This is a genomic window from Bacillus sp. T33-2 (assembly GCF_002860205.1).
Taxonomy (GTDB): domain Bacteria; phylum Bacillota; class Bacilli; order Bacillales; family Cytobacillaceae; genus T33-2.
This window is the reverse complement of sequence record NZ_PGVB01000015.1, coordinates 1-57,671: the sequence shown is the minus strand read 5'-3', so window position 1 is coordinate 57,671 and position 57,671 is coordinate 1. Positions and strand designations below refer to the sequence as shown.

Annotated in this window: 54 protein-coding genes (1 of these 54 running past the window's edge); 14 read left to right on the top strand and 40 right to left on the bottom strand. The window is 45.0% G+C overall.

Annotation, left to right across the window (positions count from 1 at the left end):
- On the top strand, positions 1 to 508 hold the end of the coding sequence (locus CVD19_RS12320; RefSeq protein ID WP_101582168.1) for a nuclease-related domain-containing protein. Its footprint begins 533 nt before the window's first position; 508 of the gene's 1,041 nt are visible here — the last part of the coding sequence; its start codon lies beyond the left edge, outside the window; its stop codon occupies positions 506 to 508.
- Positions 509 to 624: 116 nt separating this feature from the next.
- Entirely contained in the window at positions 625 to 942 is a 318-nt protein-coding gene (locus CVD19_RS12315; protein WP_101582167.1) for a YbjQ family protein, read from the top strand.
- A 60-nt stretch (positions 943 to 1,002) separates the two neighbouring features.
- Here the strand turns inward: CVD19_RS12315 and CVD19_RS24725 are convergent, their stop codons facing one another.
- Positions 1,003 to 1,914 (bottom strand): GNAT family N-acetyltransferase, encoded by a 912-nt coding sequence (locus CVD19_RS24725; RefSeq protein ID WP_180953606.1) that lies wholly within the window; start codon positions 1,912 to 1,914, stop codon positions 1,003 to 1,005.
- 153 nt (positions 1,915 to 2,067) lie between these two features.
- Between CVD19_RS24725 and CVD19_RS12305 the strand changes: the two genes are divergently transcribed.
- The 4 genes from CVD19_RS12305 to CVD19_RS12290 all read left to right on the top strand — a co-directional run bounded on the left by CVD19_RS12305 (position 2,068) and on the right by CVD19_RS12290 (position 7,250).
- Complete coding sequence (locus CVD19_RS12305) at positions 2,068 to 4,164, top strand: DNA topoisomerase III (protein WP_101582166.1); 2,097 nt, start codon at positions 2,068 to 2,070, stop codon at positions 4,162 to 4,164.
- 48 nt (positions 4,165 to 4,212) lie between these two features.
- Positions 4,213 to 5,478 (top strand): MDR family MFS transporter, encoded by a 1,266-nt coding sequence (locus tag CVD19_RS12300; RefSeq protein ID WP_101582165.1) that lies wholly within the window; start codon positions 4,213 to 4,215, stop codon positions 5,476 to 5,478.
- A gap of 111 nt (positions 5,479 to 5,589) precedes the next feature.
- A complete protein-coding gene (locus CVD19_RS12295; RefSeq protein ID WP_101582164.1) occupies positions 5,590 to 6,822 on the top strand; it encodes an aminopeptidase in 1,233 nt (410 codons plus the stop codon).
- A gap of 155 nt (positions 6,823 to 6,977) precedes the next feature.
- Complete coding sequence (locus CVD19_RS12290; RefSeq protein ID WP_101582163.1) at positions 6,978 to 7,250, top strand: acylphosphatase; 273 nt, start codon at positions 6,978 to 6,980, stop codon at positions 7,248 to 7,250.
- A gap of 90 nt (positions 7,251 to 7,340) precedes the next feature.
- Here the strand turns inward: CVD19_RS12290 and CVD19_RS12285 are convergent, their stop codons facing one another.
- The 3 genes from CVD19_RS12285 to CVD19_RS12275 are packed head-to-tail and all read right to left on the bottom strand — an operon-like array spanning position 7,341 to position 9,645.
- A complete protein-coding gene (locus CVD19_RS12285; RefSeq protein ID WP_101582162.1) occupies positions 7,341 to 8,660 on the bottom strand; it encodes a hypothetical protein in 1,320 nt (439 codons plus the stop codon).
- 11 nt (positions 8,661 to 8,671) lie between these two features.
- Entirely contained in the window at positions 8,672 to 9,061 is a 390-nt protein-coding gene (locus CVD19_RS12280) for a DUF6114 domain-containing protein (protein WP_101582161.1), read from the bottom strand.
- 17 nt (positions 9,062 to 9,078) lie between these two features.
- A complete protein-coding gene (locus CVD19_RS12275; RefSeq protein WP_142383525.1) occupies positions 9,079 to 9,645 on the bottom strand; it encodes a DUF6230 family protein in 567 nt (188 codons plus the stop codon).
- Between the two features lie 416 nt (positions 9,646 to 10,061).
- Here CVD19_RS12275 and mscL point away from each other — a divergent pair, with 416 nt between their 5' ends.
- The 3 genes from mscL to CVD19_RS12255 all read left to right on the top strand — a co-directional run bounded on the left by mscL (position 10,062) and on the right by CVD19_RS12255 (position 11,962).
- On the top strand, positions 10,062 to 10,433 hold the full coding sequence (gene mscL, locus CVD19_RS12265; RefSeq protein ID WP_101582158.1) for a large conductance mechanosensitive channel protein MscL: 372 nt from the start codon (positions 10,062 to 10,064) through the stop codon (positions 10,431 to 10,433).
- Between the two features lie 70 nt (positions 10,434 to 10,503).
- On the top strand, positions 10,504 to 11,139 hold the full coding sequence (locus CVD19_RS12260) for a Bax inhibitor-1/YccA family protein (RefSeq protein WP_101582157.1): 636 nt from the start codon (positions 10,504 to 10,506) through the stop codon (positions 11,137 to 11,139).
- A 490-nt stretch (positions 11,140 to 11,629) separates the two neighbouring features.
- Positions 11,630 to 11,962, top strand: a complete 333-nt coding sequence (locus CVD19_RS12255; RefSeq protein WP_101582156.1) for a DUF3243 domain-containing protein — start codon at positions 11,630 to 11,632, stop codon at positions 11,960 to 11,962.
- A gap of 43 nt (positions 11,963 to 12,005) precedes the next feature.
- Here CVD19_RS12255 and CVD19_RS12250 read toward each other — a convergent pair whose 3' ends face one another.
- Entirely contained in the window at positions 12,006 to 12,947 is a 942-nt protein-coding gene (locus tag CVD19_RS12250) for a magnesium transporter CorA family protein (protein WP_101582155.1), read from the bottom strand.
- Between the two features lie 282 nt (positions 12,948 to 13,229).
- Between CVD19_RS12250 and CVD19_RS12245 the strand changes: the two genes are divergently transcribed.
- Positions 13,230 to 13,517, top strand: coding sequence for a hypothetical protein (locus tag CVD19_RS12245; RefSeq protein ID WP_101582154.1), 288 nt, complete (start codon positions 13,230 to 13,232; stop codon positions 13,515 to 13,517).
- A gap of 67 nt (positions 13,518 to 13,584) precedes the next feature.
- Positions 13,585 to 14,289, top strand: a complete 705-nt coding sequence (locus CVD19_RS12240; RefSeq protein ID WP_101582153.1) for a TrkA C-terminal domain-containing protein — start codon at positions 13,585 to 13,587, stop codon at positions 14,287 to 14,289.
- Positions 14,290 to 14,353: 64 nt separating this feature from the next.
- Here CVD19_RS12240 and CVD19_RS12235 read toward each other — a convergent pair whose 3' ends face one another.
- From CVD19_RS12235 to CVD19_RS25720, 3 genes are all read right to left on the bottom strand, one after another.
- Positions 14,354 to 15,685, bottom strand: coding sequence for a polysaccharide biosynthesis protein (locus tag CVD19_RS12235; RefSeq protein WP_101582152.1), 1,332 nt, complete (start codon positions 15,683 to 15,685; stop codon positions 14,354 to 14,356).
- 96 nt (positions 15,686 to 15,781) lie between these two features.
- Complete coding sequence (abc-f, locus tag CVD19_RS12230) at positions 15,782 to 17,659, bottom strand: ribosomal protection-like ABC-F family protein (RefSeq protein WP_101582151.1); 1,878 nt, start codon at positions 17,657 to 17,659, stop codon at positions 15,782 to 15,784.
- 158 nt (positions 17,660 to 17,817) lie between these two features.
- On the bottom strand, positions 17,818 to 17,952 hold the full coding sequence (locus tag CVD19_RS25720) for an RAxF-45 family protein (RefSeq protein ID WP_308314869.1): 135 nt from the start codon (positions 17,950 to 17,952) through the stop codon (positions 17,818 to 17,820).
- Positions 17,953 to 18,207: 255 nt separating this feature from the next.
- Between CVD19_RS25720 and CVD19_RS12225 the strand changes: the two genes are divergently transcribed.
- A complete protein-coding gene (locus tag CVD19_RS12225; RefSeq protein ID WP_101582150.1) occupies positions 18,208 to 18,411 on the top strand; it encodes a hypothetical protein in 204 nt (67 codons plus the stop codon).
- Between the two features lie 53 nt (positions 18,412 to 18,464).
- Here CVD19_RS12225 and CVD19_RS12220 read toward each other — a convergent pair whose 3' ends face one another.
- The 6 genes from CVD19_RS12220 to rraA all read right to left on the bottom strand — a co-directional run bounded on the left by CVD19_RS12220 (position 18,465) and on the right by rraA (position 22,758).
- Entirely contained in the window at positions 18,465 to 19,097 is a 633-nt protein-coding gene (locus CVD19_RS12220) for a response regulator transcription factor (protein WP_101582149.1), read from the bottom strand.
- On the bottom strand, positions 19,090 to 20,136 hold the full coding sequence (locus CVD19_RS12215; RefSeq protein ID WP_101582148.1) for a sensor histidine kinase: 1,047 nt from the start codon (positions 20,134 to 20,136) through the stop codon (positions 19,090 to 19,092). Before CVD19_RS12215 ends, CVD19_RS12220 begins: the two co-directional genes overlap by 8 nt.
- Positions 20,133 to 20,867, bottom strand: a complete 735-nt coding sequence (gene liaF, locus CVD19_RS12210; protein ID WP_101582147.1) for a cell wall-active antibiotics response protein LiaF — start codon at positions 20,865 to 20,867, stop codon at positions 20,133 to 20,135. The genes CVD19_RS12215 and liaF overlap by 4 nt, the downstream gene beginning before the upstream one ends.
- A 196-nt stretch (positions 20,868 to 21,063) precedes the next feature.
- Entirely contained in the window at positions 21,064 to 21,711 is a 648-nt protein-coding gene (locus CVD19_RS12205; RefSeq protein WP_101582146.1) for a PspA/IM30 family protein, read from the bottom strand.
- Positions 21,712 to 21,731: 20 nt separating this feature from the next.
- Positions 21,732 to 22,076 (bottom strand): lmo0954 family membrane protein, encoded by a 345-nt coding sequence (locus tag CVD19_RS12200; protein WP_101582145.1) that lies wholly within the window; start codon positions 22,074 to 22,076, stop codon positions 21,732 to 21,734.
- Positions 22,077 to 22,278: 202 nt separating this feature from the next.
- Positions 22,279 to 22,758, bottom strand: coding sequence for a ribonuclease E activity regulator RraA (gene rraA / locus CVD19_RS12195; RefSeq protein WP_101582144.1), 480 nt, complete (start codon positions 22,756 to 22,758; stop codon positions 22,279 to 22,281).
- A gap of 118 nt (positions 22,759 to 22,876) precedes the next feature.
- Here rraA and CVD19_RS24720 point away from each other — a divergent pair, with 118 nt between their 5' ends.
- Positions 22,877 to 23,014 carry a hypothetical protein gene (locus CVD19_RS24720; protein WP_180953605.1) on the top strand — a complete coding sequence of 46 codons (138 nt, stop codon included), beginning with the start codon at positions 22,877 to 22,879 and terminating at the stop codon, positions 23,012 to 23,014.
- 174 nt (positions 23,015 to 23,188) lie between these two features.
- Here the strand turns inward: CVD19_RS24720 and CVD19_RS12190 are convergent, their stop codons facing one another.
- The 11 genes from CVD19_RS12190 to CVD19_RS12145 all read right to left on the bottom strand — a co-directional run bounded on the left by CVD19_RS12190 (position 23,189) and on the right by CVD19_RS12145 (position 38,282).
- Positions 23,189 to 23,845 (bottom strand): DUF421 domain-containing protein, encoded by a 657-nt coding sequence (locus tag CVD19_RS12190; RefSeq protein WP_257985109.1) that lies wholly within the window; start codon positions 23,843 to 23,845, stop codon positions 23,189 to 23,191.
- A 113-nt stretch (positions 23,846 to 23,958) separates the two neighbouring features.
- Positions 23,959 to 24,771 carry a bifunctional DNA-formamidopyrimidine glycosylase/DNA-(apurinic or apyrimidinic site) lyase gene (gene mutM, locus CVD19_RS12185; RefSeq protein ID WP_101582143.1) on the bottom strand — a complete coding sequence of 271 codons (813 nt, stop codon included), beginning with the start codon at positions 24,769 to 24,771 and terminating at the stop codon, positions 23,959 to 23,961.
- 183 nt (positions 24,772 to 24,954) lie between these two features.
- Positions 24,955 to 25,554: a general stress protein gene (locus tag CVD19_RS12180; RefSeq protein ID WP_101582142.1), complete on the bottom strand. Its 600-nt coding sequence runs from the start codon at positions 25,552 to 25,554 to the stop codon at positions 24,955 to 24,957.
- Between the two features lie 168 nt (positions 25,555 to 25,722).
- Positions 25,723 to 26,451, bottom strand: coding sequence for a CBS domain-containing protein (locus CVD19_RS12175; RefSeq protein WP_257985108.1), 729 nt, complete (start codon positions 26,449 to 26,451; stop codon positions 25,723 to 25,725).
- A gap of 118 nt (positions 26,452 to 26,569) precedes the next feature.
- A complete protein-coding gene (locus tag CVD19_RS25435; RefSeq protein WP_257985107.1) occupies positions 26,570 to 26,704 on the bottom strand; it encodes a hypothetical protein in 135 nt (44 codons plus the stop codon).
- 46 nt (positions 26,705 to 26,750) lie between these two features.
- Positions 26,751 to 28,238 (bottom strand): amidase family protein, encoded by a 1,488-nt coding sequence (locus CVD19_RS12170; protein ID WP_101582141.1) that lies wholly within the window; start codon positions 28,236 to 28,238, stop codon positions 26,751 to 26,753.
- Positions 28,239 to 28,357: 119 nt separating this feature from the next.
- A complete protein-coding gene (locus CVD19_RS12165) occupies positions 28,358 to 29,548 on the bottom strand; it encodes a DEAD/DEAH box helicase (protein ID WP_101582140.1) in 1,191 nt (396 codons plus the stop codon).
- A gap of 144 nt (positions 29,549 to 29,692) precedes the next feature.
- Entirely contained in the window at positions 29,693 to 32,125 is a 2,433-nt protein-coding gene (locus CVD19_RS12160; RefSeq protein ID WP_101582139.1) for an immune inhibitor A domain-containing protein, read from the bottom strand.
- 339 nt (positions 32,126 to 32,464) lie between these two features.
- Entirely contained in the window at positions 32,465 to 33,970 is a 1,506-nt protein-coding gene (locus tag CVD19_RS12155) for an amidase (RefSeq protein ID WP_101582138.1), read from the bottom strand.
- 136 nt (positions 33,971 to 34,106) lie between these two features.
- Positions 34,107 to 37,604: a bifunctional 2',3'-cyclic-nucleotide 2'-phosphodiesterase/3'-nucleotidase gene (locus CVD19_RS12150; RefSeq protein ID WP_101582137.1), complete on the bottom strand. Its 3,498-nt coding sequence runs from the start codon at positions 37,602 to 37,604 to the stop codon at positions 34,107 to 34,109.
- A gap of 261 nt (positions 37,605 to 37,865) precedes the next feature.
- A complete protein-coding gene (locus CVD19_RS12145) occupies positions 37,866 to 38,282 on the bottom strand; it encodes a YugN-like family protein (RefSeq protein ID WP_101582136.1) in 417 nt (138 codons plus the stop codon).
- A 198-nt stretch (positions 38,283 to 38,480) separates the two neighbouring features.
- Here CVD19_RS12145 and CVD19_RS12140 point away from each other — a divergent pair, with 198 nt between their 5' ends.
- A complete protein-coding gene (locus CVD19_RS12140) occupies positions 38,481 to 39,545 on the top strand; it encodes a M20 family metallopeptidase (protein WP_101582135.1) in 1,065 nt (354 codons plus the stop codon).
- A 25-nt stretch (positions 39,546 to 39,570) separates the two neighbouring features.
- Here the strand turns inward: CVD19_RS12140 and CVD19_RS12135 are convergent, their stop codons facing one another.
- The 15 genes from CVD19_RS12135 to CVD19_RS12060 all read right to left on the bottom strand — a co-directional run bounded on the left by CVD19_RS12135 (position 39,571) and on the right by CVD19_RS12060 (position 57,351).
- Complete coding sequence (locus CVD19_RS12135) at positions 39,571 to 40,749, bottom strand: hypothetical protein (protein WP_101582134.1); 1,179 nt, start codon at positions 40,747 to 40,749, stop codon at positions 39,571 to 39,573.
- Between the two features lie 130 nt (positions 40,750 to 40,879).
- Positions 40,880 to 42,136, bottom strand: coding sequence for an HD-GYP domain-containing protein (locus tag CVD19_RS12130; RefSeq protein WP_257985106.1), 1,257 nt, complete (start codon positions 42,134 to 42,136; stop codon positions 40,880 to 40,882).
- A 30-nt stretch (positions 42,137 to 42,166) separates the two neighbouring features.
- Positions 42,167 to 43,417, bottom strand: a complete 1,251-nt coding sequence (locus CVD19_RS12125; protein ID WP_101582132.1) for an ATP-binding protein — start codon at positions 43,415 to 43,417, stop codon at positions 42,167 to 42,169.
- Positions 43,418 to 44,006: 589 nt separating this feature from the next.
- Positions 44,007 to 44,819: an enoyl-CoA hydratase/isomerase family protein gene (locus tag CVD19_RS12120; RefSeq protein WP_101582131.1), complete on the bottom strand. Its 813-nt coding sequence runs from the start codon at positions 44,817 to 44,819 to the stop codon at positions 44,007 to 44,009.
- Positions 44,820 to 44,847: 28 nt separating this feature from the next.
- Positions 44,848 to 45,681, bottom strand: a complete 834-nt coding sequence (locus CVD19_RS12115) for an SDR family NAD(P)-dependent oxidoreductase (RefSeq protein WP_101582130.1) — start codon at positions 45,679 to 45,681, stop codon at positions 44,848 to 44,850.
- Positions 45,665 to 47,563, bottom strand: a complete 1,899-nt coding sequence (locus tag CVD19_RS12110; RefSeq protein WP_257985105.1) for an AMP-dependent synthetase/ligase — start codon at positions 47,561 to 47,563, stop codon at positions 45,665 to 45,667. Before CVD19_RS12110 ends, CVD19_RS12115 begins: the two co-directional genes overlap by 17 nt.
- 90 nt (positions 47,564 to 47,653) lie before the next feature.
- Positions 47,654 to 48,019, bottom strand: a complete 366-nt coding sequence (locus CVD19_RS12105; protein ID WP_101582129.1) for an SCP2 sterol-binding domain-containing protein — start codon at positions 48,017 to 48,019, stop codon at positions 47,654 to 47,656.
- A gap of 101 nt (positions 48,020 to 48,120) precedes the next feature.
- Complete coding sequence (locus CVD19_RS12100) at positions 48,121 to 49,260, bottom strand: acyl-CoA dehydrogenase family protein (protein ID WP_101582198.1); 1,140 nt, start codon at positions 49,258 to 49,260, stop codon at positions 48,121 to 48,123.
- Positions 49,261 to 49,394: 134 nt separating this feature from the next.
- The gene (locus CVD19_RS12095; protein ID WP_180953604.1) at positions 49,395 to 49,988 is read right to left on the bottom strand and encodes a TetR/AcrR family transcriptional regulator; all 594 of its coding nucleotides are present in this window, start codon (positions 49,986 to 49,988) and stop codon (positions 49,395 to 49,397) included.
- Positions 49,989 to 50,145: 157 nt separating this feature from the next.
- Positions 50,146 to 50,937: an ABC transporter permease gene (locus CVD19_RS12090; protein WP_101582127.1), complete on the bottom strand. Its 792-nt coding sequence runs from the start codon at positions 50,935 to 50,937 to the stop codon at positions 50,146 to 50,148.
- A gap of 60 nt (positions 50,938 to 50,997) precedes the next feature.
- A complete protein-coding gene (locus CVD19_RS12085) occupies positions 50,998 to 51,786 on the bottom strand; it encodes an ABC transporter permease (RefSeq protein WP_101582126.1) in 789 nt (262 codons plus the stop codon).
- Positions 51,761 to 52,789, bottom strand: a complete 1,029-nt coding sequence (locus tag CVD19_RS12080; RefSeq protein WP_101582125.1) for an ABC transporter ATP-binding protein — start codon at positions 52,787 to 52,789, stop codon at positions 51,761 to 51,763. Before CVD19_RS12080 ends, CVD19_RS12085 begins: the two co-directional genes overlap by 26 nt.
- 409 nt (positions 52,790 to 53,198) lie before the next feature.
- Entirely contained in the window at positions 53,199 to 54,230 is a 1,032-nt protein-coding gene (locus CVD19_RS12070; protein WP_101582123.1) for a glycosyl hydrolase family 8, read from the bottom strand.
- Between the two features lie 99 nt (positions 54,231 to 54,329).
- Positions 54,330 to 55,604, bottom strand: coding sequence for a glycosyltransferase family 2 protein (locus CVD19_RS12065; RefSeq protein ID WP_101582122.1), 1,275 nt, complete (start codon positions 55,602 to 55,604; stop codon positions 54,330 to 54,332).
- Positions 55,597 to 57,351, bottom strand: a complete 1,755-nt coding sequence (locus tag CVD19_RS12060) for a polysaccharide deacetylase family protein (protein WP_101582121.1) — start codon at positions 57,349 to 57,351, stop codon at positions 55,597 to 55,599. The genes CVD19_RS12065 and CVD19_RS12060 overlap by 8 nt, the downstream gene beginning before the upstream one ends.
- Positions 57,352 to 57,671 lie beyond the last annotated feature (320 nt).

Genomic DNA, 57,671 nt, shown 5'->3' with positions numbered 1-57,671 from the left:
ATCATCACCAGATTACTCCCAACTCAACCACAAGGCTTGTGACATTGAATTACTTTCTAAGAATATCGACAGGCTTTCCCAATGGTACAAAACCGAAAAAATGTCAGTAAAAGAGATTAAAAGGTTGACTACGCTGCTTCTAAAAAAGCATTCTCCGCACCGGCCCAATATTTTAAAAACCTACAATCTATCCAGCACAGACATTATCCCCGGAGTTCAATGCTCCAAATGTTTAGCCCTTCCTATGATTCGTACACGCGGTAAATGGCATTGTCCACACTGCTTGGCTAGTTCCAAGGAAGCTCATGTGGATGCCTTACGGGATTTTGCTCTTATATTCCACCCCACAATTACAAATTATCAATTAAGAAATTTCCTCCGGTTAGAATCCTCTTATATTGCAAAATATCTCCTTGACGTTATGCAGTTGCCCTTTACTGGAAAAAACAAGGGCAGAATATATAACCTGGAGGATTTGATTAATGAGATAGACACCCAAAGATCTTGAAGTTTACCCCCTAACAATTTCACTATTCCCGCCAATAATTGCTAAAATAAAATCAGAATTGAAACTTTCCGTCCATCACATCGTAAAAGTAGTCAAAACATGAGGAGGAATTTGAGATGATTATTACGACCACAGCAACATTACAAGGTAAAGAGGTTGAACGATACTTAGGGGTCGTTTCCGGGGAGGCAATCATGGGTGCCAACGTTGTGCGCGACTTTTTGGCAAGTGTGACGGATATCATCGGCGGCAGAAGTACGGCGTATGAAAACAAGCTTGCTGAGGGCAGGGAAATCGCAATCCGGGAAATGGAAGATAAAGCTCGCCGGATGGGCGCCAACGCGGTAATTGGCGTTGACCTTGATTTTGAAACACTCCGTGAAGGCATGATGATGTGCATCGCCACCGGGACTGCGGTTTTTGTGAAAGAGTAAAAAAATACACAACCTGCTTGTACAGAATGGGAGAATGCCACAATAATAGCAACAGACAGGTTACCCCTGTCTGTTTTGCTTTTTAAAATGGGCTATCCGCAAGCCGCCGCCGACAATCGTTTCTCCAGCAGGCTCAAAACCAAGCTTCTTGTACAATGCCACAGCCGGGGTGTTATCCGCTCCTGTTGAAACGACCATTTCGCGGGCGCCCGCCTCTGCCTCCTCGACCCAGCGTATTAAATGGGCGGCGATCCCTTTACGGAAATGGTCGGGGTGGACCATGACTCTGTGGATATCAACCTGGCCGGCGGCAGCCTTATACGAAACCGCACCAGCAAGCTTTCCGAAGATATAGTAGCCTATAAATGTCTCCCCTGAGCCCGCCAGCTCACCCACCGTTTCTTTTAAAGGCGGTATGTTGTCAGTCCCGATCAAATCTGCTTCCACCTGGTATGCTGCCCGCTGCAATGCCAGCATTTCAACGGCATTAACCCTGATATCGAACCGTTTGATTTCAGGCAGGATTTCATACTGATCGAGTTTTTCCAAAATAATTGTTGTCTTGCTTGCGAGTTCTGGAAGTCTGTTTAACGCGAAAAACCGCAAATCCCTGCTTTCATCATCCATGACCCGCGGAAATCCTTCCCATTTTTCCACCAAAAACAGCGCTATCGCATTATATATTTCATCCCCGTTCGGATATTTAAAATAAAACTCGCTCCCTGACAGCATATCGAGGATTCGCAGCCGGACAGCCTTCAAGCCTGTTTCTTCATAAAGCTCGCGTACTGCTGTTTCTTCAAAGCTTTCACCAGGCTCCATTCCCCCGCCAGGCAAGCCCCAGTTGCCTGTATCCGCCCTCAATTGAAGCAGAATTTCATTTTTCTCATTAAAAACAAGCACCGCAGATCCCGCCATGATAAATGGCCTTGTGCCAATAAGCTTCCTGATTTCTTTTATATAATCACCCATCAGCATCCCCCTTTAGGTCCCTCGATTACAAAAATTGTTTATTTTCCATTATACTAAAGAAAGTGCCAGCTGCGAAAACGAACTATTTTGCAGGCATACGAAACACAGGACATTTCTCACCGAGCAAATCGGTACTTGAAAGGAGCAGCACCAATGAAATCATTAGTTCTTGCAGAAAAACCGAGTGTCGCCCGCGATCTTGCAAGGGTTCTCGGCTGCAATCAAAAGCATAAAAGCTATATCGAGGGCAACCAATATGTTGTAACATGGGCTCTCGGCCATCTGATCGAATTGAAAATGCCTGAGCATTACGATAAACGATACCAGACATGGAACCTCGAGGACCTCCCGATCATCCCGGACCACATGGGGCTCAAGGTCATCAAACAGACGAGCCACCAATATAAAGCAGTTGAACAGCTGTTAAACAGGAACGATATCAATGAGGTCATTATCGCCACCGATGCAGGACGGGAAGGCGAACTCGTCGCACGTTGGATTCTCGAAAAAAGCAAATCAAGAAAACCGATTAAGCGTCTATGGATCTCGTCCCAGACTGACAAGGCCATCAGGGACGGTTTTAAGCAGCTAAAGCCAGGAAAACAGTATGAGGCACTTTATCATTCTGCCGTTTGCCGCGCTGAAGCCGATTGGCTCATCGGGTTGAATGTTTCCAGGGCACTGACGACCAAATATAAGGATCCCCTTTCCGCCGGCCGGGTCCAAACGCCGACGCTGGCCATGATGATTGAGCGGGAAAACGAAATCAATAAATTCGTCCCAAAGGAGTACTGGACATTGCAGGCATCGGTGGGGCCATTAACAGCGGAATGGGAGCATAATGGAGAGAAACGGATATTTTCAAAAGAAAAGGCGGAAGAAATCCAGGCAAAAATCCCCGCCCAAAAAGCAATCTTAAAATCGGTCGACCGCAAAAAGAAAACAGACCAGCAGCCAATGCCTTACGATTTGACCGAGCTGCAAAGGGATGCCAATAAGAGGTTCGGATTTTCCGCGAAAAAAACACTAAACGTCCTTCAGGGATTATATGAGCAGCATAAGCTTGTCACTTATCCGCGGACTGATTCCCGATACCTCACCACCGATATGGAAGCAACGATGGCGGACCGCCTGCAGGGGATTGCATCCGGTTATAAAGATGAAGTACGGCCCGCGCTTAACCAGAAAGGCAAAGTCCTTGCCCGCCGGGTGTTCAACAATGAAAAGGTCACGGACCACCACGCAATCATCCCGACAGAAGAGCGCCTCCATTTAGGTGACTTATCCCCGGATGAGCGCAGGCTGTATGACTTGGTTGTGCGCCGTTTCCTTGCCTTATTTTATCCGGCGTATGAATACGAAACGATCCATGCAATCTTCGAAGTAAACGGAGAAACATTGTCTGCGAGGGAAACAAACATCCTTGACCTGGGCTATAAGAAGGTGCTTGGAAAGGACGATGACGACAGCAAAGCAAAACAGAACTTGGGCCAATTATCAAAAGGCCAGGCTTACAATGTAAGTTCAGCATCCACAACGAAAAAACTGACTGAGCCGCCGCTCCGTTTTTCCGAAGCCGACATTCTCGCCAAGATGGAAAAATACGGCCTTGGCACACCGGCAACACGGGCCGAAATTATCGAGCGGCTGATTACTTCAGAGGCAGTTGAACGGCAAAATGGCCGCCTTTTCCCGACCAAAAAAGGCAAACAACTGATTGACCTTGTCAATGATGAACTGACCTCGCCTGAGCTGACTGCCAAATGGGAAAAAGAACTCGAGCAAATTGCCCGCGGGAACGGAAATCCGAAAGTATTTAAGGAAAAAATCAGGAAGCAGACCGCACAGCTTGTTTCAGAAATCAAGGCGAGCGACAAATCATACCGGGCCCACAATCTTACTGGCTCTAAATGCCCGGAATGCGGTTCCTTCCTTAAAGAGCGCAAAACAAAGGAAGGAAGAATCCTTGTCTGTTCCAGCATGGATTGCGGTTTCCGCAAGCATAAAGATCCGAAATTATCGCAGCGCCGCTGTCCACAATGCCATAAGCGGATGGAAATTCATAACGGCAAAGCCGGGGTCTACTTCCAGTGCCGGCCATGTAATATCGTGGAAAAAGCTGATGAAAAGAAAAAAGCTGTATCAAAACGCGAGGAACGCAAGCTGGCCCAAAAATACAGTCCCGAAGAATCAGCCTTTGGAACAAGCCTTGGAGATTTGCTGAAGGCAGCTCTTGAAGACAAAAAATAAGGAGTTTTTCCTGACTAACCGGACAGAGAGAGAATTGGGGGAAGCATCATGAGATTGAGGGACTGGGATCCGAATTTAAAGGTGCGCCTTTTTGGCGAAGCGTTGATGAATATTACCTTTTGGATGTTTTTTCCGTTTTTAACAATTTATTTTGCTGAAAGCTTCGGGAAGGGCAAGGCGGGGTTTTTGCTTATTTTTTCACAGTTGTTTTCGGTATTTGCCAATTTAATGGGCGGTTACTGTGCGGACAGGTACGGCCGGAAACGGATGATGGTAATCTCCTCGCTTGGACAGGGCATCGCCTTTATCGTTTTTGCACTCGCCGTATCGCCATGGTACAGTTCACCACTGCTAGCATTTTTCTGCTTTACAGTGGTGGGCGTGTTCGGATCGGTGTACTGGCCCGCAAGCCAGGCAATGGTCGCAGATGTCGTCGAAGAAAAAGACCGGAGCAGCGTGTTTGCAATCTTTTACACTTCGATCAACATTGCTGTAGTGATCGGGCCAATCCTTGGGGCCATATTTTATGTGAATTACCGTTTTGAGCTTTTGCTTGCCGCAGGCTTGATTTGTATCCTGCTTGCCTTCATTCTCGCCAGATGGACGAGGGAAACAGCCCCACCCCGCAAAGAATCGGAACTTGGGGACGAAAAATGGCATTATTTTTTAAGGAATCAAATTTCGGACTATACCATCATTGTCCGGGATAAAATCTTTTTTATATACATTGTGGCCGGTGTTTTGGCGGCCCAGACCTTTATGCAGCTCGACGTGCTCTTCCCTGTTTACACTAAGGAAAAGGTCCATAACCAGACGATGCTGGAGCTGGGAAACTGGTCGTTCACGGTCGGCGGTGAGCAGGCTTTCGGGATCCTGTTGTCTGAGAACGGGCTCCTAGTAGCCCTGTTCACGGTAGCCGTCACCAAATGGATGACGATGTACCGGGAGCGGAATGTGTTTGTAGTCTCCTCACTCTTATATGCAGCCGCGATCCTTTTGTTTGGCCAAACGGAGTGGATTTGGGGCCTCGCAATTGCGATGGCAGTGTTCACCCTTGGCGAACTGATGGTGGCCGGGCTTGCCCAAAGCTTCATTTCCAATCTTGCCCCCGAACATATGCGGGGCCAGTACTTTGCCGCAGCGAGCCTCCGGTATACGATTGGCCGTACGATCGCTCCGGTTACGATACCCATGACGGTCTGGATTGGCTACGAGTGGACCTTTTTCATCCTCAGCCTGCTCGCAGTACTGAGCGCGTTATTGTACTGGTACATGTTTTCATTGTATGAAAATCGCAGCCAACCCGGGGGGTAAACAAGAAACCGTATAGGTTTCTTTTTCCAAGATGAATAGTTAAAATATATAAATAAAGATTCTGAAAAGGAAAGTGTAAGCGCCGCTGACACTAGATAAGGAGATTGAAAAATGAGTGATTTTCAAGCGAAACTGGAAAAGTACGCGGAGCTGGCAGTCCGGGTTGGCGTCAACATCCAGACAGGCCAGACATTAGTGGTGAATACTACACTTGATGCAGCAACTCTTACCCGCTTGGTTGTGAAAAAAGCGTATGAAGCCGGGGCCAAGAATGTCATTGTCAACTGGAGCGATGACACTGTCACGAGAACAAAATATGAGCTTGCTCCCGATGAAGCGTTCCTGGAATATCCGCATTTTCGGGCAAGGGAAACAGAAGAACTCGCCGAAAATGGGGCAGCGTTCATGTCGATCATTTCCTCCAGCCCCGACCTGTTAAAAGGCATTGATCCTGAACGGATCGCCAATTTCCAAAAAACCGCCGGACAGGCTTTGTCCAAGTACCGCCAGTACATACAATCTGATAAAGTCAGCTGGACGATAATCGCCGCTCCTTCTGACCGCTGGGCTGAAAAAGTATTTCCGGACGAGCCGGCGGAAAGCAGGGTGCAAAAGCTATGGGAGGCTATCTTTAAAACGGTGCGCGTCGATGCTGCCGATCCTGTTGAAGACTGGAAAAATCATGATGCTATACTAAGAGAAAAAGCCGATTATTTAAACAATAAACGATATAAAAAATTGCATTACAAAGCACCTGGAACGGACCTGACAATCGAGCTCCCGGAAAAGCATATCTGGGTTGCAGCCGGCAGTGTAAATGAACAGGGCCATGAATTTATGGCGAACATGCCAACTGAAGAAGTGTTCACAGTGCCGGTAAAAACTGGCGTTAACGGCTATGTATCAAGCACTAAGCCACTGAGCTACGGCGGCAACATCATTGACCGCTTTAAATTAACGTTTGAGAATGGAAAAATTGTTGGTGTGGAGGCCGAGGAAGGTGAAGAAACCCTGAAGCGCCTCGTTGACAGTGATGAAGGTTCCCATTATCTTGGAGAAGTCGCGCTGGTGCCGCATAATTCACCGATTTCCCAGTCTAATATCCTGTACTTCAACACACTGTTCGACGAAAATGCTTCAAACCACCTCGCAATCGGCAGCGCCTATGCTTTCTGCCTTGATGGAGGCAAACAAATGACTGCTGAAGAACTGCAGGCAAACGGTTTGAACCAGAGCATCACCCATGTTGATTTCATGATTGGCTCAAACGAAATGGACATCGACGGCATTACAGAAGATGGACAAAAAGAACCCGTTTTCCGTAATGGGGATTGGGCATTTTAATTGAAGCTAAAGAGAATAAACGGCCGTGCAATGATCATTGCGCGGCTTTTTTCCGTTTATGCACCATCGTGTCTATACTCAAACTTCGTTTACTGATATAATAAAGTTGCAATTCATACATATACTGTTAAGTTTTAAAGCTTGGGGGCGAAGTCTTGATACAATTAAAGATTGTTGTTTCAGGAAGAGTTCAGGGCGTGGGGTACCGGTACTTTACTCAAATGAAAGCAATCCAGCACGGAATCACCGGCTGGGTGAAAAACCTGCCGGACGGAGCCGTTGAAATGCTGGCTGCCGGTGACAAAGCGGAGATGAATCTGTTTTTGGAAGACATTCGAAGGGGCAATCCGTTTTCTACCGTTGATAAAGTCGACATCCATGACGCTGGCCATATTGATAACTTAAAATCATTCACGATAAAATACTGACAGGCAGAGGATAGGCCCTCTGCCTGTTTTATTTATGACCACGGTTGGAAAAGCAGAGGGAACCCCTCAAGCTTTTTTGAGCTGATGCCACTATTTAAAGGTGATGATAGCTCCATCCTGTTCTCTTAATATAGCCTCGCGAAGCTTGACAAGCTTATCTCTTTCACTAAGCTGCGGGCCAAGGAGGGGCAGTAAGCCCAGTTTGCCCAGAAAACCTTCTTTCCATTTTTTCAGCTGATCTTTAAGAGTTGTATTGGATGCACACACATCCTCAAGGGCCTTGTTTTCATTCAGGGCTTTATCAACCAGTTCCAGGCCAAGCTCTTTTGTAATTTGCCCGTTGGCGTCCGTCAGTTTTTCGCATGTTGTTTTTGCGGTTTGTTTCACAGGTTCGACTACTGGCTCGACAACAGGTTTGACTGCATCCCTGATCGGTTGGGTTTTGTCCTGGACCTCTTCCAGCACAGGGACAACCACATTATCTTTCACCTCGTCAACTATTCCCTTCCCTGCTTCGATGACCGGTTCCAGAGGGGTCTTGCCGATTATATCATTTGGGTCAGGGACGTTTGGAATAGGCAGGCCCGGGACGTTTGGAACAGGGACGTTCGGGATTGTCAGGCCAGGAGGAACGGCAGGCAACGGCAAGTTGCCAACGACATCAGGTACCGGGACAGGCACACCATCGACCGGATTTGTCACAACCGCAACTGGATTTTTGATTTCCTCCAAGCCATCTTTCATTTCATCAGCCACAGGCACCGCAGCACCGTCACCGCTCTCTCCAGGTTCCGCATCACAAGTCAGCGGCAGCTGCCCTTCGGAAATCCTTTTGATTTCTTGCTGCATTTGCTCAAGCGGCATTGCGCTTAAATCCTGGAGAATTTTAAGTGTACCGGGCTTCTGGACACCCGCATCGCCATTGACGGTCTGCATTTGCAGCTTATCGAGGCTGCTGTCTGCTGCATTCATATAATGGGCCACCATTGTTACATCTTCCATAGCCGCGTCCGGCACGACCTGTATGGCATGGACGCATGCCCCTTTAAAAGATACAGCGCTGGTGTCAACAGTCATCCCCTTAATGCGGACCGGTCCATTCGCCTTCATGGTGATGCTGACTCTCCCGCCAGGAGTTTGAAGATGCTTTGTCAGCCGCAGCCCGTAAATCCGGGCGGAATCATAAGTGAACCGTACCATCGGCCTTGCTGTTGAACCGGATGTTTCTGTGCTGACAATCGACGCCTTCATGTTCTCCCCGACGACCTTGTCAGCCTCAATGATGAAACCGCCGGCGTCATAGGAAGCTGCCCCCGACACGTTTATGAACGGAAGAAACGAAAGTCCGGCAAGCTGGATGCATAAATAAATGAATGTAACTCTGTTCTGTAAGATCCGCTTCACTTTCACTGTGCACCCCCTCAGCCTGTTTTCGCAGGTTGGCCAGTCATTGTGGTGCCGGCTTCATCGGCCTCTTCGACAGGGACCAGTCTCCATGCCACCATAAGGGAACCGCCGATTATTCCGAATATCGTGCCAAACAGGAATCCGCCAAGTGCACCGATTACCGACAAAATCGAGAGGAATATCGTGATGACGCCGAGCACTTTTGAAGAACTGGGGACAAACAGACCAAGCAGCCCAAGAAGCGTGATCAGCCCCCCGAATAATAATCCGATCATCGCAATCGACCCCGGAAGAAATGTGCTCAAGTATAAATTGAACGGAACCCACAGAATCATGAGACCGCTTACAACCGTGATGATTGCGCCCCACAGAGGCCTTGTGTGCCGCCATTTTCTAAATACCATCCTGCTCCCTCCATCTATTATTTGTCGATTTTTTCAACTGTGAGCCTCATGCCGTTCATGTTGATCGTTTCCTGGAACAGATAGTGTGTTTTCAGCTTCGCATTTTCCAGGGTGATCGAGCTCGAAGACAGGGAGAATTGCTCCTGCCAGTTGTCGCTGAAGTTTTCTTCAAGCTTTTGGTTGGTGAACTTCGCATTTGCCTCAATTAATCCGGCATCATGATGCAGTCCTGAGATCGCAACGGGCTTTGAAGCAGTAATTTTCACCCTGATCCATTCGTTGCCTACCTTAAAATCCTTGTATAACTGCAAATTATCAATTGTCAGGTTCTCTATTAAGTTAGTTCCCTGTGGGGCCGAGGCTGCACCGCTCGTTTCGCCCATTTTCGGATAGAACTTATAACCCTCGCCCTGCAGCTTATCAAACTCAACATAGAAGTCCCCTACTCCGGCAATTGGAACAGCATAAGCGACTCCTGACAGCCCAAACGACACCAGCAAAAGCCCCAGAGCCAGCAGACCTGATGCGAGTGATGCCCAAAACACCTTCTTATTTGTCTTGCTTTCCATTACTACAGCCTCCAAAGAAGCCACCTCCAATGAATATTTTTAAAATTAAAAAAATTAATTCAGCTTTCTTATACCATATTCCCAAATAAATAAACCTACAACCTCGGAAAATATCGTAATAATAGTGTTAACCCCGTTAAACGTCGGGTAAATTAAACCGACCGACATAACAGAAACTAGTAATTCGAAGTATGTATAAATGTGCGCCCAACAGCAGTTAAAAAGGGCTGTGGGAAATGCTATGAAAATATGGGTTATATCCAAAGGTGGCATTTTTGATCCGCAATCTTCCATAAAACAAATGACATGGCATACGCCAAGCCGCATCCATCCGGATACGGCTAATAGGTTGATTTCTTGCCAGAACCCTGTAAAAATAGATATGGCTGTTGTTGTTTATTAAAGAGTTGCTATTTGTTGGGAGGATTTTTATGTGGAATCAATTTAAAAAGTTTGCGCTCAAAGGCAATGTCCTCGATCTTGCTGTCGGGGTCATCATCGGGAGTGCGTTCGGGAAAATCGTGACTTCCCTTGTAAATGACATGATAATGCCGGTCGTCGGCCTGTTTTTGGGAGGAGTCGATTTTTCCAGCCTTTCATTTAAATATTATGATGCCGTGATCAAATACGGTGCGTTCATACAGACTGTTGTCGACTTTTTTATCATTGCTTTTTCTGTATTCATGTTTGTCAGGTTTGTGAATCATTTCAAACGGCAGGAAGAGGAAAAGGCAGCCCTGCCTGTAATCGATAAAAAAGAAGAGCTGCTGATTGAAATCAGGGACCTTCTCAGAGAAAAATGAATATTGTTTGAAACCCGGGCCCGTTTGTTTCGTATATAAATAAAGTTCAATATTAAGAGGTGGAATCATAATGTACGCTTATACTGAAAACCGGCAGATGCCTTCTGTCATTAAGACGTTCGCTCTTTCCCTTGCAGTGGCTTTCATCGGGATGGCCTCGGGTGTCTATGTCCCGCCTGCCCTGTTCCTGCCGCTGGCAATCCTTGAGCTCGCAATGCTTCTCGGCGTTTTCTTTTTACGCCGTAAAAAAGCAGTTTCGTATGGATTTTTGTATGTGTTTACGTTCATTTCCGGGATTACAATGTACCCGATCATTTCACATTACATCGCAACAGCGGGAGCCAATATTGTATTAATGTCCCTCGGCACAACGACTGTTGTGTTCACCGGGCTGGCTGTATATGCCACGAGGACGAAGCGGGACCTTTCTTTCCTTGGCGGGATGCTATTCGCGGCACTGCTTGCACTCGTCTGCCTTGCAATCTTTAATCTTATTTGGCCGCTCAATTCGACAGCCATGCTCGCCTACTCGTTCATTGGTGTCCTTGTTTTCAGCGGCTATGTCCTGTTTGATATTAACAGGATGAAGCATTACGGCGTCGCACCAGATGAAGTGCCATTAATGGCATTAAATCTGTATCTAGATTTTATCAATCTATTTATCAGCATCCTTCGCATTTTCGGAATCCTTTCCAGCAAGGATTGATAAGCATATTGGCAATTTGGCATCCCTCGCACGGGGTGCCCTTTTCATTTCAAAACCGGATCACCTGGGAGCAGGGCACCAAATTGATAAACCGACCATTTAATACCATTTCTTCCACATTTTAAACAAGTAAATCCAGTTTTCACAATATTGAAACGGGTAAACAAATAATGCAACGCCAATAACAACACAGAAGGGACTGGTTCAAAGTGGAGAACTTTACGGCGACTTCAGAATACGTCATTGGCATTGCAACTGGAGGAAGATTTGCGGAGCTCTGTAAAGGCACGCTGGTCTTAAATCGATATATTTAAGACCGATTTACCCCAGACAGAGCAATATCCTAAATGATCCTCCCATGCGTCCGAAAAAAACGGACTTAAAAAAGGTGCGAACCAGCAGGTCTGCACCTTTTTTAATTGTTCCGTCAAAGGTTTAGGGCCGTCCGGGAGCGGTTATTGATTAGTATCTTGATAAGGAGGGAAAGTAAATGGAAAAAGACCATATGATCCATAGGAACGGCGAGGTCGACACAGCCAATATCGATAAAACACTTGACCGGATCGACAGCGGGCGGGCAGATGAAATTTTAAGCAATTTTGATGAATTTAAAAGGTATTTGAGCAAGCGGATCCAGCTAGGCAAAACAGCAGGCCTGGACGATGAACAGCTTGCAGTCACAGCCCAGAAAATTGCTGACTATCTGGCAGAAAACGTAGAACCGCGAAACAGTGAAGAAAAACTGCTGCAGGAACTATGGAAAGTCGGAACAGAGGAAGAACAGCACATGCTTTCACACATGCTGGTCAAACTCGCACAATAAAAATCCGCCCGGCCAAGGGCGATTTTTTATTGTTTGGTCCTCATCATTTAAAGAATGAGTCCCTTTTTTTTCCGCGGAGAATGTCTCCCATCCAGCCTTTCATCTTGAGGTAGAAATAAATGCCGAGAGTAGAAGCTACTATTAAAACGCCAGCAGCTGCGTAGCCGTATTTCCATTTTAATTCCGGCATGTGTTCGAAGTTCATGCCCCACAGAGCGCCCCAGGCCATTACCGGGGTAAACAGAATCGTTATGACGGTAAGGGTTTTGAAAATCTCATTTCCCCGGTGGGACGACAATACTTCTTCCAAATTGATCATCGTATCGATCTCTTGCTGATATTCATTAAGCAGTGTGCGCCCCCGGTCGACCCGCTTGCACAGCCTCCGGAATTCTGTTTTGCTGCTGATTTCATTGCCAAATGCTTCTTCTGCCCCGATTTTTATTTCCATAATTGGAATGATCAAATTTCTCCATATTAACAGCTCATGCCGGTTGTCATATATTTTTTCAAGTATATCAATATTATTATGCTGTTTGATGTTCCAAAGCAGGTCTGTCAGCCGTTCCTCAAAAGCGTCAATTTTTATCAAATAATCTGTTAAAATCTCGCCAAGCAGTACAAAGAAGCCTTCCATGGCGTTGTCTGCGTTGTCCATTTGAGCCTTTAGAGTGGAAAAATCTGTAGTTGGAAGTACTTCAAAATCCAGGTTGACAGTGATAAAGAAATCCTTTGAAAGATAAAAATGAAACAGCAGCTTATCCGACTCACTGTGTACATCCTGCTGATAAACGATAGAACCCCAGATGAACTCCTCTCCTTTCCGGCTTGTATTAATCCGGAGCGAGTTGGAGATGTCATCCTTCATACCGTCGAGCCAGCTCTCTAATGAAGGGGATTCCCCAAGAATTTTTTTTAAATAGGCAGGGTCATATTGATCAAGTTCATGCCAGGCCCAGCTATTTTGATTAAATGTGTACTTCATAGTCCATTGGCCCTTTCTAAAAAGATATCATTACTATCCAGTTTTCCCCCAGTAATCCGGAATGAAACAAACCCGGTCAGGGACAGGGAATAATTCCCTACCACCCGGAGACTCTATATTTAGCCGTAATTTTGCAGCGATGTCATCTTCCTTTAATACATTTGACATTCTGGCCATGTTTTTTATTTATAAGTACCGGGTAATGTTCTATACGTCGCAAATGCCCCCACTGAAAACGAATCCCGGGATTTTTGAATAAATTCATTAAAGGAGGAAACCACTATGCAAACTGGAACGTTAAAGTCATATGTATTGTTAGGCGTCGGAGCAGCCGCTTTATGGATGGCGGTCAGACCGAACAATAATAAACTGAACATAATGACATCCAAAATGAAACAGAAAATCACGCCAATAAAAGACAAACTCACGCCTTCACGGTTTAAAGCTCCCGTACTTCCTGTAGACAAGGCCGGAAACCCTGACCCCATCGACCTTGAAGATAACAAAATGGTCAGCGAAGGTTCGCAATACGGCGTCCATTATTACAACGAAACACTGCAGCACCGATAATTATCCTGGGGGAACTTCCCCGGGATTTAATTATATTCATTTAAAGGACTAGCTGGAGGCAGGCCGTATGGGATTTTTATTCATACTGATCTATTTGGCGATCGTTTTTGCTGTTATCGAGATTAATGTGATTCTATTCAGGCTCACTGGACTCGAACATGAAATAGCCCGGTTTCAGGTAATTTCCATGCTTACAGGCACCGGGTTCACAACTGAAGAATCAGAACTGATTATCGAGCATCCGTTGAGAAGGAAATTGGGTGCCTTTTTAATTTTATTCGGGGCCTTTTCACTGGCCGTAATTATTTCAGCGATCACCAATCTGTTATCCGACAGCTTTTTTGCGATGGAAATCGGATATATTGCCGCCATTCTAATCGTACTTTTACTTGTATTAAAAATTCCGGCACTGCAGAAGAATTTATCAAAAAAAATGAAAAGTGAATTAGTTCACCACTATAAACTGGCCGATTTGCCTGTTTCAGATGTAATCATGACGGGTGAAGACGATGAAATATGTGAAATTTCCATTGAAGAGGATTCACGCTATGAAGGAAAGACCTTCAAGGAGATTATTGATGAACAGGAAGACATTATGGTCCTGTTCATTAAACGGGGCGATGTCAAGATCAGGAATGAAGCTTACAAGACAAAAATCCAGGCTGGGGACCGGGCCATTTTGTACGGGGACCAAAAAACGATCCTGGATAAATTCTCTGACGAAATCATGGAACAGACGAATGCTCCCGAAACCGACGAGCTTGAATTATAAACATACAAAAAATCTTGCTGAACCAGCAAGATTTTTTGGTTTGGGAATTTAAAATGGGCAACCTCTAGTTTGGCGAATTCCGTATTGCCGCCTTCAAAGGCCATGTGATCCCGATTTTTTTGCAGATTGTTATGTAATGAAGCAGCGTCAACAGGACACTCCCGGCATTCATTCCAATGATGATGCCGCCCATATGCCATTCGGGCTGTGAACCGACTATCCAGATAAGCGAAAACGAGATAATTGTAGCCCAGACTGTGTGGATAAACGCATCTTTAACAAGGCCAAGTCCAATTAAATATGCCTGCATCGGAATCACAAAGAAGTGAAACAGGAAATAAGGCGCCAGCAGCTGCAAATAGATTGCCGCATCACTTGAATGGAAGAAAACATTTGTTAACGGTTCTGCGAAAACGTAAAATGCCACTACGGCAGGAATGCCGTATATAAAGGTGATTAGCATCACTTGCTGTAATATCTTCTGCAGTTTGATAAATTCTTTTTGGGCATATGCTTTCGAAACCGCCGGGATCAGGATGATCAAAAATGAATGGGCGATGAACGCAGGGAAAAAACCGATTGTCATCGCAACCCCTGCAAGCATGCCGTACTGCTCTGTCGCTGTTTCTGGAGAAATTCCAGCCTGGATGACCGCCGCTTTTATTAGAAAAGGCTGAACGGCATGGGTCAGTGCATTAAAAAGCCTCATGGCTGTAGTCGGAACCGATACAGCCATCAGGCTTTTGCGGACATGTGGCCCGCTTAATGGTTCACCTGGCTGCTTTTTGATGTTCTGGTATGACACAATAAACAGGTGGAGCAAATAGGTGAACACCACCAGCTCGCTGCCTGCCATGGTGCAAAACGCGACAAGCAAAGAGGTATCCGGGTCAAATTCAAAAAACTGAAAAACCAAAGCCAGCAGGAGAAGCTGGATAATCCTTCTCAAAAAATAAGCCACGGCGATTTTGCCCATCTCGTTTTTGCCCATGAAAAAGCCCCGGGCAACTGAAGATATCGTGATGACAGGTATCAACAGCAGAACTACCCACTTGAACATTGGATGATAACCTTTAAACGCTGGTACCAGCGGCAAAATTACGGCGGATGCAATAGACAGCACCGCCGTGATCAAAATTGCCATTCTGACCGCATGTCCGAGCAGGCTTCTATAATACTTTTCATCATTTTCAGCGACCATCTTCGAAACTGAAACAGGCAATTCAAAGCTGGCCAGCATCAGGACAAGGAAAATGGTCGGCAATATGGTCATATATTGGCCCAACCCGCTTTCGCCCAGTTCCCTTGCCAAAATCATGTTCACAATAAACTCCGTGACTTCCCCTAAAAACGTTGCTATGATCAGTAGGAATGTCCCCTTTAATAAAGAATTCATCCTGTCTCCCCTCGTCTGCATACTCATTTATAAAGATATGAGACAAGTCAGGAAAATATTTTTAAAGTTGGACACTGTCCTTGTACGGAGCGGCATTCAGGATATTTCTTCAAGCCTGTCGAATAGTTCTTCATATTCCCGGGAGAGCTGTTCTTTGTCAAAATAAAGCTGCTGCAGTATTTCAACATTTGATTCTTCCGCCATTTTCCGGTCAAGCTCACGCATCTGGGCTTCCAGCTTCTCTATTTGTTGTTCAAGCTGCGTTACCATTACTGAAGGATCTTTTTTCACGGCTTTTTCATTAGTTCGCTTCTTCACCACTGCCGGCCCTGGCTCCCTGCTCTTTCTTCTTTCGATCATCCTTGCCCTGGCGCCGTCGTAGTTCTCTTCAAAGCAATGAACCTCCTTGTCTTCAAGCCAGTATATTTTTGTGAACAGCTGGTTGAGGAAATACCTGTCATGGGATACGGCAAGCAAGGTCCCGTCAAACTCGGAGAGCGCTTCCTCCAGCACTTCCCTTGAATCTATATCAAGGTGGTTCGTAGGCTCGTCCAGAATCAGCAGGTTAATATCCTGGTACATGAGCTGCGCCAGCCTGAGTCTCATTTTTTCACCGCCGCTGAGCTGGGATGCCCTGCGGAACACGGCTGGCCCATAAAACAAAAATCGGGCCAAAATGTTTCTCGCTTCTCCTTCAGTCATCGTCACCTCACTTCTAAATAGGTCTATAACTGTTTCATTTCCATTTGCATTTTCGATGTGCTGGGACAAATAACCGATTTTGACATTGCTGCCGATTTTGACTTCCCCAAAGTCGGGCGCCAGCTCCTGCATGATCAGCTTAAGCAGGGTGGTTTTGCCTGATCCGTTTTCACCGACAATGGCCGCACGCTCCCGATACCGCAAATGCATATTTACACTGCTGAAAAGCTGGCGGCCAGGAAAGGAAACGGCGGCGCCCTTCAGTATGACAACATCATTCCCGCTGCGGTCCCCTGCTTCAAGTCCAAGCCCCATCTTTTTTCTGTTCAACAACGGACGGTCGAACTTTTCCATCCTTTCAAGGGCCCGCTCCATATTCCGCGCTCGTTTGTGCAGCCCTTCACTGGGCGGATTGGAGCGGTTGGCCCATTCCTTTAAACGCTTGATTGCTTCCTTCATTTTTTTAATTTTCTTCTGCTGCTCCTCATATGCCGCAAATTCCCTCAGGAGCCTTTCTTCTTTTTCTCTCATGAACCCTGAATAATTTGAGTGGTAAATCCGAATATCACCGTCCTCGAGATCCAGGATTTTGAGAGCTACTTCATCGAGAAAATAACGGTCGTGTGAAATGATAACCACAGAGCCAGCATAGTTTTTCAAAAACTCGGCAAGCCATTCTACGGCCATCAAATCAAGATGGTTGGTCGGCTCATCAAGGAGCAGTAAATCCGGGTTTTTCAACAGGCTTAAAGCAAGGCCCACTTTTGTTTTTTCACCACCGCTTAAGTCTTGGAATTTCTTATCAAGCAAGCCGGAAATTCCGAGCCCGTTTGCCACCCTTTCAATATTTGCATCAATCTCATAACCCCCTCCAGCCGTGAATGCATCCTGTATGCGGCCGTAGCTGCTGATGAGTTTTTCCAGTTTATCAGGCTTTGTTTCGATTCCCATGCTGTGCTCAAGCGTTTCCATCTCGGCTTGTTTCTTTAAAATCTCATCAAAGGCCGTGTTTAATACGTGTCTGGCTGTCATTTCGTGTGGATATTCCGGAATTTGCGCCAAATAACCGATTTTCAGCCCTTTTTGCCAATGGATTTGGCCGCCATCGGGAGCCTCAACCCCTGCAAGCAGGCGAAGCAGGGTCGTTTTCCCGCCTCCATTCCTGCCGACCAGGCCAATCCGCTCTTTCTCATTTATTTCAAACGCGAGGGTTTCAAACACTATATTTCCGCCGTACATTTTACCGGCTTTATTTACACCACAAATAATCATATCTATATCCTCCAGTTATTTTTAAAAATAAAAAAAGCCATGGGCAAGCATTGCTTTTGCCCATGGCTAAAATAGAATATCGAGCGAAAACAAAAAGGAGAGCAAGTAGCTCCCCCATTCGCCGAATAATTATCATTTAAGCGGGAAAAGAGATATTCTTACCGTTTTGGTTCCAATATGCAGTTGCTAAAAAAGGGCATACGTATCCCGTTAGCAGCTGCAACATGAAAAATCGCACGGCAAATGTACAGGAATTCCATCCAAAATCCATGCGCCAAAACAGGTTGAGTCATCTCTTTTCACCTCCGTTCCTTGAAAATTTAAGTTTATTTTACTATTTCCGCAATTCACTTTCAAGTTATTCTGTTTTACTCTTGTGTAAACCTCATTATCCTTATGGCCGCTCGCTGGCAATTTCATGTATAGTAAAGGGCGGCATGCATTTTCCGGCCGAAAAAAAGCACTGGAAATTCAAAGGAAAAAATGGTTGTTTTGCGTTTAGAGCCCTCTATTGAGCGGGTATTTGTGTATTGAAGGAGTGGGTTGACATGCATAAAAAATTGGAACTTACAGATTACCAACTCTGGATGTGCGGACAGATTAAAGAAAAATTAGCCGAATTCCATTATGTAAAAGGTATCCCCACCGATTACCCAAGCAATTGCCAGGATCGGGAAGTCGTTTCGTTGGCGCTTAGCGAAATGCTGGTCCGGCTTGGGGGATTTGACACACTAACGAGAAAAATAGATTAAAATGGCCGCCGCTGCGGTCTTTTTTTTCGCGAATGAAATGTGACTGGAGTTTCTTACTTCACTAGCGAGTGTTTGAATGCGTATATGACCGCCTGGGTCCTGTCCTGCACCTGCAGCTTGCTCAAAATATTGCTCACATGTGTCTTCACTGTTTTCAACGCAATGAATAGTTCATCCGCTATTTCCTGATTTGCTTTTCCTTCAGCCATTAAAAGGAGGATTTCCATTTCGCGTTCCGTCAATTCTTCATGGGGCAGGACGGTGTTTTTTTGGCGCATTTTCACCATCATTTTGCCGGTGACTTCCGGCTCCAGCACTGTTTGGCCATGATACGTCGCCCTGACTGCATTGGCAATCTCACTCGCTTTTGACGTCTTGAGCATATAGCTGGTTGCTCCGGCTTCGAGTGCGGGATACACCTTCTCGTCATCAAGGAAGCTTGTGACAATGATGATTTTTGCCTCGGGCCATTGTTCAATGATCTGCCGCGTTGCTTCAATTCCGTCCATTTCTTTCATGACAAGATCCATTAATATGATATCCGGCCGCAGTTTCAGGGCAAGCTCCACCCCTGTTTTCCCATTGTCAGCCTCGCCGACCACATCAATGTCAGGCTGTGCGGAAAGATAGGAGGACACGCCTATCCTTACCATTTCATGGTCATCTACAAATACAACTTTAATCATGCTCCTCACCCGCTAACATTAAAATTGGAACCTTCACTTCCAGCCGGGTCCCTTTATTTTTGACGCTTACAATTTTCAAGGTGCCGCCTACTTCCCCGGCGCGTTCATACATATTTTGGAGGCCGTATGCACCCGCTTTCGTTTCTTCCACATCAAAGCCAATCCCGTCATCGGACACGCGCAAAATGGCAAGATCATCCCTTTTGATCAACAGTACATCGATTTTTGCGGCCTTGGAGTGCCTGAGTGTGTTGGACACCGACTCCTGAAGGATCCTGAATAAATGGTCTTCCACTCCCTTATCGAGGGGAAAAGGCTCAACCTTCCAGTGGATTGTCATCGTAACCTTCTGGGACAGCTCAACCAGCAATTCTTTAATCCCCTCCTGAAGGCTTTTCCCCTTGAGTGCAGCAGGCCTGAGGTGTAGCAGCAGGGCACGCATTTCGAGCTGGGATTGATGGATCATTTCTTCGACCATTTTCAGCTGCTTTGTTTCCCTGTGATCGGACAGTGGCCTGCCCTCATTAATGGCTGACATTAGCATTGAAGCAGCGAATAATTGCTGGCTGACGGAATCATGCAGCTCACGCGCGAGCCGGTTCCGCTCCTGGGAGATGATCTCCTGGATCCTTGATTCTTGTTCTTCAGCTTTTTCAGTCGCAAGACGCTGGGAAAGCTTTGCTTTTTCTGCAATTTGCTTTTGCAGCTTTTCAATCCTTGCGGAAATCGATCCGATTTCCTGAAGGCGGGAGGATTGCTCAATCTCTGCCTGCTGCCCCTGTTCAAGCTGGTACAGCCAGCTGTCGATCGCCTGCAGCTGCCTTGACCAGTACAACCCTGAAGAAAAACCAAAAATGATCCCGACAGCTACGCTCACACTGAATGTAAACACGATTACCGGGATATCCATCAGCTCCCGCTTCCACAATTGAGTCCAGTCAGGCAGGGGATTGATGAGAAAATAAGAAGCAGTCAAAAATACAAATAACATGAAACCAAGTGAAGAACCCCATAAAATCTGGCGCTGGACTGACGTCATATTCTTTTCACCTCTAGGTCACCAATCAGCATAGAGGTGAAGATTTTAACCTTCTGTTCGGCCTGGTCATAATCAGGTGTTTGAAGGAACAACGTTTGGTTAAGGATTTTCGATTCCTGGTAATCCAACACCGATGTAGAGCCTGCCAGAGAAGAATGGCGCACAGTTACTTCAAGATCATAGGGGATAAACACTTTTACATTGCCAATAATATTCCGAATGAAGATGACTGTTTCACCCTTTGGAAGCACGGTAAGGCTCAGGTCGATCACTGAATCACCGACACCTGCCTGAATGTTCACGTCATTCCACTCGTAAACATGGTCAGGCGTTTTCTGGCGGCCGAAGAAAATATTCTCCAATAGCGGGGGCCTTTTTACAATTGTATTTTTTGAGCCATTTTCATCTGTTTCTTTAATAACTGGATGTATGATCTCCGGATTCTTTTTTGAACCGGCAAAATGCAAAATAATGTTTATCAAGATCGCCAGCAGGAAAAACCTGAAGGTGATCATCCCGAGAATGCTGGTGGCCAAAAAAAACAAACCGCCCCAGAACAACAGTTTTCCGAGAGTACGCGGCATCATCCTCCTGCCAAAGTAGACAGCTGAACCAGTAACAAGCAGGGAGAAAATAAGCCCATTATTGAAAAACGCAAGTTCGAGCAGCAATAGCACAGCGCCAGTTAAGGCAATCCAACTGATGTAATCGTTTTTCAGCCGGCTTAGCATATCATTTCCTCCCTCCTGTGAGTATTTTCTCTGAGCCAAACCTGGCTGATAGCTGTTTTAATTCTATCATTGATATTTTCTATTAAAAACCTTTTCTGTGAGAACGGTCTGCATACCACAGCCAAACTGCAGTATATGGTTTATATAAGCCAAAAGGCGCAGACAATCTACGCCTTTTTAGAATACCATGTTTTGGTTAAGAAATAGAATGTGTTTCTTCTTTTTTCAGGTCTTTTTCGAGCTTGGCGATCCGGCCATCAATTGTGTTTCTGTAAAAAGAACTGTTAACCTGCTGCTCAAGCCGGTCCAGGTACGATTCAATTTCAGCAAAACGGGAATATGCTTTGTTAGAATAAGCGCTGTTGTCCAGCACCTGGTTCATTCTGTTGTGCGCCCTGGTCACGTTTTCCCTGCCCATCAGTTCCATCCTGCGGATATGCATATCCTTCAGCTTGTGTTTCATTTCTTCATACTTTCGCTCCAGCTCATCCAGCTGGCGGTTTGCGCCTGAGAGTGCGTCTTTTAACCGGGACGTACGATCCTCGTATTGAGCCTGTTCCTGCTCAGCGAAAGATTGCAGCTCGGACTCCCCAGCCCTTGCAGCGATGTCTGCCTGTCGCTTCCGTTTCTCCGCCAATTCCGTCGCCTGATAATATTCGCGGGCAAACTGCTCTTTTAACTGGTGCTGACGCTCAAGGAGCTTGCGGACCTTTTCAGTTTCCTGTTCACATTCGCGCAGGTATTGGTTGAGCATCATGATTGGATTTTTCCTTTCCTTCTGGTCAAGTGCCTCGTGCAGGTCAGCCAAAACAGTGTTTTTAATGCGTGAAAATAAGTTGCTCATTTTCGTTTCTCTCCTTTTAATTAGTAATTTTTTAACTCGGACCATTGTTTTTCAAAGTTGGCGAATGGGTCGTTGTCTTCAACTGATACTTTCTCGCTGTCATTCCACTTTTTATATACCAGGTAAAGAACATATGCTGCAGCGATGCCAAGGATGGCCGGAACATTGGAGGCAGTGGCCATTAACACGATGAACCCTGCAATCCCCCAGCCGATTTTTGCGGCTGTTGATTCCGTTTTTAGAAATTGTTTGAGGACAAAATACAGCACCAGCAGGCTGACCCCAAGGCCGATGATCGGCCCAAGATTCGAAATCAGCACCATCGCTGCAATACCCCCTGCTACAAGCAAACCAAATTTTTTCATGTTCGTTTCCTCCTTTCATGCTTTCATCTTACCTTGATACAAAGTTTCTTATAACGATCCTGAGCTTGATTTTCAACTAGGACCCGAGGCTGATTGGCTGTAGGACCAGGCCTGTCCGCCCTTTAGTGACAAGAAAATTAAGCATTTGGCCATGAAAAAACTCCGCCATATAAGCGGAGTTTCAGCTTGATCGATATTGTCTTTACAGAAGGTTTCTTTGTGAAACCACAATTCCGTCTGCGTCAGCATACACATAGTTGCCCGGTTCCCATTCGATTCCCCCGAACCTGACTGGAATATTCCTTTCCCCTTTACCTTCCTTTTTGCTTTTAAGCGGATTGCTCCCAAGCGCCAGTATGCCAATTTCAAGGTTGGCAAGATCCTCCGTGTCCCTCACACATCCGTTAATGATAACACCGGCGAGTTTCCGCTTTTGCGCGATTTCCCCGAGCCGGTCTCCCAGCAGTGCACACCGCTTGGAGCCGCTTCCGTCAACCACCAGAACACTGCCTTCCGGGATGGTTTCCAGAGATTCTTTCACAAGGACATTATCTTCAAAAACTTTTACTGTCGCGATAGGGCCGTAGAATCTTTGCCGCTTTCCGTAAGACTTAAACTCGCTGCTGCAAACCTTCAGCTCTTCCCAAAATCCGTCACATAAATCGGCCGTTTTAAAAAACACGCTACCACTCCCTTTATCCATTTTTTTATAAAAATTCTTTATGGGGGCTGGATTCTCCTTTTCCCCGGGAAAGAATGTTTGTCACCATGCATAAGTATGTAAAAAGGGAGGGATTTTCATGGCATATTTATGGACTATCACAACGGGTTTCGTTATATGTCTTGGAATAGTTGGCGGAGTGTTTATCTATTTTTTGCGGACGGCGCTTGACCCGGAAGATTCGACAAGGATTGATTCTGTTAAACACAATGAATGAGGCTGCACAAATCGTGCAGTCCCTTTTTTCAATTCATAAACTCTAATTTTGGCTTTTCCCTGATAAAATTTTATGATCACTTGATATATTTGTATCTTCACTTGATATATTTCTTTTTTCGCTTGATATTATTCTATTTTCACTTGATTTTAGTCTATTTTAGCATCAACGTCCTTACAGACAATGTTCATATTTCTTTATATAAAACCCATGTGGTTTTGACCATTCTGCGTAATATATATCTTTTAAATTGTCGATTCCTTCTTCTGCAAGGCTTGAAAGCAGCCACTTCTCATCCACTCCTGCCTCATGGAGGTTATCTTCATGGATTCTTCCTTCGTCGACAAGCAAAATGGATGGGTGATCTGCGGCAGGCTGCTCACCATCCCTCATTACACTGATTTCCCCGCTGGTTTCCAGGAATACATATTTTACTTCCCTTAACGAAAAAAAGCCTTTTTGCCGGAGCATTCCTCTAAGCTGTTCAAGTTCAAGGTTCGCACGTTCCAGCTCTTTTATGCTTACTTTTCCGTCCCTCATCAATACCTGGCTCCTGCCTTTTAACGGGGCCCTAAGCCTGTCATATTTCTGGGTAATTTTTTCAACTGCAAAAATCAATATTCCCCAAGCAGCAATGGAAAACAGCATTTGGGGGATAGTATGATCCATATGATAAATCGTTTCTTCCACGGTTCCACCCAAAATCAAAGCGTACACAAAGTCAAACGGTGTCACCTGTGACATATGCTTTTTTCCGAGCAGCCGTGTCACAAAAACGAGCGATGCCAGGCCAATCATCAGTTTTAGGAATATCGTCAAATATATCTCCAATTCGGCCACAACCTTCCTGTCTCTCTGTCTGCTGTTCTATTCCCCTTTTCTTATGCGCAAAATCATTTTCCCAAAAAAATAAAGAACCGTTTCAGGTTCTTCAACATAAATAACTATTCCTTCTGGCAGTTTGGGCAATAGAACGTTTTGCGGGAGGTGACGATTTCTTTTATGATTGTGGCACCGCACCGTTTGCATGGTTCCCCTTCACGGTCATATACCTTGACGGTGGACAGATACCCGCCTGTTTTCCGGTCGCCGCTAAAAAGCGGTGTCTCAGTATTGCCTCCTGTGGCAACTGCCAGGTTCAATACCGATCTCATTCCATCATACAGTCTGCGCAGGCCATCAGGCGGCAGCTCTGATACTTTTTTCGTCGGCCGAAGCCTCGCTTCGAAACAAATCTCATCGGAGTAACTGTTGCCAATGCCTGCAATAATCTGCTGATTGACCAGCATCGTTTTCAGTGTCCCTTTTCTTTGCTGCACCCGTCCGTGAAATTTTTCAAAAGTAAAACCGGGATCAAGCGGTTCAGGCCCGAGACCGGCCAGCGCATGAGCCATTTCCACTCCTGACAACAAATGGAGATAACCAAGCCTCAAGCCGATAAAAAATAATTTCATGTCCCCAAATGCAATAACCACCTGCTTCGTGCGGCCCGGGCTGTCGTTATCATTCCCCAGATACATCCACCCACCGAGCATAAGATGCAAGAGCAGGTTCTTGCCGGTGTCCAGCCTGAAGATAAGATGCTTGGCACGCCTGTCGATGGCGGTGACCCGATTCTTCACCAGCTCCCGTTCAAACGCATCAGGACTGGTATTTATCGATTTAGGCCGGTTGATTTCGATGTTTGTAATGGTTCTTCCAGTGACATGTTCACTTAATAGCGACCTATATGTTTCCATTTCCGGAAGTTCAGGCATACGAGTTCCCCTTTTAGCAATTTTTAATAGTATGCAAAAATAGGAATCGTTCATGCACCAGTTTTCCACGACACGGTTCATGTGATTATGTATAAGGCTACTAAAGGACAATTCTTATTTTGAGCAAATTCCCATTTGAAAAAGGCTGCCAGAGAACCGGCAGCCTTTGCTTAGATAAATATATTAAAAGTCTTTATTGTTATTGAAGCGGGTGGATGATGGATTGTCCGGACCGAGCGGATCATTTAAAGGGTCGTTGTCCAGTGTTCCGCCAGTACGGCCAGTCATTGTCCCATCATGAGTGTCCGTTACGCCAAAGCTGTCATTCGGGCCAGCCCAGTTATCCTTGCGGTCAGCAAGTACGAGGATTTTTCCTTCTTTGACGTATCCTTCGTACCGGTCAGCTTCATCCTCAGGGATACCCATGCCGACCAATGCTCCTGCAAGCCCCCCGGCTCCTGCTCCGACAGCTGCTCCAGTCAAGGTTGCCGCGATTGGCCCAGCAGCAACGATCGGACCGATTCCCGGAATTGCGAGCGCACCGATACCAGCCAGCAATCCGGTCAGACCACCAAGCACTCCGCCAGTTGCTGCGCCTGCTGCAAGCCCTTCCTCCGTTTTTGTACCAGTTGCATCGTTGATTTCATCGACTTCGTCACTGTTTTTTCCAATGACGGATATATCATCTGTAGAATATCCCTGGCGCTTCAAATCCTCGACAGCCTGAATTGCATCCTGCTCATTATCGTAAACTCCAACGATGTTTTTTTCATGTTCAAACATTTTATACACTCTCCTTTGGACATGTATTCTTTCTTATGAATACCCGGTCAAAAGGAACACAAACCTTACAGTTCTATTACATTACTTCTAAATTTTCCACCAGCTCAATCGTTAATCACACCATGTTCCTAGTACTGATTATTACTTTTGTTGAAGCGAATACTATGGTTAATGACCGGTAATATCGCTGTCGAGCAAATCCCACGGGGTAATGATGCCTTTTGGTGTTTCAAAGTTCCGGCCATTTTCGGTAATGATCACTGCCTGGAGTTTTTGGCCCTTTTTATAATAGCTCTCAAACAGCTCTTCCACTTCAAATATCGACGCAGATTCCGGGACAAAATCGACATGATGCGTTTTTCCATCGGTTAAAAGCTCTTTCAACTGTACATCTTCGAGGCTGATGACATTTTTCTCAAGCTGCCTTGCCATCCACTGGATTATTTCCTTGGAGGTCAAAAGCGCTTTATAATGGCCTTCTTCGTCATAGATTGGAAAGCGGATATAATCGAATTTATTGATAATCTTCAGGACATCTTTTAAATTTGCATCCTCATAATAGTAGAAAGCCGGCGACGTCGCAATCGAAACAGCTGACTGCGGCTTTTCAAAGTGACCGGCTATTTCCTCCATCCGGTCGACCACTTCCTGATGCGGTTCAGCAATATAATAGTCAACATCAACCTTTTCATGGACAATGGCATTCCGCAGCTTCGCAAACTGGTGCAGTTCTTCTTTATATTTCCGGACAAGCGAGTGGTCTTTATATCCGGTATAAAGCAGCTCGACGAATGCATCGTTGTCAGTATTCTTGACCATTTGCTTTAAGGCTTTGTGGATCCTGTTGAAGGCTGCCTCAAAATCACCGGATCTTGTCCTTTCTGTTGTCTTCGCCAAAATAGATGCCCTCCAGTAGTCTTTTTGTTCTATATACCCTATTTTTTCACGATAATAGCTGGATAGGCTGAAGCTTTTTTCCGCAAAAAAAATGTCCCGGATAGGGGACACTTTTCAGTTAGTCTGCTGGATTTTCCTGTTTTTGATTTTTTTGTACCGTCCTGAATTCAACAAGCTGATCGCTTGTCGGGGTACCTTTTTTCGCATTATTGTTCCTTTGTGCATTTGCGTTTCCCAGCTTTTGTTTACCCATACTGCGTCGTCTCCTTTTGTAGGTTTCATGCAGTAGTATGGATGTTTCAGCGGGCCATTATACTAAAAGCTGAAGGAGCTTTGCGCGCCCTGGTGTCCTGTTCGAATGAATAGGCGAGTTTTATCAATGTTGGTTCACTGTAGGCAGTACCGGTAAAAGTAATTCCTGCCGGCTCTCCGTCCGGTGTGAATCCAGCAGGCACTGTGATCGAAGGATACCCGGCCTTTGCAGGAATGGCACAGCCAAAATAATGCGGAAACACGACCGCGTCTAGTGAATGCTCTTTTAAAACAAAATCAATCCCTTGCTCGGTAGATAGATACATATCTCTTTCAAGTACCTTGATATATTTCTCATCCGTCAACGTTCCACTTGTTTCATCAGATTCCATCAAAATGGACTGACCATATTTCAGTGTCCGGCCGCTGTTTTCGTTGTTAAATTTAATTACATCAGCGAGTGAACGGATGTTGAGCTTCGGATCAAGTTTATTCAAGTATGCATTTAAATCTGCTTTAAATTCGTATGTTAAAACATCATAACTCCATTCGGCACCTGCGGATGGAATGACGACATCAATCACTTCGGCACCCATTTCTGCAAGTCTTTCAAAAGCCTGGCTGATGACAGACTGTTTTCCCTCACTCAAACTATCAAAGTACGGATTCTTTGCAACTCCGAGCCGGGTACCTTTTAAGGCTCCTGAATCGAGAAAATCAGCAAAATCTGTTTCTTGTAATCTAGTATTTGTTAAAGTGACTGGATCCTGTGCGTCCATTCCAACCAGGGCTGTCAACAGATAAACAGCATCCTTTACCGTTCGCGCCATCGGCCCGGCTGTATCCTGGGTGTGGGCGATCGGGATGATCCCCCTCCTGCTGATAAGCCCGACCGTTGGCTTGATTCCGACGAGTGAATTCTGGCTTGCAGGGCTCAAAATGGAGCCTGAGGTCTCCGTGCCGACAGCAGCAGCGGCAAGATTGGCGGCGATTGCTGCCCCTGATCCGGAGCTTGAGCCTCCAACATCAAAAATGCCAGGCCCATAAGGATTCAATACCTGCCCGCCCCGAGAGCTGTACCCATTTGGCATGCCTTCTGTCATAAAATTTGCCCATTCGGTCATATTCGTTTTGCCAAGTATGACTGCACCCGCCATCCGGAGCTGCGCCGCCACAAACGAGTCTTCCCGGGCAATAGAATTCTCCAGTGCAAGGGAGCCTGCACTCGTATGCATTTTGTCATTTGTATCAATATTGTCTTTTATCAGCACTGGTATGCCATGAAGCGGACCGCGCCTGCCATGATGCCTCCTCTCAGCATCTAGGGCTGTGGCAATGTGGACGGCATCTGGATTGACTTCGATAACCGAATTAATCGCGGGACCATTTTTATCGACAGTCGCAATTCTGTTCAAATACATAAGGACAAGCTCTTTGGACGTAATCTCGCCAGTTTCCATTTTTTCCTGCATTGAGTCGATTGTTGCTTCCTCAAGCCATTCCTCTGATAATCGCTTTAATTTTGGATTTTCCACTGTGTTGATGTTCCTTTCTTATCATGATTAGTAGTATATATTCTAATACATGAAAGCTAATCCCTTTTTTAGCTTGCAAAATTCTCATACAAAAAAGCTATGGTTGTCCCATAGCCCGTTTATCTTCGTTTTTTTTGAGTCGTTTTCGACGATGGCGCCCTCCTTGATTTTTTATGATTGGCATCGAGAATTTTCCCGCCATATAGTTCCTTTTGAACCGGCTCGACGCCAAGTTCTTTACAAAATTTCTTCAGCTCCCTTTCTTCGCGGTCCGTGATGATTGAAATGACAGTTCCTTCTGCCCCAAACCGGCCTGTACGCCCTGAACGGTGGACATACTGGGACAAATCCTTTGGGAAATCAAAGTGGACAACGTGTGTAACGTCTTTTATATCCAGTCCGCGTGCGGCGACGTCTGTCGCAAGCAGCAGCTTGGATTTCCCTTCCCTGAAGTTTTTCAAGTACGACTGACGGTCCTGCTTCTTCTGGTCGCTGTGCAGCATCCCTGCTGAAACCTGGTTATATGTAAGCTTTTCAAATGCTACTGTCAAATTGCCTATATCTTTCATAAAAACAAGTGCCTTCAGGCCATCCAGCCGGGACAGTTTTTCCACGATCTTAATTTTATCGCGGGGTTCACTGATGAAATAAATATGGTCTACCTTAGCTGCATCAATTGTTTCATCTTTCTTGATCCTGATTGTTTCAGGCTCCTGCGCCAGCTCTTTGGCTGCCTTTTCTGTATGCTCAGGCAGAGTGGCTGAAAACAATAGCACTTGCCTGTCGCTCATGGAGGACTTAATGATATTTTGGATGGTGGCATTATGCTCGGGCACAAGCAGCTGATCCCCTTCATCCAGCACAATTGTCCTGACCTCATGCATTTTCAGCTTCTTCTGCTTAATCAGTTCAAGCGTCCTTCCAGGCGTGCCCACGATCAAATGAGGACTTTTTTTAAGTTTTTCCAGCTGCCTCTTAGGGTTCGCACCACCGATTAATGATGCAGCTGTAATGCCGCTTGCTTCCGACCACTTCTGGAATTCTGACAGGATCTGCATGACCAGTTCCTGGGAAGAAGCCAATATCACTGCCTGGGCATTTCTTTTATCCGGGTCAATCCTGTTGAGTACTGGCAATAAATAAGCCAATGTTTTGCCTGTCCCCGTGGGTGATTCCGCAATTACGTCTTTGCCTTCTAAAATAAGCGGGATGGCGGAAGATTGAACCGAAGTCGGCATATGAAAGCCTGCTTTCTTCCAGGCATCCCGCAGGAATGGTTTAAGTTCATTGATGATCATATTTTCAGTCATTACAATCTCCTTCTATATATCTGTTACATAGATACTAGCCAAAAGAGCCGTATAAGTCCAGTTTCACAAAAATATAACCGCACAATACGAGCCCAGTAAAAAAGAAAAGACATCGGGCACGCCCAATGTCTTCCCTATTCGTTCTTATTTGCGGATATAAACTAATCCTGAAGAGTTGTCTTTTGCTTCACCGAGGACATGGAACTTAAGGCCGAAATTCGGAACCTTGCGTCCGGCATCCGGAATCAGATTGTTCATGTAAGTTTTTGAATCGTCGAAAGTCTGTACTCCTTTTAAGCCTTTATAATCATACACACCACGTACAGGATTATCTACTCTCCATGCAGGTGCACGGTCAAAGGAGAATGCCGCATCTGCCACTTGGTAACGTGTGCTTTGATTTATACTTGGCTTTCCATCAAGGATACCCACAATCGCTTCTGGATGTGAGTCAACTACACCGATAAATCCTTCACCTGGATGAATTCCTGTCCAGTTATCCAGGTAAGAATCATCAGCATACCAAACTACTAAGCCAGTATTATATTTTACGCCGCGGGAGTACTCCAGCGCCTTGTCAGCACCAGCATAGTTTCTCCACTCCAGGTAGTAGTAATGCTTGGCAAAGTTGATGCCATTTGTCTTTACAAATCCTTCAGAAAGATCAAACTTAGGTTCACCTTCAGCGTTATCAGAGAAAATCTGCTGACCATCTACTGTCAGTGTTGCATCGTCCAAAGCAAAACCTTCCGGAGCTAACCCTCCGTCAGTGATGTATTCAAATACAACGTTAACCTTTTGCCCTGCATATGTGCTTAGGTCGTAAACCTTGTCCACCCATTGCCCGTTTGTGGTTCCTTCTGTTGGATCGTCTCCAGTGTTACCGCCGTACGTAGCAAGGAGGTCAGATGTTCCATCTGCCTTTTCTACTTGTACTTTTAAGTAGTCACAGTCACAACCATATTCAATTTCATAATTCGCTTTAAATTTAAATTCTGCATTCGTTTTGCCTGTTAAATCAAATTCAGGTGTCTTTAAAACAGTATGGATATTATCACCTTTTGTACTATGGTAGTAGTATTGTCCATTTTGCGGCTGTATAGGACTCTTGACTTCCTTGTCAGGAAGATTCACCTTCACAATACCTGGGTTTTTCGACTTGGTCGTGCTTTGGTCAATAACCGCTGCCACTCCAAATCTATTAATCTGGTCATAGTTCACTTCTGTGATTTTAGCCCAGTTGCCGCCCATCGTCTTTTGGAAGAATTCTTTGTTTTGAGGTGAGAAGCTTGGCGCTTCTGTACCCGCTATTTTACCGTTCCAGCTGCCGCCGCTCATGATGGACCATGAAGCAACAGGCTCACCGTGTCCGCTGTATTGAGTGTCGTACTCATCAGGAAGACCCAAGTCATGTCCAAATTCGTGGGCGAATACACCAACCGCACCATCTTCCGGTTCGATTGTGTAATCAAAGGCGCCCATCTTCCCGCCCCAATAGTCAACTTTAGCAGTTGTATTAGGTACTGCGTAAACGCCGCCTAATGTCCAGCGGTGTGACCAGATTGCGTCATCACCCAATCTGCCGCCGCCAGCTTCCTGGCCGACACCGGCATGAAGAACCATCAAATGGTCGACAAGGCCGTCTGGTTCATTTTGGTCTCCGTCTCCATCCAGATCATACTGGTCAAAGAAGTCGTACTCACTTAAATCCATTCCTGCTGCAACTGCTGCGTTCAAGGCGTCCTTGACAAGGTCGCGCGGGCCTTTAGGATTAAGGTTATCATGGCCACCTGCAGGGTTGTCATCACCATATTCCCTGGCATTTCCTGGTACAGTCAGCCAGTCTGAAACAGTTCCGTCCACAGTGTAGCTTCCGCCTGACTGTTCTTCATAGTATTGCTTGAAGGTCTGTACCTCATCACCATTGAACAAGGTAAATTCCTCATCACCGAAAAGCATTTTTTCATAGTGTTCCTTGTTAAAATCATCCGCATACATATAGCCAGCTTCCTGGTCGATATTATTGTGCTTGAAGTCGGCATATTCTACTAGTAATACGAGAACTTTGTCTTCACGTACCGCGCCATTATAAGGAGCTTGTTTTGCCGGAGGGACTGTAACAAAGCCATTAGGCCTGCCTTTTTGTACAGCACCTTTAGAAACTTGTTTGGTCAATTTCTCTTTTTGCTTTGTTAAAAATTCTTTTGTCTTTTGATCGAATGCTTGCTGCTGTTTAGTAGTATGGGAAGTTGCAGCATTGCCATTGCCATGGCCTTGGCTATCGCTACCGCCTGCAGGTTTTTCACCCTGCTTCTTTTCTATGAATGCCTTAACCGCTTTGTTCACTTCTGCGTCAGAAGCATTTTTAGAGATCACACCCCTCTTTTGAAGTGCTGCTGCCAGGCGCTCTTGATCAACGATGTTCAGGTCAATCGGTGCTGATTCCGCTACCGGTGCTGCGGAAACCTTTTTTGGTGCAACCGTTGAGCCGGCAAATGAACCAGCGAACAAAGAAGTTGCCACTAGTGTGCTCGCTGCGATGCTTGAAAATACTTTTAACGTGCTCTTCTTCTTCAACAAACGTACCCCCCGTTAAGTGATTTGGTTTTGCAAACTCTTCAGAATCTAATTAGACTCTAGTAAAAATATTATAATATTGTAAATATTTTTTATATAGTGATAACTACCTATAATTTATTGTCGAAACAGCCTCGAAACCTCGATAAATTTGAAGGTATTGAGCATTTGGTTTCATCTCACTCAAATATTTTATAGAAAAGTAGGCTTGTTGAACTAAAAATAGGAACAAAAATATCATTTTTTCAGATTCTCGAATATTACGAGAAACTAAATATGAATCTAATGACCCACTCCATGTTATTAGTAAAAAAAGGAAAACGGTAAAAAGGTCTCCTTTTATAAACTATACGATGGATTTTTCCTCACATCATTCCAATGGTCTGTTTGTTCCAGTTCGCCAGCCAGTTGAAACAGAATATCTTCCTTCCCTCTAGCCGCCATGACCTGCACGCCGCATGGCAGGCCGCCTTTCGTTTCATAAAGAGGGAGGGACATGGCGGGCTGCCCGGTCAAATTGGCAAGCTGTGTGAATGGGGTTCTCATCAGGCTTTTTTCTGCAATCGCATCGACCATACCGGATTTTTTTAAAAGATTACCCAAGCCCGTCCTTCCAACCATTTGAATCGACAATTTTTCAAAGGTGCCTGGAACCAGTTCTCCTATTTTCGCAGGCGGGAACGCGGTCGTAGGGGTTAAATAGAAATCATATGTTTCGTGAAACTCTTCCATTGCATATGCCGCCTTGTCCCATTCTCTCAAACTCAAAACGAATTCTTCCGCCGTTGTTGCTTTTCCAAGGAGCCCGAGGATCCACGTAGTCGGTTCCACATCACTGAATTTCGCCTTTCTGCCGAGAACTGCTTCCATGGAAGAAATAGCAGCCGCTACCTCACCAAAGTACATTGTTAAATAGCTGTTCGCCAGCTTGCGCCCGTCCACCGGTGCCTCTCTTTCTTCTACAATATGGCCCATCTCTTCCAGCAGTCTGGCAGTTTTCAAAACGGCCTCCGCACATTCAGGATGGACTTCCGTTCCAATAGGTGACTTAACAGAAAACGCGAACCGCCTTTTCTGTTCCAGTGGGACAAACACCTTCTCCAAATAGGAGCCTTTGAACCCCAATGCATGATATGCCGCTGCTTTTTCATGCACTGAAAGATCATCAAGCATGGCAGCGCTGTCCCTGACTGTCCTTGTTAAAACATGGTCAGCAGAAGCGCCCTGCCAGTGGCGCCCTAATATCGGCCCTGTTGGTGTCCGTCCCCTAGTCGGCTTAAGGCCGAACAAGCCGCAATAAGCAGCCGGAATCCGGATGGAGCCTCCTCCGTCGTTTGCCCCGGCAACTGGTACCATGCCGGATGCAACTGCGGAAGCAGATCCTCCGCTCGATCCGCCGGGTGTGTAATTAAGGTTCCATGGATTCCGCGTCGGCCCATACGCGGATGGTTCCGTGATCCCCATCAATGCCAGCTCAGGTACATTAGTCTGTCCAACAATGATTGCCCCAGTTTTTCTCAGCTGCTTCACATAATGCGAATCCTGTTTTGCCCTGTATTTCTGAAGCGCCCTTGATCCGGCCGTGATTGGCTCTCCCTCAATCTCCTGGGTGATATCCTTCAACAGCATCGGTACCCCCGCAAATGTGCCAGAGGGTTCCCTCATCGCCCCAGCTGCTGCCCTGGCCTGTTCATACATCCTGTTAATCACAGCATTCAGTTTTGGATTCTGCTGGTCAATTCTTTTGATCGCTTCCTCCACAAGCTCCTTTGGCTGGACTTCTTTCGTTTTGACGAGTTCCGCCATAGCAAGAGCATCATATTCCCCATAAAAATCTGCCGGCATCGTTCTCCCCCTTTGTCGAATCCGATAATGTTAATTAATTCGATAAAGGAATGATGTATCCTTTTTCCTGCCATATTATTTTGCCAGGCCAATATTAAAAGAGAGTGCCGAAATTGGCACTCTCTCCAAAAATATGTTAATTCAGCTTCGTGACGCGGCCCTCAATTTGAGGGTTCACTTCACCTTTTGCTTTGATATAGTTTACTAATGCATCGAGGTCAACAATGTCGATCGTCCGGTTTGTGATAGTGGCTAATACTGAATAGCCGTCCCCGCCGCCTGCCATGTAGTTGTTGACAGTGATCGTGTAGGTCTGGTCCAGGGCAATTGGAGTTCCGTCATTCTTCATCATGGAAACGATACGGTCCCCGGCTGCCCGCGAATCATCGTAAGAAACCTTCAGGCCGGAAATAGGCATGATCCGGACTCTGCTTCCCCATTGCTGTTCAAGCAATGTTTTGATGTCAGAGCCTTTTACCGTCATTTTTACAAGATCATTGCCGAAAGGCTGGACAGTGAAGGCTTCCTTCCAGGTAATTTCTCCCGCGTCGATATCCGCGCGTACTCCACCGGAGTTCATGAAGGCAAAGTCTGTACCGGTCTGGGCTCTCATCGCATCAGCAACAAGATTCCCCATCGCAGATTCACCGGCAGGGCTCGCCTCCCTCGTAATAGCGAAAGGAGTCGTTCCAATCACTTCATTTAAAATTGGCGCAACATCCGCCACATATACATCAAGCATTTGCTTCGTTTCAGCGTCAGGAGTGATCTTGTCACGGTAAGTCGTTACAACTTCTGCCTTCTTGGAGATAACATCCTTTGTTTTCGGGTTGATCAACAGATCTACATCAGAGAAAGCTGTACCGGATGCATAAGACTGGACGACAATTTTTCCATCCACTGTTGTATTGGTGAATGCATGGTTGTGTCCGCCAAATAAAACGTCCACTTCATCATCGACTTTATTGGCAATGTCCACGAGCTCCTCACCCGGGTTTGTTCCATCTGGTTCTGAAGTAGATGGGTTATGCGCCAAAACAATAATCGTTTCAACGCCTTTTGCTTTTAACTCAGCAGTGTATTTATTGATAGCTTCTGATTCATCTGTGAATTGAACACCCTCAACTGCACTTGGAATGACAATGCTTGGAGTGTCTGATAGCGCCACTCCGATTATGCCAACCGGAACTCCATTGACTTCTTTGATCACGTATGGATCGAGGATTGTTTGATTTGTAGCTTTATCGATGACATTTGCCGCTACATAAGGGAAGTTGGCACCTTCGAATACGCCATACTTTTCGACGGTCTTTGGATGGCTGCCTCCATCGATCAGACGCTTCATTTCAGCAACGCCTTCATCAAACTCATGGTTTCCGACAGTTCCAGCATCAAAGCCAAGCTGGTTTAAAAAGCGGATGGTCGGCTCGTCCTGCAGTAAAGCAGATACAGGCGAACTGGCACCGACAACGTCCCCTGCATGGAGCAACAAAGTGTTAGGGTTAGTTGCTTCACGCTGCTTCAAATAGGCTGCAAGATATTCAGCGCCACCTGCATTGATGGAAGCATTAAAAGTATCAAGCTGGCCGTGGAAATCATTAATTCCCAAAAGCTGCAGTTCAAATGGTTTTGTGACTGGCAGTTTGATAGAATACTTTGCAAAGTTGTTTGCACTTGGGCCAACGTATTTGATTGGGCTGGCTTCTGTAATAGCATTTTGTGCTTCAACAGCGGAATCGAAAGTGACGTTAACATCATTCAATACAGGAGCAAACTTCCAGTTTCCGTCAGCGGAAGGATCGATAGTCCCGACTTCACGGATATAATCGATGATTGCCTGCCGGTTTTCATCCGGGTACATCTCCACTGCTGTTTTATTTTTAACGCCAGGGAATGTGCCGCTTGCACGGTAGTTGTTTGTAACTACAAGGAATTCCTGGTTAAGATCGATCGGCTTGCCATTGTATTGCAGGTTTTTAATACGGTTGGCATTCGCATTTACGACATTTCCATTTCCATCATATTTCGCCGGTTCAGTTACATCGATTTCATAAGTAACCCCATCAATAACATCATAGTTATAAGTTGGGAAGCTATTATTTACGATCGACTGTTCACCAGTAGCAGACTCATTGATCTGGTTGAACTGGCCTGCAGACATTTCAAGCCATTCCTTCACGTCCGCACCTTTGATTTTGACGGTTGCGACTATGTTTGGATACAGGTAAAGGTCTGAAACGTTCTTGATTGCAATTGTCCCTGCTGGAACGTAAGTGTAGTAGCTTGCTCCGTTCCTGCCGCCCGCTTTAAACGGTGCTCCTGCAGACAGGATTGGGAGGTTTTCATCCGGAGTCCCTTTTACTTGCTTTTCAACATACCACTTCTGGGCGTTTGTGACGATCTGGATTGATGGATCATCCTGGACAAGCGCGAAATAACTGTGGATGTCGGCAGTAGTAGTGCCCACCGGCTGGCGGACATAATCGATGGTACCTTCATGGTCTCTTTTAATAGCTTTCAATATAGCGGGATCTGCATCTGCCAAGCTTACATGCTTTACTTTATCGTAGATGGACCGTAAGTGGGTTTTGGATCCGGTTACGTCCCACTTGCCTTTTACTTTCGTGATGGTTAAATCCATAACGCCAAGCTGGTTGCCCCAGTTGCCCGGCATTACGACAGGCACCCCATTAATTGTGCCATTTGCCTGGTCCACTCCAGGCAGCCCGCTGAAATCTCCAGGGAATACCGCGTGATTATGCCCTGAAATGATCGCGTCAACACCTTCAATCTTTGTCAGGTCATAAGCCGCGTTTTCTTCCATTTCAATGACTCTTTCATCACCAATCCCGGAGTGGGCAAGGACAACGATCACGTCTGCGCCTTCCCTTTTCATTTTAGGAATATTGGATTCTATTGATTTTACAATGTCTTTCGTAATCACTTTTCCGTCAAGGTTTGCTTTGTCCCACTGGGTAATCTGCGGTGTGACCGCGCCAATCACCCCAATTTCAAGTTCTTGCTTCTTTCCTCTTTCATCGACAACTTTTTTCTCAATAATCTTGTATGGCTTGAAATAGTTTTTGTCGTTGTAAGGTTTGTTGTCATGGTCGTCCTTGAAGACATTGGCATTAACGTATGGGAATGGAGCATCGTCGAGCACTTCATCCAGATATTCGAGGCCATAGTTAAACTCATGGTTTCCTACTGTTGCAGCATCGTAATCTAATAAGTCCATAGCTTTAAAGACAGGATGAACTTCTCTGTTCTCAAGCTTGTCCACTTTTGCTTTATAATCACCAAGAGGATTCCCCTGGATTAAATCGCCATTATCGAATAACAGCGTGTTTTTCGCTTCTGCCCTTGCTTTTTTGATCAATGTTGCTGTTTTTGCAAGTCCGAATTCATTTGTTTCTGCATCTTTGTAGTAATCATAGTTTGCTAAATGCGTATGAATATCAGTAGTTCCAAGAATTCTTAAATTTACTTCATGTTTTCCTGAGTAACGATGATTCCGCTTGTCGTCGTCATCATCTGCCAAAACAGTTTTCCAGGAAATTGGCGAAGCCAGTACAGACAGGGCTATTGCTGTAGCAACAACGGATTTCCCGAACTTACGGAATGGTTTATTCAAGGCAAAAACAGCTCCTTCAAAATAATTTGGCGTCACACCAAATCTAATTATAGGTGGATTTAGTAGTGATAGAATGCTCTAAAGGTCGTGAATTTTTATAATATTTCATTAAAGTAATGTAAATTAGTAGGTGAAAAGCCTTATGTAGGGATCAGTCATAAAAATGAAAAGCCCCCAACCAATATATGGATGGGGTATTTATCTATCGCCTTTAATTGTCTACTCTAAAATTTGCTGTACTATCAAACCTATTTTTAACTGCTATGCGACGCCTTCACCTTCAAGTGCTGTTTCCAATTTTTCGACTTGAGTTTTTCCCAGGTTCAGGTATTTTTGCGGAAACTCTGCATCTTTATTGGCAGGTTCCTTGAACTGGTTGAAGGAAGCAGATATATTCCCGACATTCCCCTCTTCGTCAATTCCTGTATCATAAATATGGGAGAGCAAAAATGGCCGGCCGACCCGAACGATGCTGCCTTCATCATCCACCTGCCCATCGACTGCCTGAAATGGAAGGCGCAGGTATTGCTCCCCTTCTTCATCATCAATTTTATAATCGAAATAACCGTGGTCATACTCCCAGTTCCCGCCGATTGTATAGCCCAACTCCTCAAGAATATCCTTTAACTTGTATAATGCATACTGCTTTCCTTCAATAGTGGACTGGATCTCGATCATTTTTGTCCCTCACATTCTTTTTTGATAATGTTTAATCATGCTAAGCTCACGCAAAGTAATATACTTCACTTTTTCCACGAACCAGTTTCTTTAAAACATAGGGCATGCTCACTATGTTTTCAATTAATGCGTGAATAATTCGAGTCTGAAGTGGTAAATGGATAAAAGCTGCTAGCGGAAAATCAGGAGGGTTTAATAATGGAAGGTTTAAAAGAATTGCTGAAAGAGTTGATTCTGATTGACAGCTCCACCGTGGAAGGCGCCAACCAGGCCGTGGAATTTTGCTGTCACTGGCTCAGAGAACGGAAATTGGAAGTCACGATAATGGAAAACAATGGCTTTAAAATGCTCATATGTGAAATTGGGCAGGGCGATAAAACTATTATTTTTAATGGACATGTCGATGTGGTCAGCGGGAAGCGGGAACAATTTATCCCAGTAGAACGGGACGGACGGATGTATGGACGGGGTACAGCAGACATGAAAGCCGGCGTGGCCGCGATGATGTGCGCCATGGCAGAAATTAGGACTGCTCGGCTGGGGGTAAAAATTCAGCTACAAATTGTATCGGATGAAGAAATCGGCGGCCTTAACTGTACTGGCTACTTAGTTGACAATGGCTACACCGGAGACTTTGTCATTTGTTCAGAACCTACACAACTGGGAATCGCGCTTCAGGCAAAGGGCACCTTAAAGCTAGATATTGAGTTAAAAGGAAAACCGGCCCATGGCAGCCGTCCTTGGGAAGGAGAAAATGCTATCGTTAAAGCATTTGAGGTCTATAACAAAATGATCGAGCTGCCCTTTACGAAGCAAAGCTCAGAATTTTACCCCTTTCCCTCAATTAATCTCGCAAAGATAAAGGGCGGGGAAATCTATAACAAGGTTCCCGACGAATGTGTATTATCCTTTGACATTCGCTATTTGCCTGGCCAGAAAGTTGAGGATGTTATCAGGCAAATTGAAAGTGTTACAGACGGAAAGGTGAAGGTCATTATGTCCGGAGCACCTGTCCAAACCTCCAAAGATGATCCCTTTATTCAAATGCTCAAACCAGTTGTTGAAAAGCAGACAGGTTCCGACGCTGTCTTCTTCGGGCAGCACGGATCGGCTGATACCCTGTTTTTCTCAGCGCATGGAATCCCGGCAATTGAATTTGGCCCCAAGGGCGGAAACTGGCATGGGGATGATGAGTACATCGACTTAGCATCTGTTTTAGTTTACAAACAAATGCTGATTGACTTCGCCCTGGATTTTAAATAAATAAAGACAGCCGGTGCGCTGTCTTTTAATTTTTTGGCCGGTATTTTTTTGACCAGGAATATAACAGCAGCCCAAACACCACAATGAACTGGGCTATGCATACAACCGCATCCCAAAACCGGACACTCTCTGGAGACTGGGACAATCCAGGGGCTATTTCAGCAGCTGCGTAGGTTAACTGTGGGATATAGTAAAAGAACCAAGCCCCTGCTGCAACGATTATCCCTGCTAGATAAAAAAATGCGTATATACGGACAGCTTTTTCCTCTCCTATAAAAGCCTCAGTCGATTTGTGATCCGGTAAAAACGGAAGCCACTTTCTTAAAAACTGCTGTCCGCTTTCCAATAAGTTGTAACAGCCTGTCATATTCTCCAGCACATAATAAAAGTCAGTCTTCATAAAAACACAGCATTGGTAAACGAGCCGTAAAACTGTATCCATCACAATAATCCCCAATACCCCGGCTACAATACTTTTTTCCGGGACGAAGAGCTGCGCTAACAGAGCCGCAAACATTATGGCATTATCGAAATAAATGCCCGCGAGGTACAAAAGATTCCTTTGTCCAGGCGGCAGCTTCCACACCTTCGACATGTCTGTTTCAAGAACGACAAGAAAAAGCCGGTGCCCTACTTCTATCTTAGTCGGCATGTCATGTGACCGTATTGACAATACATGGCCAAATTCATGTATGACGACTAACAGGAATGTAATGAGAAGCCACACTAAAATGTTTTCCGTCATTAAATCGAAAATGAAGATATCCTGAAAATGGGGAAATAAATCAGGTTTGATGATAAAAATAATGATACTAGCCAAAATAAGCGCTTGATATATCTTTACCGACAGGCTGTTAATGAAAAACCTTCCCAGCTTTGGAGAAATCCAACTGTATCCTCGTTGTAAAGATTCATTAGGTTCTCTATTAATCATTTCTCCGTCAAGCTCTTTTACAAGACCCAGCTGCAGCAGTTGCCTAGCAAAGTCGATCAAATCAACATCTTCATCAGGATATTTAGCTTTCAAGCTTGATTCGATTAAATCTAATTGATTGCCATCATTTATCATATTAATCGCATCAATACAAACCTCCGGCATTTCGTAAAACTCCCCGGAGTGCACATCCTCAACAATGAAATGCTTTTTATCTTTACGGATTTCTAACGTATGAAGAGTGATATTTGTGGAATATAATAGGTTCATAGGAACACCCTTTTTACTAAATTAAAGGATGCTTGCGTATAGCCAAGCATCCCCTCCCGTGTAAATTATTTAAGTCCAATTATAATACACCACCAGCAAGTAGTTTTTACTCCTTCTAGTTTCCGGATTTTCATTCTAACACCTCCTGTCTAAACGTTTCATTTTGAAACGGTAATTTGTTATTACTTGGATAGTTCCGATGGAAAGCTACCCACTCAGGATAAACTTGCTTAAAAACCTCTACTAGATCCGGATCAAATTGAGTTCCCGCACCCTCAATTATTCGCTCATAAGCTACTTCCACTGACAAAGCTTCCCGGTAGGAGCGTGAGGAAGTCATAGCATCAAATGCATCGGCAATTGACACAACACGAGCAAGATAAGGTATTTGATTTCCTTTTAACTGTTTTGGATATCCATTTCCATCCCATCTTTCATGGTGTGACTGAATAACATCAATGCTTTCACCCAATCCGCAAACTTTTTTGATGGCATCCGCCCCAACTACAGGATGTGTTTTAATTAGTTCAAATTCATCTTTTGATAATCTTCCTGGTTTCATAAGGATTGAATCAGGAATATTAACTTTTCCAATATCATGTAATAAACACGAATTGTGAAAATCTTCCAGATCGACTTTTGTAAATCTTCGTGTTGCCTTTGCCAATAATTTCGCATAGTATGCTACTCGTTCGCTATGCCCCCGTGTATAGGGATCTTTTAACTCAATCGTAGCAATAACCCCTTTGACTATCCCTTGTAATTGTTTGTTGTACGTGGTTTTAACTGCCTTCACATATCCTTGAAACCGTTTTAAAAGGATAAAAGCTATTCCAGCAAAAATTATGACTAGTGGTATTGGAAAAAATGCCTGATTTGATTGTAATAACAAACCAATAAACAGGTATTTACTAATTAATCCCCCTGTCACAACCCAGAAAAATCTAGTGTTAATAAACATGGGGGAGAATAATAATAACATGACTTCTACTGCATTACCGCTTTTATATTCATGCGAACTATCTTGATATATAAGGGTTTCATTAATAATTGAAAAAACTATATAACTGACCACAAACACATACTTTATGAAATAGATTTTGTGATTACGAACTAACAACAAAGCAATCGGTAAAAGTATTAGCAAACAAAAATACATCCAATAATTTATGTTTTGAGGTAAATTTATAACTATTTTTTTATAAAATACATGGTAAAAAACCTCGTAAAAAATATATATAAAATAAAACAGTATTAAAAACCATTTTACAGCTCGCTGTTCTTCGTTGATTAATATAAGATCATCCTTGTTAAAATACATATCATACCCCGCATAAGTTTCACAATTCAATATTAATATCGCCAAGTCAATCTGATCTTTTAACATATCTTGTTAAACATAGTTCCACTGTATTTTTTACAATACATTTGAATTGTTAGGTTCTGTAGGCAATGTCAGCTTTACTATAGTTCCTTTACCAATTTCGCTTTCAATAAAAATGGTTCCCCTATGCTCGTCAATAATTTTTTTGGTCACCATTAAACCAAGTCCAGTGCCAGTATTCTTAGTCGTAAAAAATGGTTCACCCAACTTTTCCAGCGTATCTTTTGGAATACCACATCCTTCATCACCAACATTTACAGTGACGTTAGCATCATAATGATGTGCATTAACTGTTATGTTGCCGCCCCCTGGCATGGATTCTATAGCATTTTTCAATAGGTTGATAAATACTTGTTTTATTTGGTTTTCATCACAAATCATTTCCGGGATGTTCTCCTCGATATGTAAATGAATGTTTACTCCTTCTCTTTCTGCCTGAGGCCTAACAACCGATTCTACATAGATTAAAATAGCTTTTATATTTTTATTTTGTTTTTTGACGGTTGCAGGTTTCCCTAACACTAATAAATCCGAAGCAATGGAGTTTATACGGTCAATTTCATTTAACATAATGGAATAATTTTCTTTATCCTCCGGGTGTTTTTCCTGTTCGAGTTGCGTAAACCCTTTAAGTGAGGACAAAGGATTTCTAATCTCATGACCAATCGCAGTAGCCATCTGGCCAATCACTGCAAATTTCTCCTTTTGCCTCAAATCCTCATATACAGAGGTAATCCCTTGGATATACGAGTGAAAACGATTGAGCAAAATCCAAGATATAAAAGAAAAGAAAATAATTAACCCAATTGGAAAAAGAACTGTAACGGTTTGGACGAAAACTCCAAAAAACAAGTATTTCAACAGAAGGCCTATAGTGAGAACCCAGAAAAATCTATAATTTACAAAGATCGGTGAAAAAAAGATCAAGTAAACTTCTAAAACATGTCCACCATAAAAATCTTTGTCCCTAGTTGCCCAGTAGGTAACGATATATACTAAAAAATCCCCTACCAAATAACCGATTAAGTACATATATTTTATTACATGAGGTTTCCCTGCCTTGAAAAAATGAGCAGCTAGTGGCAGTAATAAGAACAACAGGAGGTGGAACCAAAATATCCACCCATCATCTAAAAAATCAATATACCCTTTAGCATACATTGGGAATATAAAATAATACACAAGGTCATATAAAATTAGTACTATATAAAATACCCATAAAAAAAATTTCATGGCCTTTACTTCCTCAAACATTAGGATTGAGGTTTGATTAACATCTTTCATTACTTGTCAGCTCCCTGGAGTTGGAGATAGTAATATTTTCTTATTATTATATCAATCCTTGTCAAATTTTGTTACATTTTGTCTAAATTTATCATCTTATTAAATTTTAAATGTATTATAGTCTTTTTAAAGGAGTGTTTATGAACATTTTCAAAAACTAAAGCGAATGTTTTCAATAAGAGCTATTTTTTTAGATTTGATTTCTTGGATAGGAGACTACAATTCGTTAACTAAAAAAAGAGATCAGCCGCAGCTAATCCCCTTGTGATTTTATTTCCCCTTAAACTTTGAATATTGCCATGACATAGTGCCACTTATGCCAAAGTTGAGAGCCACTAGTCTAGCAGATAAGCCACCAATAAAAAAAGGGTTCTGCAATTAGTCAGTGGTACCAGATTGTCACTTTACAAGGAGCCTCTGCGGGCATGGATTCCCAGCCAGGAAGCCAGCATTCATGGGGCTGGCTTAGCCAACAAGGCTATCATGCCCGCCTCTCCATGTACAGTGCACGTCTAGTCCGTTAACGTATCCTAGGGTGGCTCTCATGATGGCAGACGTGTCACTATTTTTTGTCCTAAGTGTCCCTGAATTATGGCAGAGGTGTCCCTTTTCCATGGCTGTATTCAAACTTAGGCTTCCTCTTCGAAAAGAATGCTGTAACACCCTCAATGGCATCTTCGGACCCGGCTACTGCCAGCGAATTTTCACGTTCTATTGCCAGCCCTTCATCCATGTCCAATTCACCCCCTCTTATGGTTGAATCAAGTATCCCTTTGATGGCAAGGGGGGCGCCGGCTGCAAGTGCAGCTGCCCACTTGAATGCTTCCTGCCGGAGTGACTCAGGCGGGACAACACGGTTGACGAGGCCATACTCAAGCGCAGTTTGTGCGGAAATCCTTTCTCCACTCAGCATCAGCTCAAGTGCCCGCCTCCTGCCGATCAGCCGCGGGAGCCGCTGGGTTCCGCCGTATCCCGGGATAATTCCTAGTTTGACCTCGGGCAGGCCAAGTTCCGCGGTTTCTGATGCAATCGCCAGATGGCAGGCCATTTGCAGCTCATTGCCTCCTCCAAGAGCTTTTCCATTGAGGCAGGCTATCACCGGCTTCGGGTAATTTTCGATCCGGTTAAATAATTCATGCATCCTTAGCAGCATTTTATTGGCCTGTTCTCGATCCCCAACTATGCCGAATTCAGAAATGTCCGCACCCGCCGAGAAGATTTTTTCGCCCGTGCCTGACAATAACACTGCCCCTACTTCAGGATCTGTCTCGGCTTCTGCCAGTATTTCTTCAATTTCATACAATGTACTCCTACTCAATGTGTTCATAGGCGGGCGGTTGATCGTAATCATCATTACCCGATCCTTTGTTTCGACGAGACACTGCCTTGCGTCTGTTTTCATCTAAAAGATCCTCCCTCTCCTCCATATTCTAGAACGTAAATAAATCGATGCCCCCTGTAACCGGAAGCCCGATACCCGTGATATAGCTTGCCTGTTCAGAAACAAGAAAACCAATGGCATTCGCGATATCCTCGGGCTCACCAGGCCTTTTGAACACTGTACGCTTAATCATCCGTTCCCGCATCGCCGGACTTGTCAGCTGGAATGCCTCCGTGTTGATGATTCCTGGAATGACGGCATTGACAGTAATATTATATTTAGCCCCTTCAAGGGCAAGGGTCTTCGTGAGCCCGAGAATCCCCGCTTTCGTTGTCGAGTAGCTCGCCTGCCCGTACCCGCCCATCGTCCCTGCGACTGACGCCATATTGATGATGCGCCCCCAATTTTGCTTTTTCATGTGAGGCCAGACGGCTTTACAGCAATTATAAGCGCCAGTCAGATTAACATTCAGGTCCCGCTCCCAGAATTCGTCATTCTGTTCTTCAAGCTTGACAGTGTGGTCAAGTGTGGCGGCATTATTAACCAAAATATCGATCCTGCCAAATTCACCGACAACTTTTTCAATGATTGAACCGACCTCTTCACGATTTGTTACATCCATTCGATAAGCGGCAGACCGGCGGCCGATTGCTTTTATTTCTTCCGTAGTCGATTTCGTATAGACCTGTTTGGTTTGAGTCATCACCATGGCGATTGGTCCTAACCTTTCGGAGGTTTCCTCGATCCTCTCGTCTTCTTCTATTAAAATATCTGTCACAACAACATCCGCACCAGCTTTAGCAAGCGTCAGGGCGTCAGTCCGGCCCAGTCCCCTTGATGCGCCGGTGACCAACGCGACTTTCCCTTCAAGTGGTAATTTCATGGACATTTCCCTCCCCGTTTTCCTTTACCGATTTTGCAGCGGCCGCTTCATCCATGGAATGGCATATCTGTATGTAAGCGGATTCAAAATAAGTCGTTTCAATGACATCCCGGTATTTATCCTCTACATACCGGTAACGCACCTTTAAGGACGGCGTCAGTTCCCCAGATTCAACAGTCCATTCATTTGCGGCGATGATTATTTTTTTCGGCTGTTCAAACGGGGCAAGCGATTCGGTGAGCCTTTCAACCTCATGGGACAAAAGTTCCTGGACTGCGTTGTCCGCGGCAATTTCAAGGTGACTGTTTCCTTTAACCCCATGTTTGCGGGCCCAGGCGGACAGATATTCAAAGTCAGGGATGATGACGGCAACCACGTACTTCCGGCCCTGCCCGATAATGACACTATTATCAATGAACATACTCTGGTTTATTGCATTTTCGATATGCTGGGGTGCTACGTTCTTGCCCGTCGATAAAATAAGCAGGCGTTTTTTCCTGTCCACAATTTTAAGGAACCCGTCCTCGTCCATAGAACCAATATCACCTGTGCGGAACCATTCGCCGTCAAATTGTTCAGCCGTTGCTTCCGGGTTCTTATAATAGCCCTTCATGACGCTTGGCCCTTTTACAAGCACCTCGCCGTCAGGGGCAATTTGCACTTCCAGGTTGGGAAGCGGCATACCGACAGTTCCAATTTTCGCCCTTGTCATTGGATTTGTTGCAATCACCGGGGAGGTTTCCGTCAGTCCGTACCCTTCAAGGACCGGGATATCAATCGCCCAGAAAAACCTTGATATCTCCGGGTTCAGGGCAGCCCCGCCTGAAATCATCCCGCGCAGCCGTCCGCCCAGGTTTGATTTTACTTTGTTGTAAACAAGCCGGTTGGCAAAATTCCACCTGCGGCGCAGCTGGGCAGGCATCTCCTTTAAAATTAACTGGTCTACGGTTGAGTTGGACAGGTATTCGTAACGTTCCAGGCCAATACCCACTGCCCAGTCAAAAATTTTCCGACGCAGGGGAGTTCCTGCTTCAATCTGTTCCTGGACTCTCGCATACACTTTTTCAAATAGTCTCGGCACGCTTGTCATGACGGTCGGCCTTACTTCCTGGAGGTTTTGTGGGATCGTGTCGATGCTCTCTGCGTACGCAATCGTGGCGCCAACTGAAAGCGGCATGAACTGCCCGGCCATCCGTTCGAATACATGGGAAAGCGGAAGATAAGAAAGCATTGTGTCGGCGGATGTCGCTTCCACGCACCAGAAGTGGACACCCTCAATATTGGCAAGAAAATTCCCATGGGTCAGCATCGCGCCTTTAGGCTGGCCGGTTGTGCCCGATGTATGGATGATCGTGGCCAGTTGGTCACGGTCGATTTCCATCCACATGTATTCCCATTCAGCGACAGGCTGGTCTGCCCCCATCGTTGCAAGCTGGAGAAACGAGATGATATGTTCACTTGGCAAAAATGTATGTCCGGGATGCATGACGATGATGGAAAGTCCTGCAGGTTCGCAGCTCAACACTTTTTGCAGCTGTTCGTCATTTTCGACAATGGCCGCTTTGCAGTCAGCATTTTGGAGAATGTAAGACACCTGGTCTGGAGGAAGGGTCGGATAGATGGGTACGGAAACTGCTCCCAGGCTTAAAATGGCAAGGTCTGAAATAGGCCATTTCGGATTGTTCTCTGATAAAATCGCCACCTTGTCATCGGCGGCGATCCCAAGCCGCACAAGGCCGGCCGCCGTGTTTTTTATTTCGTCCCAAAACTCCCGGTATGTGATGCCCCGGTACTTTCCTTCACTCTTCCACATCAGGGCATCCTTGTCGGGGTACTTTTTCACCGTACGATAGACAACGTCCAACAAATTTTTGGCCTTCACTGGGCTCCTCCCCTTTTATAAAGCTTTGGTCAAAAAGTCGTGGCGAACGAGTATTAGGCCCGGCTCAGCCAGTAACCGGGCCGGGAAACATCATGTATACTGGTTGACATCGTACTGCCGCAAAATCCCCTCCAGCTTCATTGCCAGTCCAATGCTTCCCTTGACCTTAAGCTTGCCAGTCATGAAAGCTGCTGTTCCATTTAAATTGCCTGATATCATATCTTTAAAATTCTCCGGTGTTTGGGTGAGGGTACAGTCCGCTTCAGTTTCTTCTCCTTCGACGACCCGAGCCTTGCCATCTGCCAAATGAAGCTGGTAGGTGCCGCCGTCTTCACCTATAATATCGTATTGGTAAACAGCATTTAGTCCTTCAAAAGGCTGCGGATTTTCATTCATTACCCTTTCAATTTCCTGCCATGTTTCCTTTACAGTTAATTCTTTGATTGATTTTGACATTTTGCTTTTCCTCCTTATATTGAAAATTGAAAAAATTAAACCGACACTTAGAGCACTTGTTTCATTTACTGCAATCTGGGCTTACACGCGGCTGTAATTTCCTAAAGTCCTGCCGCGATCACTTTTTTCTGAATCTGGGTCGTACCTTCATAGATAGAAAGAATCTTGGCGTCCCGCATCCATTTCTCAACCGGATAGTCCCTCATGTACCCATAGCCCCCGAGGATTTGTACGGCATTGGTTGTCACCCACATTGCTGTTTCAGCGGCAAATGCTTTAGCCATGCTGCCCTCAACCGCACAGGACTGTCCCCGGTCAGCGAGCTCCGCCGCCCTCCATGTGAGTAAACGGGAAGCGTCAATTTTTATTTTCATCTCTGCCAGCATATGGGCGATTTCCTGGTTTTTAAAAATCGGTTTCCCGAACTGGACCCGCTGTTTTGCATAGTCAAGCGCGTATTCATAGGCGGCCCTGGCGACGCCGACGGCTCCTGCAGCGACGGCAGGGCGGGAATATTCGAGCATCTGCATGGCGCCGAAAAAGGCCATGTTTTCCTGGCCAAGCAGGTTTTCAGCCGGGACGCGGACATCCTCCAGAATCACATCGCCAGTATAGGAAGCACGGATTCCCATTTTTCGTTCCTTCTTCCCTCCTGTTAATCCGGAAGTATCGCCTGGGACAATGAACGCTGATACACCGTGGTAGCCTCCCTCGGGATCTGTTTTTGCAAAGACGACATAGAGGTCTGCAATCCCGCCATTGGAGATAAAACACTTCCGGCCGTTCAGCACCCATTCGTCTCCATCGCGGACAGCTGTTGTCTTGATGGCTTTCACATCTGACCCGGCACCAGGTTCTGTCAACGCCATGGCCCCAAGGCGGGGATTGTCCGGGTCGCACAGGTAAGGGATCCACTTCCTCTTTTGTTCTTCTGAACCCATATAATAGATTGGCAGCCCGGCAAGGCCCGCAGCAGACAAGGATGTGGCAATTCCGGCACAACCCCAGTACAGCTCCTCCATGATGAGGCAGGCAGACATTACGTTTGTCAGCCCTCCGCCTCCATATTCTTCGGGTACAGGGTAGTTTGTGAGACCCACCTTTGCAGCTTTATACAGCACTTCCATTGGAAATTCTTCTTTTTCATCATACTCCGGGGCAACAGGCCGGATTTCTTTTTCGGCAAAGCCCCTTGCCCATTTGCGGATTTCCTCCTGTTCATCAGAGAGCTGAAAACTCAAACCTTGTTTCGATACTTGATCAAGCAATTACAATACCTCCTTCAATAGGGAGTACGACATCGTACTCAAATGGCATGATTTTGGCTTCTGAACGAAAATTGAAAGTGTAAAAGCTGCGGTTTCGCTCACCCCCCTTAATATGACAGGCTGATAAAAGCACCGATGACAATGCGGCTAAGCAGGCCGGCAAGTTCCTCGGGACTTAATTCATGTTCATTGCTTATGAAGCTCTGGATAACGGCATGATTGATTGCACCGACCATTGCCTGGGATGCGACTGAAATCTGCTTCTCAGTTACGGTTTCCGGCAAATCCACTGACTCAAAAATTAGTCGGGCGAACTGGCGATATACATCCAGCCTCACTTTTTCAGCTTCAGGGCTGACCCCCGCGGACACAACAAGCAGCAGCCTTGCCACCTCTGTTTCGGAAAAACAAATCTCAATGTAACGCAGGATTCCCTTATAAGCCTTGTCATTGACATAGCTCTCCGATTTTACAGCATTTTTTACCTCAGTAAAGATTTCATCTGCCAGCAGGAGGCACAGTGAAATCAGCAAATCTTCTTTTCCCTTGAAAAACTGATAGTAAGTTGACTTGGATACATGGGCTTTCTCGACAATTTCTAAGATTGATGTCTCCTTATAGCCTTTGTCCGCAAACAATTTTAGGCCGGCAAAAAGAATTTTTTCCCTCGCTTCTACAGGCATTTCTTTTACAAACAACATGACGACCATCCATTCTCGTGAGTAAGTACCAGTACGTATTCGTACTATCATCTTATCGGGTTAATCCAAACTTCGCATGAGTCTTTTTTCTCAATTTTCAGTTTAATATAGTGAAAATAATTAAAAAGCCGGCCCTGTATTCAGGGCCGCCGTAAAATTAACTTCCGGTACTCGCAAAAGCTTTCAATCCCCTGTTCCAAAAAGCATAGGCAATTACACAGCACACAACCGCTGCCACGGGAGTCCAGAGGGCGAAGATTTTATACCCTGACTTGTCGATAAAATAAGCGGCAGGATAAAAAGCTGTGAACCCATACGGAATGATCCAGGTCAAAAACATGCGGATCCCCTTATGGTAAATCGTCAGCGGGTACCGGGCAAAATCGCTGAGATTGAATACGGCCCAAACGACAGGCAGGCTGTCGATCATCCAAAAGGAGAATGTCGCAAAGAACAGATTGATCGCCACAAAGATCAGCCCTGATGAAATGATCATGATGACAAGCAGCATAACCTCTGTTGCTCCCCACGCTATATCAAGGTGGGGAATTGCCGTGCCAAGGATAATCAGCCCGATGAAGAGCTGGCCAAAACCGTCCTGGTGCAGCCGGTCGGCTACTACATGGAAGAGCGGGTTGACCGGGCGGATCAGCAGCCGGTCCAGCTTTCCCGGCCTGATATACTGCCACCCCAGCGTCCAAAGATTATCAAAGAAAATCTGGTGTATTGACCGCCCTGTCGAGGCGATCCCATAGATAAACAGGATTTCATAAAATGACCAACCATTGATTTGTTCAACATGGTCAAAAACAACTTTCACAAAGAAAATGGAAGCAAACTGCTCGAGCATGACTGAAAAGACTCCAATCAGGAAATCGACACGGTACTCCATCATTACTTTCAAATGGCTTTTCGCAAATTCCAAATATAATTTTCCGTAACGGCGCATAAGTCCCCTCCTATCCTCCATAAATCTCTATTTGCTTCATTATTTGTACACAGACTAATTTTACCCTCCAAAAATCGTGATCTGCTTAATTGCCTGTGCCCAAATCACTTTTACAAGAATGTACAGAGCTGCCAGCCAGAACACCTGGACACCAATCGCGATATAAGCATCCGTACCTGTAACCAAACCGGAATAAATCGAAACTGGCAGATAGACCATCGCCTGGAACGGCAAAAATTCCGTGATGGTCCGCAGCCAGTCAGGGAAGAGAGTAATCGGCACGAGCGCCCCCGAAAAGAATGTGATGAGCGATTCTTTCAGTACCCGCACACCCCACACATTGACGGTCCAGAACGCAAGCACCCCGACAAGGAAATCAAAAAACGTGCCAATCCAGATTCCGGCCATTGCGCTTACAATGAACAGCAGTACCGTTTCCCATGATGAAGGAAAGGACAGATCCATAAAAAAGTAGGCAATCAGCACCATCGGAATTGTGCCTTGAAAGAAATACATGATTTTAGATCCTGCATCTACAGAAAACATTTTAAAAATCATATCGTAAGGCCGCATCAGTTCAATCGCGACATTCCCATTTTTGATTTCTTCGGCAAGATTGTTTCCGACTCCGCCAACGAACCCTTGGAGCAGCATGGCAATAACTATGTACGTGAGCATTGTTGGCAGGTCGATATTGTCAATCGAAGGCCGGTTCGTGTACACAGCCTGCCAGAAGTAGTAAATGATCAACAGCCGGATGACAGCAGAGACTGTTCCTGCCCAGTACCATGCGGAATAGGCGGTTTGCATCTGCATGCTTGCTTTAGCTATTTGCCAGTACTTTGCCATGCTCCCCCTCCTGTTCCTGCTTGTTGTACAATTGCTCAACGATCGTTTCAATTTTTGGATCAGCAATGGCGAGATCCTGGATTTCATACACGTTCAGCATTTCGGAAATGACAAGTGAACTTTTTACCTGTTCATCGTCAAAGGCAAGGCTGACTTTCGTGTCGTCTTCAGAGTTTGGCAACATCTCCACCCTGCCTTTTAGGGATTGGGGCAGCTCGAATGGTGTCTCCTCAGAAAGCTCAAAATGGATGACCCGCTTCTGGCCGAATTGATGCTTGATCGCTTCAAGCCCGCCATCATAGACAATCGTTCCTTCATCAATAATAATGATCCGGTCGCAGATTTCCTCGATGTCCTGCATATCATGGGTCGTCAACAGCACCGTCGTTCCCCAGCGCTCGTTCATTTCCTTGATGAATTTGCGGATTTTCACCTTAACAGCAATGTCCAGTCCGATTGTGGGCTCATCCAGATACACGACTGACGGGCGGTGCAAAAACGCAGCTGCCAGTTCACAGCGCATTTTTTGCCCGAGTGACAGTTGGCGGACAGGTATGCCGAGAAGCGGCTCCAGGTTCAATACCTCGGTAAACGTCTGAAGGGTATCCTGATATTGATCTTTCGGAATTTCATAAATATGTTTTAATAGGTTGAAAGATTCGCGGACGGGGATGTCCCAGAACAGCTGCGTCCTTTGCCCAAACACTGCCCCGATGTTTTTTGCGTTTTTCTGCCGGTTTTCATATGGGACGAGCCCGTTTACGGTCACTTTCCCTGATGTCGGAGTCAGGATGCCTGTCAGCATTTTGATCGTCGTCGACTTGCCCGCACCATTCGCCCCGATGTAACCGACCGTCTCACCCTGTTCTATCGAAAAATTAACTCCCTTCACAGCTTGCTTGATTTCATATTTTCGATGAAAGAGTGACTTGACCGCTCCTTTCAAACCAGGATCACGTTTCACAAGCTGATATTCCTTATGCAAGTTTTCTACAGTAATCATTCATAATCCCCCTTTACAGGAACGTATATTCTCTCTGTGGTGAAAAAAAACCCACAGATAATTATCTGTGGTTGATTGTAGCGCAAACGTTTGCTCAACTGCACAAATAAAAGTAGGCCGAGTATAAACCCGCATATGAACATGATTGCGTTTTCATTTTTGAATCGATCATTCCGTCCAGCCTCCTTTTTGGTTACTATCAAATTATACCTGTTGGGGAAAGTTTTGTAAATTAAGATTTATCAATTACATTTTTATCATCTCCTCGTAGGTTTTGTCTGTCATAACCGATATGAAGAACACTCTTCCCCTTTACTGGAGCCATTTTGTCTTTCATAACCTACATGAAAACACACTCTTTCCTTTTCCCCCGAGGATTTTGTCTTTCATACTTTAAAGTTATTCACTGTTAGAGTAAACCTGCGTTATACAGCTTCCTTTCCGCCAGCAACGGGATAAGATTGTCGAAAATATGGGTGTCCTTCTGCCGGTTAATTGAATAGGCTCCATAATGCTTGCTAAAAACACTATCTACCCTGAATTGTACCATCCGTGTGTACATGGACAGGGCCAATTCTTCCTCTCCGGTTTCGACACAATACATGATAGCAAGCCCATAAAGCGCAGGAGATTCATATTTTACTGTCGGTTTTTTAGTTTTGTTGTTGTATCGGCCGAGTATTGCCCCTTGTTCATTAAACTCTTTTTTAATGAAATGTAAGAGTGGACGCGTATTGACTTCAATCCTGTTAAGGTTTATAGCCACCAACATTTGATCGATCATGTTTACTTCTTGATCAAACTGATATTGTCCTGTCTTTATATTGAAGGATTTGGCGTAGAATCCATTTTGCTCTGGTGCACCGGCCAGCAGCGCAATCATTGATTGATACACCTCCGCAGGAACAGCATCTGCCCTGGCCATATCGGCCAAGGCTGATGGGTCAATATATGACAGGGTTACTCTGTCACCAGGAGAATCCTGCCTGGCATCATAATAGTCAGACAGCAGGTTCCCTGACCTGTTATTCTCAGTTAAAAAATTGCTGATCAAGACTGCCGTTTCCTGGTAAGACTTACTCCCCCACAAGTCTGCTGCATTAAAGAGGGCACCGACAATCCTCAGATCGTCAACAGTGGCATTTGTTGACACATCGGATAATCCCGACGGCTCTAACTTCCAATATACGAGACCATCCTCACTCATAAAATACCGTGTCAACAGCTCAAAGCTTTTCTCGAACATCTTCCGGTCATTTTTTTCAAGGGCGTATTGCATCCATAACCCTAAAGTTTCGGATAATGCCTCCCTGCCTTGCACCAAATCACTGTCCAGTTTTCCGCTATCCTGCAAATACGTTGCCAGTGTGCCATTAGTATTGACCATATGCCCTACTATGAAGTTCTCCGTTGGAAACTTGGAACTTTGTAATTTAAACATATTGACACCCCAGAACACTAAAATAACTGAGAAAAAGACTATTACAACGGATAAAAACCGTTTGCGCTTCACTTTTGTCCCCCGCATATTTCCATGGAATTACCTTTTCTGGTCCACAACTGCCGATTGTTGGTAACGCTGGGTTTTGTACCATTTAACTTCCTGTTTAAACAGGACTCGTGTTATCTCCAGGAATAGCGAATATACCACCAGTGCCAGCCAAATCTGGGAGTACGTAAAATACATGAGGATCACGGCCAGGAAGTTTTTAAAATTCAATTGGTCTCTTTCAATACTGAGCGCAAGTGATACTTCCGATAAATATAATAGAAAAGCCAGCACAAACAAGACGGCTGAGGCAACTCCCGCTGACAGATCCAATTCGGTAAATAAATTAACCACAAAAATCAAATCTGACGCCAGCACTCCGGCTAAAAAGAGCATGTATGTAAATAAGAAGTAAAATAAGTCCAGCACCACTCTTTTATTGTTTAATTTATGAAGGTTGAACAGATATTTGGTGATGACATACTGGTTGCCGCGTGCCCACCTTGTCCTTTGCTTCCACCATACTTTCCACGTTTCCGGCTCCTGTTCCCAAGTGATGGCCGCCGGGAAAAAACGGATATAGTAGCCTAAATTGTATACGCGGAAGCTGAGTTCAGTATCTTCTGCCAATGCTTTTTCATCCCAGCCTCCCAATTGCTCCAGGATGGCCCGGCGAATCGCAAAATTAGTGCCGGGTATGGTGGCCAGTTTAAACCAATGCCACCGACCTCCCTGTGCAAGCCATTGAAACGTGATTGTTTCAATATTGATGAATCGTGTCAGCATATTTTTGCGTGCGTTGGCCACTCGGAATTTGCCGACCATGGCTCCAGCCTTATGGTCATTTTCCAATCCTAAAACAAGATAGTAAACCGCATCCGGCTCAGGAGTATTGTCAGCATCGTATACTACGATCACCTCACCTGTTGAATTTATCAGGCCCTGGTTCAATGCCCCCGACTTTCCCTTCCCCGCATGGGGGGGCTTTGTGTGGACGACTTTAAGAAAGGGATACTGTTCAGCATATGATTCCGCGATTTCCCCTGTTCTGTCAGATGAGTTGTCATTGATGATGATAATATCCAGTTTTTCTTTCGGATAATTCAGTTTCACCAATGCCTTTATCGTTTCTTCAATGACCACTTCCTCATTATGGGCAGGAATCAATACACTCACTGTTGGGTATCTGATGGGGAATTTATTCCACTTTTTTACGCTCTCTTTGTACTTTTCGAAATGGAGATACCCACCCTGCATTAGAAACATATGGTAAAGAAGCATGAACCAAATAAGGAACAGTGATAAATAAAACAGCAGATTAACCATAAAAATCCCCGCCTTCCAAACGAGACCTGTTCAGTCTTAACCTGATCGCAAATATGGTAAAGAGCGCTACCATAGACCCGGCTGCAATTGCGATCATCCACATTGTCATATTCGTTGCAGACTCTACTTTTGGTTTGTAAAACTCCGGTGAATTTTCCAGGAGGCCAAAATAATCAACACCAACGCTAACCCCCTCTTTTTCTCCAACGGTGACAGAAATATTGTCTACGGTGACGTGGCTGCTGACTTTTTTGAGGTCGATCCATGAAAGGTTAGGGAGTCTTTCCATCCTGCCGATCAGCTCTTTAAATTTTTCAACACCCAAATACGGATGGTAAAAGCCTGCGATATAACCGTCCCTGACCACTTGCATTTGATCGGCCGCACCCATCATCTTATCGATCGCAACCGGATCCTTTGGGTCTACAAAGCCGATCGTTTCAGGGAGCAGTGTCATGCCGTGCAGGAATGATGGTTTTGTGACATAGGGTGCAGCCCCCATGATTCTCCAGTCCCTGTCGCCAAGCTGCAATTGTCCTATGTAGGTTGAAAAATGGTCGGCTAATATTTCGTATCCGCTTTGGGACATCGTATAATGCGGGGCTTCAAAAGCGAGCGGCTGCAGCCCGTAGCTTACCAGTTCTTGGACGGCTTTCGTCACTTTTGTCTTAATGTAATCTATTTCAAATGCTTTTTGTTTGGATAAAAATTTGATGTATTCTTCCTCGCTTTTAAAGTCGGCACTTGTCTTTTTTTCAGGTGTTTTGTCAGCAGGGACGGTGATGGGCATATTAGCGTCGACATCCCAAAACTCAAAACCCTCTCCAGTTTCATCGTCTTTATACTGGTGGGTATAACCGTGCACGATAATGCTCCCGCCATTTTCCTCCAGATATTTCAGCATTTTAAGCAAATAGGGGTAATCACTAAATTTTGATTCTTTACCTGTCACAGGATCACGATGGATGGGAATGACAGAAACAATATAAGGAATGTTCTTTTCCTTTAAAAAATCGGCGATTCCCTTCAGAATGTCGGGATCGGCCAGTGGATGGATGTCCTCCAGCCGGATATATGCCGGATGCACGGGAGCATGCTGGTCATTAAACACGTCATGCAGAACCTCTCCTAAATACAAGGAAAAAGTAGAATCGATCTTTTCCGCGGCAAAATAATACTTCGATTTATTTTTTACAAACAGGGGGTACGTTTTCCCGTTTCCAATACCGTTTATTAACACTTTTGATTCATTCAGAGGTTTAATTCCCAATACCATACTCAGTTCTACTGAAGTTTTCTTATTGCCATTTACCAGAACTAACTCATTAATCGCACCCTCTTCGGCCCGTTGAAAAAAGGAAAAAGCTTCACCAAGCTGTTCAGTGTTATGGCCAATGCCAACGATGGTTCCCGAAAAGCTGCTAAATAGTGCAGCAACCGCTGGGGAGAGTGGTTCCTTCGCTTCCCCATAATAGAATAGTGTTGAGATACCCTTTAGATCTTTTTCTTGTACTTCCTTGCTGCTTTTGAATGTAATATTTGTTGTAAAATGCCCAATGAGCATATCGAGAAAATTCTGATTTTCGGTCATGTGCCCGGACTCTGTCGAATAAACAACGAGCACTGCGGGAATTTTTGTTGTTTCCGCATTCACTGAAAAATTATTGAGGTTTAAATAAAACGCAAGGACCAACACGAATAACAGCTTGACCCACAATGGGGCATGTACAATATGTAATCCCTTCATCCAGACCACCCTTATGTATTTTTTACATTTCAGCCCTGTTGTTTTTTATAACGAACAATTATGTTATAAAGAACATACCCGAACTTTACAAAGAACTAAACATGCAAAATTCTTCTTTTAGAGTGGTTTTGTGAGGGATTTCTTTACTATTCGCGGAAAATCTCTAATTATCTTAAAATATAGTTCTTTCAAAAGAAAAATTTGTTCTTTTTAACACCATTTTAATAAAAAAAAAACCAAAAAAAAGACATTCTTTAGAGACTGCTGAAAAAGTCTTAATATGTCTTCGTGATTAAAAGGAAGAGGGATCTCTTCCTTTT

Bases quoted from the DNA above. Each gene is read 5' to 3' on its own strand.
- CVD19_RS12315 (WP_101582167.1), top strand. From the start codon at position 625: ATGATTATTACGACCACAGCAACATTACAAGGTAAAGAGGTTGAACGA.
- CVD19_RS24725 (WP_180953606.1), bottom strand. From the start codon at position 1,914: ATGGGTGATTATATAAAAGAAATCAGGAAGCTTATTGGCACAAGGCCA.
- CVD19_RS12305 (WP_101582166.1), top strand. From the start codon at position 2,068: ATGAAATCATTAGTTCTTGCAGAAAAACCGAGTGTCGCCCGCGATCTT.
- CVD19_RS12300 (WP_101582165.1), top strand. From the start codon at position 4,213: ATGAGATTGAGGGACTGGGATCCGAATTTAAAGGTGCGCCTTTTTGGC.
- CVD19_RS12295 (WP_101582164.1), top strand. From the start codon at position 5,590: ATGAGTGATTTTCAAGCGAAACTGGAAAAGTACGCGGAGCTGGCAGTC.
- CVD19_RS12280 (WP_101582161.1), bottom strand. From the start codon at position 9,061: ATGGTATTTAGAAAATGGCGGCACACAAGGCCTCTGTGGGGCGCAATC.
- mscL (WP_101582158.1), top strand. From the start codon at position 10,062: ATGTGGAATCAATTTAAAAAGTTTGCGCTCAAAGGCAATGTCCTCGAT.
- CVD19_RS12260 (WP_101582157.1), top strand. From the start codon at position 10,504: ATGTACGCTTATACTGAAAACCGGCAGATGCCTTCTGTCATTAAGACG.
- CVD19_RS12255 (WP_101582156.1), top strand. From the start codon at position 11,630: ATGGAAAAAGACCATATGATCCATAGGAACGGCGAGGTCGACACAGCC.
- CVD19_RS12250 (WP_101582155.1), bottom strand. From the start codon at position 12,947: ATGAAGTACACATTTAATCAAAATAGCTGGGCCTGGCATGAACTTGAT.
- CVD19_RS12245 (WP_101582154.1), top strand. From the start codon at position 13,230: ATGCAAACTGGAACGTTAAAGTCATATGTATTGTTAGGCGTCGGAGCA.
- CVD19_RS12240 (WP_101582153.1), top strand. From the start codon at position 13,585: ATGGGATTTTTATTCATACTGATCTATTTGGCGATCGTTTTTGCTGTT.
- CVD19_RS12235 (WP_101582152.1), bottom strand. From the start codon at position 15,685: ATGAATTCTTTATTAAAGGGGACATTCCTACTGATCATAGCAACGTTT.
- abc-f (WP_101582151.1), bottom strand. From the start codon at position 17,659: ATGATTATTTGTGGTGTAAATAAAGCCGGTAAAATGTACGGCGGAAAT.
- CVD19_RS25720 (WP_308314869.1), bottom strand. From the start codon at position 17,952: ATGACTCAACCTGTTTTGGCGCATGGATTTTGGATGGAATTCCTGTAC.
- CVD19_RS12225 (WP_101582150.1), top strand. From the start codon at position 18,208: ATGCATAAAAAATTGGAACTTACAGATTACCAACTCTGGATGTGCGGA.
- CVD19_RS12220 (WP_101582149.1), bottom strand. From the start codon at position 19,097: ATGATTAAAGTTGTATTTGTAGATGACCATGAAATGGTAAGGATAGGC.
- CVD19_RS12215 (WP_101582148.1), bottom strand. From the start codon at position 20,136: ATGACGTCAGTCCAGCGCCAGATTTTATGGGGTTCTTCACTTGGTTTC.
- liaF (WP_101582147.1), bottom strand. From the start codon at position 20,867: ATGCTAAGCCGGCTGAAAAACGATTACATCAGTTGGATTGCCTTAACT.
- CVD19_RS12205 (WP_101582146.1), bottom strand. From the start codon at position 21,711: ATGAGCAACTTATTTTCACGCATTAAAAACACTGTTTTGGCTGACCTG.
- CVD19_RS12200 (WP_101582145.1), bottom strand. From the start codon at position 22,076: ATGAAAAAATTTGGTTTGCTTGTAGCAGGGGGTATTGCAGCGATGGTG.
- CVD19_RS24720 (WP_180953605.1), top strand. From the start codon at position 22,877: ATGGCATATTTATGGACTATCACAACGGGTTTCGTTATATGTCTTGGA.
- mutM (WP_101582143.1), bottom strand. From the start codon at position 24,771: ATGCCTGAACTTCCGGAAATGGAAACATATAGGTCGCTATTAAGTGAA.
- CVD19_RS12180 (WP_101582142.1), bottom strand. From the start codon at position 25,554: ATGTTTGAACATGAAAAAAACATCGTTGGAGTTTACGATAATGAGCAG.
- CVD19_RS25435 (WP_257985107.1), bottom strand. From the start codon at position 26,704: ATGGGTAAACAAAAGCTGGGAAACGCAAATGCACAAAGGAACAATAAT.
- CVD19_RS12165 (WP_101582140.1), bottom strand. From the start codon at position 29,548: ATGACTGAAAATATGATCATCAATGAACTTAAACCATTCCTGCGGGAT.
- CVD19_RS12155 (WP_101582138.1), bottom strand. From the start codon at position 33,970: ATGCCGGCAGATTTTTATGGGGAATATGATGCTCTTGCTATGGCGGAA.
- CVD19_RS12145 (WP_101582136.1), bottom strand. From the start codon at position 38,282: ATGATCGAGATCCAGTCCACTATTGAAGGAAAGCAGTATGCATTATAC.
- CVD19_RS12140 (WP_101582135.1), top strand. From the start codon at position 38,481: ATGGAAGGTTTAAAAGAATTGCTGAAAGAGTTGATTCTGATTGACAGC.
- CVD19_RS12135 (WP_101582134.1), bottom strand. From the start codon at position 40,749: ATGAACCTATTATATTCCACAAATATCACTCTTCATACGTTAGAAATC.
- CVD19_RS12130 (WP_257985106.1), bottom strand. From the start codon at position 42,136: ATGTTAAAAGATCAGATTGACTTGGCGATATTAATATTGAATTGTGAA.
- CVD19_RS12125 (WP_101582132.1), bottom strand. From the start codon at position 43,417: ATGAAAGATGTTAATCAAACCTCAATCCTAATGTTTGAGGAAGTAAAG.
- CVD19_RS12120 (WP_101582131.1), bottom strand. From the start codon at position 44,819: ATGAAAACAGACGCAAGGCAGTGTCTCGTCGAAACAAAGGATCGGGTA.
- CVD19_RS12115 (WP_101582130.1), bottom strand. From the start codon at position 45,681: ATGAAATTACCACTTGAAGGGAAAGTCGCGTTGGTCACCGGCGCATCA.
- CVD19_RS12105 (WP_101582129.1), bottom strand. From the start codon at position 48,019: ATGTCAAAATCAATCAAAGAATTAACTGTAAAGGAAACATGGCAGGAA.
- CVD19_RS12095 (WP_180953604.1), bottom strand. From the start codon at position 49,988: ATGTTGTTTGTAAAAGAAATGCCTGTAGAAGCGAGGGAAAAAATTCTT.
- CVD19_RS12090 (WP_101582127.1), bottom strand. From the start codon at position 50,937: ATGCGCCGTTACGGAAAATTATATTTGGAATTTGCGAAAAGCCATTTG.
- CVD19_RS12085 (WP_101582126.1), bottom strand. From the start codon at position 51,786: ATGGCAAAGTACTGGCAAATAGCTAAAGCAAGCATGCAGATGCAAACC.
- CVD19_RS12080 (WP_101582125.1), bottom strand. From the start codon at position 52,789: ATGATTACTGTAGAAAACTTGCATAAGGAATATCAGCTTGTGAAACGT.
- CVD19_RS12070 (WP_101582123.1), bottom strand. From the start codon at position 54,230: ATGTTTAAATTACAAAGTTCCAAGTTTCCAACGGAGAACTTCATAGTA.
- CVD19_RS12065 (WP_101582122.1), bottom strand. From the start codon at position 55,604: ATGGTTAATCTGCTGTTTTATTTATCACTGTTCCTTATTTGGTTCATG.
- CVD19_RS12060 (WP_101582121.1), bottom strand. From the start codon at position 57,351: ATGAAGGGATTACATATTGTACATGCCCCATTGTGGGTCAAGCTGTTA.